Source organism: Streptomyces sp. NPDC023527, assembly GCF_055560115.1.
Genome location: NZ_JBVHJJ010000017.1, coordinates 57672 through 113498 on the forward strand (window position 1 = coordinate 57672; position 55827 = coordinate 113498).

The 55827-nt window shown below is 71.9% G+C and carries 51 protein-coding genes and 2 pseudogenes (2 of these 53 running past the window's edge); 23 read left to right on the plus strand and 30 right to left on the minus strand.

Translation table 11 applies throughout. The features are described from left to right. Positions 1-353: the 5' portion of an ankyrin repeat domain-containing protein gene (locus ACZ303_RS28740; protein ID WP_467343387.1), read on the minus strand. Its footprint begins 61 nt before the window's first position; only the first 353 of its 414 coding nucleotides appear in the window; the start codon lies at positions 351-353; its stop codon lies beyond the left edge, outside the window. Between the two features lie 383 nt (positions 354-736). Between ACZ303_RS28740 and ACZ303_RS28745 the strand changes: the two genes are divergently transcribed. Further along, the gene (locus tag ACZ303_RS28745; protein ID WP_467343388.1) at positions 737-931 is read left to right on the plus strand and encodes a hypothetical protein; all 195 of its coding nucleotides are present in this window, start codon (positions 737-739) and stop codon (positions 929-931) included. A gap of 34 nt (positions 932-965) precedes the next feature. Next, the gene (locus ACZ303_RS28750) at positions 966-2594 is read left to right on the plus strand and encodes a hypothetical protein (RefSeq protein WP_467343389.1); all 1629 of its coding nucleotides are present in this window, start codon (positions 966-968) and stop codon (positions 2592-2594) included. On the opposite strand, the gene ACZ303_RS28755 is transcribed toward ACZ303_RS28750, so the two are convergent. Next, positions 2582-4096, minus strand: a complete 1515-nt coding sequence (locus ACZ303_RS28755; protein WP_467343390.1) for an SCO1417 family PLP biosynthesis transcription factor — start codon at positions 4094-4096, stop codon at positions 2582-2584. The genes ACZ303_RS28750 and ACZ303_RS28755 overlap by 13 nt on opposite strands. Before the next feature lie 132 nt (positions 4097-4228). On the opposite strand from ACZ303_RS28755, the gene yczE reads away from it, so the two are divergent. Both yczE and ACZ303_RS28765 read left to right on the plus strand, forming a co-directional pair. Then, positions 4229-4927: a membrane protein YczE gene (gene yczE, locus ACZ303_RS28760; RefSeq protein ID WP_467343391.1), complete on the plus strand. Its 699-nt coding sequence runs from the start codon at positions 4229-4231 to the stop codon at positions 4925-4927. 257 nt (positions 4928-5184) lie between these two features. Next, positions 5185-5559, plus strand: coding sequence for an RNA polymerase-binding protein RbpA (locus ACZ303_RS28765; protein WP_087929069.1), 375 nt, complete (start codon positions 5185-5187; stop codon positions 5557-5559). Between the two features lie 104 nt (positions 5560-5663). On the opposite strand, the gene fxsA is transcribed toward ACZ303_RS28765, so the two are convergent. From fxsA to ACZ303_RS28790, 5 genes are all read right to left on the minus strand, one after another. Continuing rightward, positions 5664-6227 carry an FxsA family membrane protein gene (fxsA, locus tag ACZ303_RS28770; RefSeq protein WP_467343392.1) on the minus strand — a complete coding sequence of 188 codons (564 nt, stop codon included), beginning with the start codon at positions 6225-6227 and terminating at the stop codon, positions 5664-5666. 44 nt (positions 6228-6271) lie between these two features. Then, positions 6272-7033 (minus strand): polyprenol monophosphomannose synthase, encoded by a 762-nt coding sequence (locus ACZ303_RS28775; protein ID WP_467343393.1) that lies wholly within the window; start codon positions 7031-7033, stop codon positions 6272-6274. Next, on the minus strand, positions 7030-8754 hold the full coding sequence (gene lnt, locus ACZ303_RS28780) for an apolipoprotein N-acyltransferase (protein ID WP_467343394.1): 1725 nt from the start codon (positions 8752-8754) through the stop codon (positions 7030-7032). Before lnt ends, ACZ303_RS28775 begins: the two co-directional genes overlap by 4 nt. A 498-nt stretch (positions 8755-9252) precedes the next feature. Then, on the minus strand, positions 9253-10914 hold the full coding sequence (locus ACZ303_RS28785; RefSeq protein WP_467343395.1) for an amidohydrolase: 1662 nt from the start codon (positions 10912-10914) through the stop codon (positions 9253-9255). Positions 10915-10999: 85 nt separating this feature from the next. Further along, entirely contained in the window at positions 11000-11440 is a 441-nt protein-coding gene (locus ACZ303_RS28790; protein WP_467343396.1) for an Lrp/AsnC family transcriptional regulator, read from the minus strand. Between the two features lie 195 nt (positions 11441-11635). Between ACZ303_RS28790 and ACZ303_RS28795 the strand changes: the two genes are divergently transcribed. Then, positions 11636-12007 carry a hypothetical protein gene (locus tag ACZ303_RS28795; protein ID WP_467343397.1) on the plus strand — a complete coding sequence of 124 codons (372 nt, stop codon included), beginning with the start codon at positions 11636-11638 and terminating at the stop codon, positions 12005-12007. A gap of 197 nt (positions 12008-12204) precedes the next feature. On the opposite strand, the gene ACZ303_RS28800 is transcribed toward ACZ303_RS28795, so the two are convergent. Next, on the minus strand, positions 12205-13377 hold the full coding sequence (locus tag ACZ303_RS28800; RefSeq protein WP_467343398.1) for an acyl-CoA dehydrogenase family protein: 1173 nt from the start codon (positions 13375-13377) through the stop codon (positions 12205-12207). A gap of 350 nt (positions 13378-13727) precedes the next feature. On the opposite strand from ACZ303_RS28800, the gene ACZ303_RS28805 reads away from it, so the two are divergent. From ACZ303_RS28805 to ACZ303_RS28825, 5 genes and pseudogenes are all read left to right on the plus strand, one after another. After that, complete coding sequence (locus ACZ303_RS28805; protein WP_467343399.1) at positions 13728-14990, plus strand: glycoside hydrolase family 18 protein; 1263 nt, start codon at positions 13728-13730, stop codon at positions 14988-14990. 123 nt (positions 14991-15113) lie between these two features. Next, positions 15114-15749: a hypothetical protein gene (locus tag ACZ303_RS28810; RefSeq protein ID WP_467343400.1), complete on the plus strand. Its 636-nt coding sequence runs from the start codon at positions 15114-15116 to the stop codon at positions 15747-15749. A 242-nt stretch (positions 15750-15991) separates the two neighbouring features. Further along, positions 15992-16621: pseudogene (gene dhaL, locus ACZ303_RS28815) on the plus strand (dihydroxyacetone kinase subunit DhaL); the annotation flags it as partial. Between the two features lie 90 nt (positions 16622-16711). Further along, complete coding sequence (locus ACZ303_RS28820; RefSeq protein ID WP_467343476.1) at positions 16712-17098, plus strand: PTS-dependent dihydroxyacetone kinase phosphotransferase subunit DhaM; 387 nt, start codon at positions 16712-16714, stop codon at positions 17096-17098. Positions 17099-17210: 112 nt separating this feature from the next. After that, positions 17211-18350 (plus strand): PP2C family protein-serine/threonine phosphatase, encoded by a 1140-nt coding sequence (locus ACZ303_RS28825; protein ID WP_467343401.1) that lies wholly within the window; start codon positions 17211-17213, stop codon positions 18348-18350. A gap of 15 nt (positions 18351-18365) precedes the next feature. Here ACZ303_RS28825 and ACZ303_RS28830 read toward each other — a convergent pair whose 3' ends face one another. Beyond that, the gene (locus ACZ303_RS28830; RefSeq protein ID WP_467343402.1) at positions 18366-19106 is read right to left on the minus strand and encodes a PIG-L deacetylase family protein; all 741 of its coding nucleotides are present in this window, start codon (positions 19104-19106) and stop codon (positions 18366-18368) included. Positions 19107-19260: 154 nt separating this feature from the next. Here ACZ303_RS28830 and ACZ303_RS28835 point away from each other — a divergent pair, with 154 nt between their 5' ends. Genes ACZ303_RS28835 through ACZ303_RS28845 form a run of 3 tightly spaced genes read left to right on the plus strand, consistent with a single transcriptional unit; the run spans position 19261 to position 22180 of the window. Then, positions 19261-20322 (plus strand): ABC transporter substrate-binding protein, encoded by a 1062-nt coding sequence (locus ACZ303_RS28835; protein ID WP_467343403.1) that lies wholly within the window; start codon positions 19261-19263, stop codon positions 20320-20322. After that, a complete protein-coding gene (locus ACZ303_RS28840; RefSeq protein ID WP_467343404.1) occupies positions 20323-21387 on the plus strand; it encodes a FecCD family ABC transporter permease in 1065 nt (354 codons plus the stop codon). Between the two features lies 1 nt (position 21388). Beyond that, complete coding sequence (locus tag ACZ303_RS28845; protein ID WP_467343405.1) at positions 21389-22180, plus strand: ABC transporter ATP-binding protein; 792 nt, start codon at positions 21389-21391, stop codon at positions 22178-22180. Between the two features lie 59 nt (positions 22181-22239). On the opposite strand, the gene ACZ303_RS28850 is transcribed toward ACZ303_RS28845, so the two are convergent. The 5 genes from ACZ303_RS28850 to ACZ303_RS28870 form a co-directional block, all read right to left on the minus strand. After that, entirely contained in the window at positions 22240-23403 is a 1164-nt protein-coding gene (locus ACZ303_RS28850; RefSeq protein WP_467343406.1) for an oxygenase MpaB family protein, read from the minus strand. A gap of 89 nt (positions 23404-23492) precedes the next feature. Continuing rightward, positions 23493-24548, minus strand: a complete 1056-nt coding sequence (locus tag ACZ303_RS28855) for a polyprenyl synthetase family protein (protein ID WP_467343407.1) — start codon at positions 24546-24548, stop codon at positions 23493-23495. Beyond that, complete coding sequence (locus ACZ303_RS28860; protein ID WP_467343408.1) at positions 24538-24813, minus strand: polyprenyl synthetase; 276 nt, start codon at positions 24811-24813, stop codon at positions 24538-24540. The genes ACZ303_RS28855 and ACZ303_RS28860 overlap by 11 nt, the downstream gene beginning before the upstream one ends. Before the next feature lie 258 nt (positions 24814-25071). Continuing rightward, positions 25072-26028, minus strand: a complete 957-nt coding sequence (locus ACZ303_RS28865; protein ID WP_467343409.1) for an L-tyrosine/L-tryptophan isonitrile synthase family protein — start codon at positions 26026-26028, stop codon at positions 25072-25074. 9 nt (positions 26029-26037) lie between these two features. Further along, positions 26038-27273 carry a cytochrome P450 family protein gene (locus ACZ303_RS28870; protein WP_467343410.1) on the minus strand — a complete coding sequence of 412 codons (1236 nt, stop codon included), beginning with the start codon at positions 27271-27273 and terminating at the stop codon, positions 26038-26040. A 259-nt stretch (positions 27274-27532) separates the two neighbouring features. Between ACZ303_RS28870 and ACZ303_RS28875 the strand changes: the two genes are divergently transcribed. From ACZ303_RS28875 to ACZ303_RS28885, 3 genes are read left to right on the plus strand one after another with little or no spacing between them, the layout of a single operon-like run. Further along, the gene (locus ACZ303_RS28875) at positions 27533-27781 is read left to right on the plus strand and encodes a hypothetical protein (RefSeq protein ID WP_467343411.1); all 249 of its coding nucleotides are present in this window, start codon (positions 27533-27535) and stop codon (positions 27779-27781) included. Next, complete coding sequence (locus tag ACZ303_RS28880; protein WP_467343412.1) at positions 27778-30192, plus strand: heavy metal translocating P-type ATPase; 2415 nt, start codon at positions 27778-27780, stop codon at positions 30190-30192. Before ACZ303_RS28875 ends, ACZ303_RS28880 begins: the two co-directional genes overlap by 4 nt. After that, positions 30189-30734 carry a copper chaperone PCu(A)C gene (locus ACZ303_RS28885; protein WP_467343413.1) on the plus strand — a complete coding sequence of 182 codons (546 nt, stop codon included), beginning with the start codon at positions 30189-30191 and terminating at the stop codon, positions 30732-30734. Before ACZ303_RS28880 ends, ACZ303_RS28885 begins: the two co-directional genes overlap by 4 nt. A gap of 88 nt (positions 30735-30822) precedes the next feature. Here the strand turns inward: ACZ303_RS28885 and ACZ303_RS28890 are convergent, their stop codons facing one another. Further along, positions 30823-31428 carry a sigma-70 family RNA polymerase sigma factor gene (locus tag ACZ303_RS28890; protein ID WP_467343414.1) on the minus strand — a complete coding sequence of 202 codons (606 nt, stop codon included), beginning with the start codon at positions 31426-31428 and terminating at the stop codon, positions 30823-30825. A gap of 61 nt (positions 31429-31489) precedes the next feature. Here ACZ303_RS28890 and ACZ303_RS28895 point away from each other — a divergent pair, with 61 nt between their 5' ends. Beyond that, complete coding sequence (locus ACZ303_RS28895) at positions 31490-31735, plus strand: zf-HC2 domain-containing protein (RefSeq protein ID WP_467343415.1); 246 nt, start codon at positions 31490-31492, stop codon at positions 31733-31735. A gap of 165 nt (positions 31736-31900) precedes the next feature. Here ACZ303_RS28895 and ACZ303_RS28900 read toward each other — a convergent pair whose 3' ends face one another. Together ACZ303_RS28900 and ACZ303_RS28905 are read right to left on the minus strand one after the other, a co-directional pair. Further along, the gene (locus tag ACZ303_RS28900) at positions 31901-32671 is read right to left on the minus strand and encodes a PE-PGRS family protein (RefSeq protein WP_467343416.1); all 771 of its coding nucleotides are present in this window, start codon (positions 32669-32671) and stop codon (positions 31901-31903) included. Between the two features lie 309 nt (positions 32672-32980). Then, complete coding sequence (locus ACZ303_RS28905; protein WP_467343417.1) at positions 32981-33247, minus strand: holin; 267 nt, start codon at positions 33245-33247, stop codon at positions 32981-32983. A 152-nt stretch (positions 33248-33399) separates the two neighbouring features. Here ACZ303_RS28905 and ACZ303_RS28910 point away from each other — a divergent pair, with 152 nt between their 5' ends. Both ACZ303_RS28910 and exaC read left to right on the plus strand, forming a co-directional pair. Continuing rightward, positions 33400-34692, plus strand: coding sequence for a helix-turn-helix domain-containing protein (locus tag ACZ303_RS28910; RefSeq protein WP_467343418.1), 1293 nt, complete (start codon positions 33400-33402; stop codon positions 34690-34692). A gap of 63 nt (positions 34693-34755) precedes the next feature. After that, entirely contained in the window at positions 34756-36279 is a 1524-nt protein-coding gene (exaC, locus tag ACZ303_RS28915) for an acetaldehyde dehydrogenase ExaC (RefSeq protein WP_467343419.1), read from the plus strand. Between the two features lie 132 nt (positions 36280-36411). Here exaC and ACZ303_RS28920 read toward each other — a convergent pair whose 3' ends face one another. From ACZ303_RS28920 to ACZ303_RS28935, 4 genes and pseudogenes are all read right to left on the minus strand, one after another. Further along, positions 36412-37056 carry a MarR family winged helix-turn-helix transcriptional regulator gene (locus ACZ303_RS28920; RefSeq protein WP_467343477.1) on the minus strand — a complete coding sequence of 215 codons (645 nt, stop codon included), beginning with the start codon at positions 37054-37056 and terminating at the stop codon, positions 36412-36414. A 75-nt stretch (positions 37057-37131) separates the two neighbouring features. Beyond that, a pseudogene (locus tag ACZ303_RS28925) lies at positions 37132-37952 on the minus strand (MFS transporter); the annotation flags it as partial. Positions 37953-38999: 1047 nt separating this feature from the next. Continuing rightward, positions 39000-39491, minus strand: coding sequence for a PLAT/LH2 domain-containing protein (locus tag ACZ303_RS28930; protein WP_467343420.1), 492 nt, complete (start codon positions 39489-39491; stop codon positions 39000-39002). A 31-nt stretch (positions 39492-39522) separates the two neighbouring features. Continuing rightward, entirely contained in the window at positions 39523-39795 is a 273-nt protein-coding gene (locus ACZ303_RS28935) for a hypothetical protein (RefSeq protein ID WP_467343421.1), read from the minus strand. A 745-nt stretch (positions 39796-40540) separates the two neighbouring features. Here ACZ303_RS28935 and ACZ303_RS28940 point away from each other — a divergent pair. Together ACZ303_RS28940 and ACZ303_RS28945 are read left to right on the plus strand one after the other, a co-directional pair. Then, positions 40541-40864: an ATP-grasp domain-containing protein gene (locus tag ACZ303_RS28940; RefSeq protein ID WP_467343478.1), complete on the plus strand. Its 324-nt coding sequence runs from the start codon at positions 40541-40543 to the stop codon at positions 40862-40864. A 257-nt stretch (positions 40865-41121) separates the two neighbouring features. Next, positions 41122-43305 (plus strand): hypothetical protein, encoded by a 2184-nt coding sequence (locus ACZ303_RS28945; protein WP_467343422.1) that lies wholly within the window; start codon positions 41122-41124, stop codon positions 43303-43305. A gap of 92 nt (positions 43306-43397) precedes the next feature. Here the strand turns inward: ACZ303_RS28945 and ACZ303_RS28950 are convergent, their stop codons facing one another. The 3 genes from ACZ303_RS28950 to ACZ303_RS28960 all read right to left on the minus strand — a co-directional run bounded on the left by ACZ303_RS28950 (position 43398) and on the right by ACZ303_RS28960 (position 46274). Next, positions 43398-44054: a hypothetical protein gene (locus ACZ303_RS28950; RefSeq protein WP_467343423.1), complete on the minus strand. Its 657-nt coding sequence runs from the start codon at positions 44052-44054 to the stop codon at positions 43398-43400. A 437-nt stretch (positions 44055-44491) separates the two neighbouring features. Further along, the gene (locus ACZ303_RS28955) at positions 44492-44623 is read right to left on the minus strand and encodes a hypothetical protein (protein ID WP_467343485.1); all 132 of its coding nucleotides are present in this window, start codon (positions 44621-44623) and stop codon (positions 44492-44494) included. Positions 44624-45674: 1051 nt separating this feature from the next. Beyond that, complete coding sequence (locus ACZ303_RS28960; RefSeq protein ID WP_467343424.1) at positions 45675-46274, minus strand: TetR/AcrR family transcriptional regulator; 600 nt, start codon at positions 46272-46274, stop codon at positions 45675-45677. Between the two features lie 84 nt (positions 46275-46358). On the opposite strand from ACZ303_RS28960, the gene ACZ303_RS28965 reads away from it, so the two are divergent. After that, positions 46359-47228 carry an alpha/beta fold hydrolase gene (locus ACZ303_RS28965; protein WP_467343425.1) on the plus strand — a complete coding sequence of 290 codons (870 nt, stop codon included), beginning with the start codon at positions 46359-46361 and terminating at the stop codon, positions 47226-47228. Positions 47229-47899: 671 nt separating this feature from the next. On the opposite strand, the gene ACZ303_RS28970 is transcribed toward ACZ303_RS28965, so the two are convergent. Continuing rightward, positions 47900-49147 carry an MFS transporter gene (locus tag ACZ303_RS28970; protein WP_467343426.1) on the minus strand — a complete coding sequence of 416 codons (1248 nt, stop codon included), beginning with the start codon at positions 49145-49147 and terminating at the stop codon, positions 47900-47902. An 87-nt stretch (positions 49148-49234) separates the two neighbouring features. On the opposite strand from ACZ303_RS28970, the gene ACZ303_RS28975 reads away from it, so the two are divergent. Continuing rightward, the gene (locus ACZ303_RS28975) at positions 49235-49693 is read left to right on the plus strand and encodes a winged helix-turn-helix transcriptional regulator (RefSeq protein ID WP_467343427.1); all 459 of its coding nucleotides are present in this window, start codon (positions 49235-49237) and stop codon (positions 49691-49693) included. A 446-nt stretch (positions 49694-50139) separates the two neighbouring features. On the opposite strand, the gene ACZ303_RS28980 is transcribed toward ACZ303_RS28975, so the two are convergent. The 5 genes in view from ACZ303_RS28980 to ACZ303_RS29000 are tightly spaced (each overlapping or abutting the next) and all read right to left on the minus strand, a layout consistent with a single transcriptional unit that may run on beyond the window. Continuing rightward, positions 50140-51792 (minus strand): DUF885 domain-containing protein, encoded by a 1653-nt coding sequence (locus ACZ303_RS28980; RefSeq protein WP_467343428.1) that lies wholly within the window; start codon positions 51790-51792, stop codon positions 50140-50142. After that, a complete protein-coding gene (locus tag ACZ303_RS28985; RefSeq protein WP_467343429.1) occupies positions 51789-52688 on the minus strand; it encodes an EamA family transporter in 900 nt (299 codons plus the stop codon). The genes ACZ303_RS28980 and ACZ303_RS28985 overlap by 4 nt, the downstream gene beginning before the upstream one ends. Further along, complete coding sequence (locus ACZ303_RS28990; RefSeq protein WP_467343430.1) at positions 52685-53962, minus strand: ATP-grasp domain-containing protein; 1278 nt, start codon at positions 53960-53962, stop codon at positions 52685-52687. Before ACZ303_RS28990 ends, ACZ303_RS28985 begins: the two co-directional genes overlap by 4 nt. Beyond that, positions 53959-55284, minus strand: coding sequence for an ATP-grasp domain-containing protein (locus ACZ303_RS28995; RefSeq protein ID WP_467343431.1), 1326 nt, complete (start codon positions 55282-55284; stop codon positions 53959-53961). The genes ACZ303_RS28990 and ACZ303_RS28995 overlap by 4 nt, the downstream gene beginning before the upstream one ends. Continuing rightward, on the minus strand, positions 55281-55827 hold the final stretch of the coding sequence (locus tag ACZ303_RS29000; protein ID WP_467343432.1) for an ATP-grasp domain-containing protein. Its footprint extends 785 nt past the window's final position; 547 of the gene's 1332 nt are visible here — the last part of the coding sequence; the start codon falls outside the window, past its right edge; the stop codon is at positions 55281-55283. Before ACZ303_RS29000 ends, ACZ303_RS28995 begins: the two co-directional genes overlap by 4 nt.

The following is a 55827-nucleotide window of genomic DNA, read 5'->3' on the forward strand; positions in this document are numbered from 1 at the left end:
GCGGAGGGCGTCCCCGCGTTCGGGTCGGCGCCGTGGGCCAGCAGGGCGCGGACGATCTCGTCCTCGCCCTTGAAGACGGCGCCGGCCAGCGGCGTCTGGCCGCGGTCGTTGGGGCGGTTCGGGTCGGCCTCGCGCTGGAGCAGGGACAGGACGGCGTCGAGGTGGCCGTGGTAGGCGGCCAGCATGATGAGGGTGTCGCCCCGGTCGTTGGTGAGGTTCACCGGGACTCCGGCGTCCACGTAGGCGGCGAGGGTGTCGGTGTCGCCGTGCCGCGCCAGGTCGAAGACCTTGCCCGCCAGCTGGAGCATCTCGGGGTCATGGGCGGGCTCGGGCTCGGGGCTCTGCTCGGTCATGGGCTGCGGTCCTCCGGTTCAGCGCCTGGCTGCGTTCGTCACGTGAGTGCTGCCCTACCCTACGTACGCCCCCGCAAGCGAAGATCACGGGTGCCTTTCGTGCGAGTCCCCCGGTCCGGCGGGATGCGGACGCGCCCGTTCGGGTGAATCCCGGATGGGCCCCGGCGGCGGCCGGGGCGGGGCGCGGCGCGATGGCGGTGTCTCCCGGGGGCGGGTTTCGAGCCGTGTTCAAGCGGTTCGCCCTTCCCGTCCTCACGACGACCCTCTCCACCGATCACGCGATCCGCATTCCGAGACCCCCGGATTCCGCTTTGCCCTATTAATACTTTCTGTGAGTCTTGAGAGACGCGTGGTGACCGTGCCCGAACCACCAGGAGAACGTCATGATCCTGTCCATCTCCGGCGTCGTACTGTTCGGCGTCATCGCCTTCCTCTTCTTCCGCAAGGACGGCCTCAAGCCCTCTCACGGCATCGTCTGCGCCCTGTTCGGCTTCTATCTGTCCACGACGGCCATCGCCCCGAGCATCAAGGCGGGCAGCGCGAGCCTCGCCGGCCTGCTGGGCGGCCTCAAGTTCTGACCGGCCCCCTCCGCACCGAATCCAGGAGACCGACGTGGGCCGGCGAGCACTCCCCAGCACCCTGTCCGACCGCACCTCCCCCGTGCGCGGGCGCGAGCTCGCGCGCTCCGCCGCCGACCACGCCGCCGATGTGCTCCATCCGCTGATCGTCATCGCGCGGGGGCTGCGCGCCCTGGCCGGCGCGGGGTGGCGCCGCTGGGTCCGCATGCCCTCCGACCGGCGCGGGCCCACGCTGCTGCTGGTGGCCTCGTGCCTGGTCATCGTGGCGCTCGTGCCGTACGGACCGATGCTCGGCAGCGTCACGCTGATGATGGCGGCGGCCTGGGCGGGGCGGGAGCGCGCGCCCGACGCCGCAGCCGACCGCCCGGAGGACCGCGAGGAGCGCCTCCGGACGCTGTACGAGGCGCTGGTGCCGTACCTCTCGGTGCCGGAGGACCCCGATCCGCTGTACGCGCACGGGGGCGGCTGGGAGCCGGCGTTCGCCGAGCACGCCTTCGACCACACCGGGCGGCTCACCTCCCTCCAGCTGCGCTATCCCGCCTACTTCACCGACGGCGAGGCCGAATCGCGGGCGCGGATCGAGCAGTTGCTCCAGGCGAAGACCGGCCGGGGACGGGAGTACCGCTTCGAGTGGGACGAGGAGGCCAACCGTCTCACCATGACCGTGCTGCCCCCGCTGCCGACCGACATCCTCGCCCAGCGGTTCGTGACCGCACCCGGCGAGATAGTCCTCGGCTTCACCGACGCCGCCGACGTCCAGCGGACGCTGCCGGTGACCGAGGGCGACCGGATCCGTGACGAGCCGCCCGTCGTGTGGCGCACGGGCCGGCGCTCCACCGAGCCGCACCTGCTGGCACTCGGCCGGCCCGCCGGCGGCACCACGACGCTGCTGCGCTCGATCGCGCTCCAGGCGCTCCCGCACGGCGACGTGCTGCTCATCGACGGCAGCGGCGCCGGCGAGTACGGCTGCCTGCTCGGGCGGGAAGGGGTGCTGGCCGTGGAGTCCTCGCCCGCCGGCGCCCTCGCCACGCTGGAGTGGGTCACCCACGAGACGGAACGGCGGATCCTGGCGGCCGCCCACGCCCGCCAGTTGGGGCGGCCGGCCCCGGAGGACACCCGCCGCCCCCTGTGGGTCGTCATCGACCGGCCCACCGTGCTGAGTCACCTCGCCGCGGACGAGGGGCGGCGCGATCCCCAGGCGTTGCTGGAGGTGCCGCTGCGCCACGGGCGGGTAGCGAACGTCACGATCGCCGTCGCCGAACACCTGGAGAACGCCGGGCTGCTCGCCGCACCGGTCCTCGCCCACACCCTCGCCCGGGTGGTCCTCGGCAGGGTCACGCCCGAGCAGGTACGGACCGCCCTGGGCGCGCCACCGCCCACCACACCGCCCCCGGACATGCCGCCCGGGCGGGGGTACGCGCGGCTGGGATCGGGGCCCGTGCACCGTGTGCAGGTGCCGGCCACGCCGGACCCGCACAACGAGGACACGGCCGAGTCCGAGCGGCGGGCGGTGCTCGAACTCCTGCCGGAGCCGTCGGTTCCGGTGCCGTACGGGGCGGAGGAGAGCCCGCCGGCCGCCGCGCGGGACGGTGCGGCCGCCGGAGCCCACGCCGCCTCGGGTCTCGCCGGCGACGGGGGCGCGCTGCGGGTTCAGGCCACGTAGGTCCGGGGCGTCTCCACGGCGGCGGTCGCGCCGCTGGCCACCAGGCGGGCGGCCTCGGCCAGCCGGCTCGCGGCCTGCTCGGCGACGGCGCCGTTGACGGTGAACGGCAGCCGGACGAACCCCTCGAAGGCCCCGTCCACCCCGAACCTCGGCCCGGACGGCACCCGCACCCCCAGCCGCTCCCCCGCCTCCGCGATCCGTGACCCGGAGAGCCCGCCGGTGCGTACCCACAGGGTCAGACCGCCGTGCGGAACAGTGAATTCCCAGTCGGGCAGGTGGCGTCGGACCGCGTCGACCAGCGCGTCGCGGTTCTCGCGCGTGGTGGTGCGCCGAATGTCCACGGCCGCGTCCCAGCCCTCGGTGGTCAGCAGCCAGGTGACGGCGAGCTGTTCGACCACGGGCGTGCCGAGGTCGGCGTACGCGCGGGCGGCGACGAGGCTGCGGATGATGTCGGGCGCGGCCCGCACCCAGCCGATGCGCAGGCCCGCCCAGAACGACTTGCCGGCCGACCCGACGGTGACGACGGTGCTGCCGGCCGGGTCGAAGGCGCAGACGGGGCGCGGCATTTCGACGTCCGGGTCCAGGCACAGGTCGGACATGGTCTCGTCGGCCATGAGCACCGTGCCCGCCGCCCGGACCGCCTCGACGAGCTCCCGGCGCTGTTCCTCGGAGGCGAGGGATCCGGTCGGGTTGTGGAAGTCGGCGATGACGTACGCCATGCGGGGCGCGGCGTCCCGCAGCACCTGGCGCCAGGCGGGGAGGTCCCAGCCGGCGAGCCGGTCGGCCATCGCCACGGGCACCAGCCGGGCCCCGGCCTCGCGCATGAGCTGAAGGACATTGGCGTACGAGGGCGACTCGACGGCCACCCGCTCGCCGTGCCCGGCCATCAGGCGGCAGATGGCGGCGACGGCGCCCATGGCCCCGGTGGTGACCATGATCTGTTCGGGCATGGTCGGGACGCCGCGGGCGGTGTAGCGGTCGGCGATGGCCTGGCGCAGGGCGGGCAGGCCGGCGGGGAAGTCGCCGTGGGTGTGGGCGTAGGGCGGCAGCTCCTCCAGGGCACCCTGGAAGGCCCGGGTCAGCCATGGCTCGGGGGCCGGCAGGGCGGCACAGCCGAGGTCGATGACGGAACCGGCGGCCTCCGGCGGCAGCGGGTCGAGGCCACGGGTGGGCAGCGGGTTCCCGGCGGGCACGGACGTCCAGCTGCCGGCGCCGCGCCGGGACTCCAGGAACCCCTCGCCGCGCAGCGCCTCATAGGCGGCGGCCACGGTCGTACGGCTGACGGAGAGGGCGGTGGCGAGCTCGCGCTCGGCGGGCAGCCGGGCGGCGACGGGGACGCGGCCCTCCAGGACGAGCAGCCGGATGCCGTCGGCGAGGGAGCGGTAGGCGGGCGCCCGGCGCCCGCCCAGGGGCGTCACGACGCCCGTGCCGTTCCGCCCGTGCTGCGAGCCGAGCAGTTGCGCCAGCTTCTGCGCCCCCACCGAAGAAGTCCACTGACTCATCTTTTGGGTCCACCTTCCCGCGATTGGCTATGGATCATTATCCGTCCCGGTCCACAGACTGTCACGCGGCAGGCCACTCGCACCATTGGCCTGCCGCCCATATTTCGCTGTTCCCGCACCAAGGAGGATCCGTTGTCCGCATCAGGGGGGTCGCGCCTCGCCCGACGTCTGCTTCAGCTGTACGTCGGGCTCGCGCTGTACGGGGTGAGCGGGGGACTGCAATTGCGGGCCGGGCTGGGACTGGCGCCGTGGGACGTCCTCAACCAGGGCGTCGCGCGCCACACGGGAATCTCGATCGGCACCGCCTCGATCGCCATCGGCGCGGCGGTGCTGCTGCTGTGGATACCGTTGCGGCAGCGGCCGGGGCTGGGCACGGTCTCCAATGTGCTGGTGATCGGCCTGGCGATGGACGCGACGCTGGGCCTGGTCCCCGCGCCGGGCTCGCTGTGGCTGCGGATACCGCTGCTGGCCTTCGCGGTCGCGCTGTGCGCGGTGGCGACCGGGCTCTACATCTCGGCGCGGTTCGGCCCGGGGCCGCGCGACGGCCTGATGACCGGCCTGCACCGGCGCACGGGCCGCTCGCTGCGGCTCGTACGGACCTGCATCGAGGTGGCCGTGCTGGTGACCGGCTTCCTGCTGGGTGGTTCGGCGGGGGCGGGTACGGTGCTCTACGCGCTGGCCATCGGCCCGCTGGCACAGTTCTTCCTGCGCTTCTTCGCGCTCCCGACGGCGGCGGAGGACCGGGTTCCCGGCCTCGCGGCGACCCCCGGAGCGGCCCCCACGACGACGGCCCCGCCGGTGGCGGCGCGCGAAGTTCCGGACCTGGTTTAGGTCGGGGACAGGCGGGCCGGTAGTGTACGCCTTCGACCCACCGGATGGACCGTTACTGCGCGCTAAACCGACAGAAACACAGGGTGACATCCGTTGCCAGATGTGACAAAACGGGCGCTGGTGGGTACAACAAGGGGCGGCACGACGGGCGACGCATGTCCCTACAACGGGAATCTTCACCGCCGACCGGACGTTGACCGGATGACGACGACAGCGACACCTGTCCTGTGGGCGACCAAGCCCGGGAGGCACGATTCATGAGTGAGCGAGCTCTCCGCGGCACGCGACTTGTGGTTACCAGCTACGAGACCGACCGCGGCATCGATCTGGCCCCGCGCCAGGCGGTGGAGTACGCATGCCCGAACGGGCATCGATTTGAGATGCCGTTCTCGGTAGAGGCGGAGATTCCGCCGGAGTGGGAGTGCAAGGCGTGCGGCGCCGTTGCACTCCTGGTGGACGGCGATGGTCCTGAGGAGAAGAAGGGCAAGCCCGCGCGTACGCACTGGGACATGCTCATGGAGCGGCGTACCCGCGAGGAGCTCGAGGAGGTGCTGGCCGAAAGGCTGGCCGTCCTGCGCTCCGGTGCCATGAACATCGCCGTGCATCCGCGGGACAACCGCAAGTCCGCCTGAGGGCGGCATAGAGAGAGCACCGTCAAGGGCCCGGGCCACTGCGTTCAGCAGTGGCCCGGGCCCTTTTCGTGCGTTCGCGTGGGTTGCGATGGGCTTCCGAGGGATCAGCGCGGCAGCTGGGGGTCGTCGTGACGCGGCGTCGGCGGCTCGTCGTCCCGGACGACCTCGCCCTGGACGACCTTTCCGTCGGGCATCCGCATCCGGGCCTGCTGGAAGGCGTCCCCGAGGGTGCTGGACGCCGCCGGGCGGCCCAGCCGCCGCTCCAGCCCCTTGCGCAGCACGGCGCGGGTCGGCGGGAAGAGGCACAGCAGCCCGGCCGCGTCGGAGATCAGCCCCGGCAGGATGATCAGCAGGCCGCCGAGCATCGTCAGGCCGTTGCCGCCGCCCTCGGGCGCGGTCGCCCCGGGCGCCGCCCCGCCGGTCTGGAACGACCCCGCCAGCCGCTTCCAGGCACGCCGCCCGGCCCGCTTGATCACGTACGAGCCGACCACCACCCCGCCGACCAGCAGCGCCAGGACGGTCAGCCCGCCCGCCGCGTCGGCGACGAGCGTCAGCAGCCAGATCTCCAGCACGGCCCAGACGGCCACCCCCAGGGGGATGAGCCTGCGGGCGCGGCTGCGCCGGGGAGGTCGGCCGTCCACGGTCTGCTGAGGTGCTCCGAACGTCATGCCTCAAGTGTGCCTGGGCCGCGGCCGGACGCCGGAGCCCGGGGTCAGCCCCGGCCGAGGGCCTTGCCGACCCGCGAGCCGACGCCCCAGGACGTGACCCGCCACAGGGCCTCGGCGACGATGTCGCGGCTCATCTTGCTGTCGCCCAGCTCGCGCTCGACGAAGGTGATGGGCACCTCCACGACGTGGAAGCCCGCCTTGACCGCGCGCCAGGCCAGGTCGACCTGGAAGCAGTAGCCCTGCGAGGCGACGTCCTCCATGCCGAGGCCCTCCAGCGTCTCCCGGCGGAAGGCGCGGAAGCCGCCGGTGACGTCGCGGATCGGGACGTCGAGGAGCAGCCGGGAGTAGGTGGAGCCGCCGCGGGAGAGGATCTCGCGGGATTTCGGCCAGTTCACGACCCGGCCCCCGGGCACCCAGCGGGAGCCCAGGACCAGGTCGGAGCCCTTGAGGGCGGTGAGCAGCCGGGGCAGCTCCTCGGGCTGGTGCGAGCCGTCGGCGTCCATCTCCACCAGGACGCCGTAGCCGTTGTCCAGGCCCCAGCGGAAGCCCGCGAGGTAGGCGGCGCCGAGCCCTTCCTTGCCCTTGCGGTGCAGCACCTTGACGTGGTCGTCCTCGCCCGCGAGCTCGTCGGCCAGCTTGCCGGTGCCGTCCGGGCTGTTGTCGTCGGCGACGAGAACGTGCGCCTCCGGTACCGCCGACCGCACCCGGGCGACGATGGACTTGATGTTCTCCGCCTCGTTGTAGGTCGGAATGATCACCAAGGTCGTGCCGAGCGGTCCGTATCGCCGCTGACCACCGTCGTTCACTGCTGGCCCCTCATTTTCCGCTCGTCCGTACGCGCCCGACGGCCGATCAGGAGTGCGGCCGCACAGGACAGAAGGCCCACCATAGCGAGCGCCCATTCGGGAGCCGCACCGGCGCGGTCGGCGACGGTGGTGCCGTCCCGCAGGGGGATGCGCGCCTCGATGACGTCCTGGGTGAATTCCTCGCTCCGGTCGAGCACCTCGCCGTCGGGCGCGACCACCGCGCTGATGCCGCTGGTGGCCACGGTGACCACGGCCCGGCCGTGCTCGACGGCCCGCAGCCGGGACATCGCCAGCTGTTGCTCGGGCTGGCCGGTGCGGCCGTAGGTGGCGTTGTTGGTCTGCACGACGAGGGCGCGGGCGCCGGCCCCGACCGTGTCGCGGACGATCTCGTCGTAGGCGACCTCGAAGCAGATGACGTCGCCGAGCCGGGCCGGGCCGATGTTCAGCACTCCGGTGTGGTCGCCGGGGTAGAAGTCGCGCTGGACGCGCTGGAGGCGGGTGATGACCTGGCTGAGCTGGTCCCGGAAGGGCACGTACTCGCCGAACGGCACGGGGTGCTGCTTGGTGTACGAGGCGCCGGGGCCCGTCCTGGGGTCCCAGACGATGCCGCTGTTGTCGACGTAGCCGCTCTTGCCCGGGTGGTCGACGAGCGCGCCGACGAGCACGGGGACGCCGACCGCCTTGACGGCCTCGTCGATGCGGTCGTACGCCTGCGGGTACTGGAAGGGGTCGAGGTCGGAGGAGTTCTCCGGCCAGATGACCAGGTCGGGCTTCCGCGCCTTGCCGGCCTTGATGTCGCGGGCCAGCTGGAGGGTGGCCCGGACGTGGTTGTCGAGGACCATCATCGGGCGGCCCAGGAAGTCCATACCGGGCTTCTCGACGTTGCCCTGGACCAGGGCGACGTCGACGGTGTCGTCGGCCTTCGTGGGGACGGGCACGGCGTATCCGGCGAGGGTGACGGCCACGGCCAGCGCGACGGCCTCGACGCCGGGGAGCGCGGCGCGCACCGTCCCGGGGGTCCGCGGGCCGCGCAGCCGCCGGGCGGTGGCCGCGCCGTACGCGAGGAGGCCGCCGGCGAGGGCGACGGCGAAGGTGACCAGGGGGGCGCCGCCGAGGGCGGCGAGCGGGGTGAACGGCGAGCCGGTGTTGGCGAACGCCAGCCGCCCCCACGGAAAGCCGCCGAACGGCAGCCGGTCGCGGGCCAGCTCCTCGGTGACCCACAGGCAGGCGCCCCACAGCGGCCACGCGGGCAGCCGCGAGAGCAGGGCGAGCCCCGCGCCCAGCAGGGCGAGGAACAGCGCCTCGACGACGGACAGGCCGACCACGGCGTCGTAGCCGACGACCCGCAGCCAGCGCAGCAGCACGAAGAAGAACGGCAGCCCGAAGGCGAAGCCCGTCCAGGTCCCTTGCCGGGCGGTACGGCCGCGCGTCAGCAGCCCGAGCGCGGCGACGGCCACGACCGACAGCGGCCACAGGTCGTACGGCGGGAAGGACAGGGCGAGCGCCAGACCGCCGAGCACGGCGAGCCCGCTGCGGGCCGCCTCGCGTCGCACGAGCCGCGCGAGGCGGGTGCGCCGGGTGGTGCGTGGGGCCGGGGGCGCGGCATCGACGGGGGGCCGCGGCGCGTCGGCGGCCTCGCTCGTCCCGGCGTCGGCTTCACCGGACCGTTCTGCGGCTTCGTCGCCCGTGGCGTCGGCGGTGGTTTCGGGACCCGGGGGCACGGTCGCGCCTTCCTGAAGCTGAGCGGTGATGAGCCGACCGTACAACGCCGGGGGCGGCCCCCGGATCCTGGGTGGGAATCGCGCCGCGCGCGGTATCGACGAATGGGGGCCCGGCGTCCTTCGGGCCGACCTGGGACCCGCTGGCTGCGGGTCGACCGAGAGCCGTTGTCTACTGAACATCCGGGCCCCACCCGGGTCGCACCTGGCCGGCCTGGCCGAACCTCCCTCGCCCCCGTGCGCTGAACCTGGCTGCCAGTGAGCGATGCGCCCTCTCCGGCGCACCGCCCCACGGCCCAGCGGCGTTCGACGACTGTGTGGAGATTCACCGGCCGGACGTCCTGTGGTGGACTCCGCAGAACCTACCCGCCGTCGACCACACCCTGTCAACACCGGCGCGACCTGGGCATATGCCATAAATCAGCAGGTCAGTACCGCGAGTGATCACCTAAGGCGACAGGCCGACGGCACGTCGTTCGGCGGTACGCGACGCACGTCACGTCACTCGTTCGGACGCTCTTGCGCGCTGTGCACCGTATGTCCGCCGACGACGGTGCGCAGGCACACCGGGAGCGGGGCGCCCGGCGTGAGGTCGGGCAGGCCGGGCGTACCGGAGCGCGGGTCCGTGGACCAGCTCGCGACCCGGTCGTCCGGTACCTGCACGACGAGGTCGCCCGCCGCCCAGATCGCGTAGTCGGCGGGCGCGCCCGGCACCAGGACGCCCGCGTCGTCACGGCCGATGGCCCGCCAGCCGCCGCGGGTGTGCGCGGTGAAGGCGGCCCGGACCGAGATCCGGTGCTCGGGCGTGCGGTGGAAGGCCGCCGCGCGGACGGTCCCCCACGGGTCGAGCGGGGTGACCGGGCTGTCGGAGCCGAGGGCGAGCGGGATGCCCGCGCGCAGCATGGCCGCGTACGGGTTGAGGGTGCGGGCCCGCTCGGCGCCCAGGCGCTGCGCGTACAGCGCGTCGTCGCCGCCCCAGGCGGCGTCGAAGGCCGGCTGGACCGAGGCGGTGAGGGCGAGTTCGGCGAAGGCGGCGATGTGCTCGGGGGTGAGCATCTCGGCGTGCTCGACGCGGTGCCGGGCGGCGCGGACGCGGGCGAGCCCCAGCTTGTCCGCGGCGGCGCGCAGGCCCTCGACGACGGCCGTGAGCGCCGCGTCGCCGATGGCGTGGAAACCGGCCTGGAGGCCCGCCTCGGTGCACGCGGTGACATGGGCGGCGATGGCGGCGGCGTCGAGATGGGCGGTGCCGACGCGACCGGCGTGCGAGCCGCCCGGCGACTCGGCCAGGTCGGCGTAGGGCTCGTGGAGGCAGGCGGTGTGCGAGCCGAGGGAGCCGTCGACGAAGAGGTCACCCGCCGCGCCGATCGCGCCGAGCTCACGGACGCGCTCGGCGTCGTTCGCGTTCGCGACGACCTCCGCCCAGTAGCCGACCACGCGCGGACCGGGGCGGCCGGCCGCGAGGGCCAGCAGCCCGGTGAGGTCGTCGGCGCCGGAGATCCGCGGCCCGGCGCACTCGTGGACGGAGCCGATGCCGAGGGAGGCGGCGCGGTCGAGCGCCACGGCCTGCGCCTCGGCCCGCTGGGCGGGGGTGACGCTGTCGTGGGCGGCGGTGCGCACGGCGTGGTGGGCGTCGCCGGTCAGCGGCGCGTCCGGGGCGAAGCCGGGCAGGTCACGGACGCCCGGGACAAGGTCCAGGAGGGCCGTGGTGACGACCGCGGAGTGGACGTCGGCGCGGGTGAGGTAGAGCGGCCGGCCGCCGGTGGCCTCGTCCAGCTCCCGGCGGGACGGGGGCCGCCGCTCCGGCCAGGCGCTGGCGTCCCAGCCGTGCCCGAGGAGGACCCGGTCGGCGCGCCGGGCGTCCGCGTGCGCCCGTACGCGCTCCAGGGCCTCGGTGAGCGTACGGGCCCCGGTGAGGTCGAGGCCGGTGAGCGCGAGACCGGTCGCGGTGGTGTGCACGTGTGCATCGGTGAACGCGGGGGTGACGAGGGCGCCGTCGAGGTCGACGACCTCGTCGACGCCGTCGGCGAAGGAGTCGGCCGCGCCTTCCGAGCCGACCCAGGCGACGCTTCCTCGCTCGACGACCATGGCGGTGGCGAAGGGGTCGGCGGGGCTGTGCACATCGCCGTTGCGCAACAGCACGGTCTTTTGGGGGCGCTCACTCATGGGACCAGTCTGTCCCCCACCCCGCCCCTTCCCGTAACCGGGGCTCCACGAAATACAGCCCGGCCGGCGTTTGAGGACAAAACGTTCACACCCGTGGCGGCCGCGCCTCATACGGTGTCGACAGCACGATCGTCGTCCGCGTGGAGACCCCCGCCAACGAGCGGATACGGGCGAGCAGGTGCTCGAGCTCCAGGGGCGTCGCCACCCGGACCTTCAGGATGTAGTTCTCCTCGCCGGCCACGCTGTGACACGCCTCGATCTCGGGGATCTCGGTGAGCCGGTCGGCGATGTCGTCGGGGGCGCTGGGGTCGAAGGGCTTCACCGAGATGAACGCGGTGAGCGGCAGCCCGACGGCCTCGGGGTCGACGACCGCGGCGTAGCCACGGATGACGCCCCGCTGTTCGAGCCGGCGCACGCGCTGATGCACCGCCGAGGTGGACAGGCCAGTGGCCTTCCCCAGGTCGGTGTAGCTCATCCGCCCGTCCTTGACGAGCAGTTCCACGATTTCTCTGTCCAGCTCCTCCACGCGGATCAACCTACTGCGTCACGGTCGGCCCGGCACAGCCGACGGCCCGAACGCCCGCGCAAGCCATGTGATGAACAACACGCCCATGCACCCGTGTCCACCGGGGTAAGGCGATTACCCGACTCGGGACACGGGAAGTGCTTGCTGTGGTCGAGGCCGAGGTGCCTGACCGGCCCATCCGAGGGGGAGAAAGATATGCCCAGCCTGGAACGCCTCAATGAAGGCGACGGCAGCCCGTACGAGCCCTACGACATCACCGCGATGTTCCGGGTGACGTGCCCGGACTGCGCGCGTCCGATCGCGCTGCTGCCCGATGAGGACGTCCTTCCGGAGCACGCGCTGTGCCCGTCGCCCTGGAACCCCTTCGGGCTCACGGTGTGCGCCGGTTCGGGCCGCGGCGTGGAGGGCGCCGCCCCGGCCGACGAGTCGCTGGACGCCCGGGACTGCGACACCGCCCTGCTGCTCACGCTGCCGGAGAGCCTGGACTGGCGGACCCAGCCCTTCTCCCACGTCGGCGGCCCCGGCTCCCGCCCGCTGGGCGTCCCGGGGATGCGTCGCCGGGCCTGAGGGCCCGTAGAACCCGTAGAACCCGTAGAACCCGTAGAACCCGTAGAACCCGTAAAAGGGGCGTTCTCCGTCCGGCGGTCCATGCGGGCATCGTCCCGCGCGGATCTCCCCGGGCGTGGACCTCCGCTGACGCGTCACCCGAACGAGTCGCGTCGGGTGAACCGGCCCCCCGAGCGGGCCGGTTCACCGGGCGGCGGTCAGCGGGACTCGGGGCCCGCGAGGTGGCGGGCGACGACCATGCGCTGGATCTGGTTGGTGCCCTCGACGATCTGGAGCACCTTGGCCTCGCGCATATAGCGCTCGGCGGGGAAGTCGGCGGTGTAGCCGTAGCCGCCGAGGAGCTGCACGGCGTCGGTGGTCACCTTCATCGCGGCGTCGGTGCAGAAGAGCTTGGCCATGGCCGCCTGCTTGGAGAACGGCAGGCCCGCGTCGCGCAGCCGGGCCGCGGCGAGGTAGAGGGCGCGGCCCGCCTCGATCTGCGTGGCCATGTCGGCGAGCATGAAGCGCAGGCCCTGGAAGTCGGCGAGCGGGCGGCCGAACTGCCGCCGCCCCGCCACGAAGGCGAGTCCCTCGTCGAGCGCGGCCTGGGCGATCCCGATGGCGCAGGCGGCGATGCCCAGGCGCCCGGAGTCCAGCGCGGACAGGGCGATGGCGAAGCCCTGCCCCTCCTCACCGATGCGGCGCGCGTCGGGGATCCGTACGCCGTCGAAGTGCAGCTGGGCCGTGGGCGAGCCCTTCATGCCCATCTTGCGCTCCGGCGGGGCGGCCGTGAGGCCGGGGGCGTCGCCGGGGACGAGGAAGGCGGTGATGCCGTGGGCGCCCTCGCCGCCGGTGCGCGCGAGGACGGTGTAGAAGTCCGCGATGCCGCCGTGGGTGATCCACGCCTTGGTGCCCTCGATGGTCCAGGTGTCGCCGTCGCGGGTGGCGCGGGTGCGCAGGGAGGCGGCGTCGGAGCCGGCGGCCGGCTCGGAGAGGCAGTAGGCGCCGAGCGTTCCGCCGCCGAGCATCGCGGGCAGGTGGGCGGCCTGCTGCTCCTTGGTGCCGTAACCGGCCAGGGCGTGGCAGGCGAGGGTGTGCACACTGACGCCGAGGCCGACGGTGAGGCGGGCGGCGGCGAGCTCCTCCAGGACCTGGAGGTAGACCTCGTACGGCTGGTCGCCGCCGCCGAACTCCTCGGAGTACGGAAGGGCGAGCAGCCCGGACGCGGAGAGCAGCCGGAAGGTCTCGCGCGGGAAGTGCCCGGCGTCCTCCTCCTCGGCGGCGCGGGGTTCGATCTCCCGCTGCACCAGATCACGTACGAGCGCGATCAGATCGCGGGCCTCCTCGGTGGGCAGCTGACGCTCCACCGGCTGCGGGCCGTGGTCGGTCATGGCGGCGCTCTCCTCCCTGTCGGGCGCTGCGGCGACGGGCGCGCAAGGGTGTGGCGCCGCCGCCGGTGGTGCCCAGCCAATGGTCCCCTGCCGGGTCGCGGCACCGGATGACCTGCGGCTGTGGCGGGTTGGAGTATGCCCGATCAGCGGCGCGACGTCACGGGTTGACAAGTGCCCACCAACGCTTGAAGAGCCGCTGCCGGGCCGGTGGCCGGCCGCTGAACGGGATTGGTCCGAACCATTGACCGTACTGGTCTAGTCCTTCTACGGTTTCCCCACCGTTCAGCGCGTCCATGCCAAACACGGACAGGTCACCCCCCAACTCTCCCCACCCCACCGAGGAGACCGCCATGCCCCGACCGCACGCCGACGCCCCCCGACGCCGCCCCCGCACCCTCCTCGCGGCCTTCGCCGCCGGCAGCGCGATGCTCGCCACCACGCTCTTCACCGGCACCGCCGCGGCCGGCCCCGCCGCCGTCGGGTCCGACGGGTCCGACGAGACGGCCGCCGGGCACCGCGTCGTCGGCTACTTCACCAACTGGGGTGTCTACGGCCGCAATTACCACGTCAAGAACATCGAGACCTCCGGCTCGGCCGCCAAGCTCACGCACATCAACTACGCCTTCGGCAACGTCACCGGCGGCAAGTGCGCGATCGGCGACTCCTACGCCGACTACGACAAGGCGTACGACGCGGCCGGCAGCGTCGACGGCAAGGCCGACACCTGGGACAACGGCGCCCTGCGCGGCAACTTCAACCAGCTGCGCAAGCTGAAGAAGCTGCACCCGAACCTGAAGGTGGTCTGGTCCTTCGGTGGCTGGACCTGGTCCGGCGGCTTCGGCGAGGCCGCCAGGAATCCGGCGGCGTTCGCCGAGTCCTGTTACGGCCTGGTCAAGGACCCGCGCTGGGCCGATGTCTTCGACGGCATCGACATCGACTGGGAGTACCCGAACGCCTGCGGCCTGACCTGCGACACCAGCGGCCGCGACGCCTTCGGGAAGATGATGGCCGCGCTGCGCGCCAAGTTCGGCACCCGCAACCTCGTCACGGCCGCCATCACGGCGGACGCCTCGGCGGGCGGCAAGATCGACGCCGTGGACTACGCGGGCGCGGCGCGCTACGTCGACTGGTACAACCCCATGACGTACGACTACTTCGGCGCCTGGGACGCGAAGGGCCCCACGGCCCCGCACTCGCCCCTGACCTCCTACAACGGCATTCCCAAGGCGGGCTTCAACACGGAGGCGACGATCGGGAGGCTCAGGTCGCTGGGCGTCCCGCCGTCGAAGCTGCTGCTGGGCATCGGCTTCTACGGGCGCGGCTGGACCGGTGTCACCCAGTCCGCCCCGGGCGGCACGGCCACGGGCCCGGCGAATGGCACGTACGAGGACGGCATCGACGACTACAAGGTCCTCAAGGCCAAGTGCCCCGCGAACGGCACGGTGGCGGGCACGGCGTACGCCAAGTGCGGCAGTGACTGGTGGAGCTACGACACCCCCTCCACGATCGCCGGGAAGATGGCCTACAAGAACCGTCAGGGCCTCGGCGGGACCTTCTTCTGGGAGCTGAGCGGTGACACGGCGAACGGTGAGCTGATCAAGTCCATCAACTGACGCCGACCCGGTCGGGCGGGCTCCGCGCGATGCCGGTCATCCCGCGGGGCCCGCCCGTCCCGGCGCACCAGAGGGCGCCGGGTATGTTGGGGCGATCATGTACCTGGCATCCCGGAGGGGACCGTGAGCACGTCCGACACTGCTCGGCCGACCGTGGGCGCCGAGCGCGCGGACGCGCCGACGGGCCCCGACGGGCGGTCCCGGTGGCTCAACACCGTCAAATGGGCCCTGATCGTCCCGGTCCTGGCCGTCCTGGCCGGCTGGTGCGCCCAGTATCCGTACGGCATCTGGCTCGCGGTTCCGCTCGCGTTCGTCACCATCGGCGCGGCGGCGATCGTCGCGGGCAGCTCGTGGCGGCGTCCCGGCGCCGCGACCCTGGCCTGTGTCGCGGCCTTCGCCCTGCTGTTCTTCGCCGGTCCCACGCTCTACGACCTGTACGCGAAGAAGCTCGGCGAGCCCGTCGACGCCGTGGTGGCCCAGGAGGGCAAGCGGCAGAACTCCAGGGGCACCGAGCTGGACACCTGCATGGTGATCGACACCTCCGGTGCCGTGCACCGGCTGTCGCAGCAGCAGAACTGCTTCGGCCAGTTCGAGCCGGGGCAGCCCGTCGTGCTGCTGAAGGACCGGGTCGGGCTGCTCGACCCGTACCTCGTGGCCCGCTCCGACCGCGCGCCCGACACCACCGGATCGGGCATCTCCGCCGGCCTGTTCGCGCTGACGGGCGCGAGCATGCTCTACGCGGGCCGCCGCCGGCGCTGACCGGGGCGGGCGGGGCGGCTCCGGCTCACAGCCTCGTGCGCCGGGGCGCCGGGCACGTCGGTTCACCCGGCGTCCCTGGGACCGTTCCGTACCGCGCTGTACCCGCCGGCCGTCGTGACCCGGCCGGTCGGGTACAGGTGCACGAGTGGCGATCACCTGGTCGAGGGCGCCGCACTACGCTGAGCCGGGCCGGGCCCGTACCAGCTGGTGCGGGCTGTTCCAGCGACGAGGAGCCACCGCACATGACCGTCCCGCTCGACCTGGCCTTCTTCCACCGCTTCCTGGACCGCGCCACGCGCGTGATCGTCGCGGAGGCGGCGCGGCTGACCGACCTCGACGCCGCCATCGGCGACGCCGACCACGGCGCCAACCTCAAGCGGGGCTTCACCTCCGCCACCGAGACCGTGACCGGCGCCGCCGAACCTCCGGCGACGCCGGGCGCGCTGCTGACGGCGGTCGGCGCGCACCTGACCAACACCGTCGGCGGCGCGTCCGGGCCGCTGTACGGGACGGTGCTGCGCCGGATGGGCAAGATCCTCGGCGATGACGCGTTGGTCGAGCCGGAGACGCTGGGGCGGGCACTGGCGGCGGCCGTGGCGAGCGTACGGCGGCTGGGCGACTCGGCGCCCGGCGACAAGACGATGGTCGACGCGTTGCAGCCGGCCGCCGACGCGTACGCCGCCGCCCTCGCGCAGGGGGACGTGACGGCCGCGCTGGACGCGGCGGCGCGCGCCGCCCGCGAGGGCGCGGAGGCGACGATCCCGATGCGGGCGCGGCGCGGGCGCGCCAGCTATCTGGGGGAACGCAGCATCGGCCACCAGGACCCGGGCGCCACGTCGTCCGCGCTGCTGATCACCGCGCTGTACGCGGCCACCGACCCGGAGCTGTGCGCGGCGCCCGTGGCGGCGGAGGCGCCGGCGGAGCAGGCGGCGCCCGTGACGGAGCCCGTCGGCCGGGTCGGCATGGTGCTGGTCTCGCACAGCCGCGAGGTGGCCGTCTCGACGGCCGCGCTCGCCCGGGCCCTGGTCGGCACGGGCGACCCGGCGCCGGCCGCGGCCGCCGGCGGGCTGCCCGACGGGTCCGTGGGCACCAGCGCCGAGCTGGTCCGCCGGGCGGTGGCCGAGGTGGACGGGGGCCGGGGCGTGGTGGTGCTGTGCGACATGGGCAGCGCGGTCCTCACGGTCAAGGCGCTGCTGGGCGACGGCTCGCTGGGGACGGCGGACGTGCGGATCGCGGACGCGCCCTTCGTGGAGGGCGCGGTGACCGCGCTGGTGACGGCGTCGGCGGGGGGCGATGTGGAGGCGGTGCTCGCGGCGACGGACGACGCGCGCACGTACCGCAAGCTCTGAGGCGCCTCCACGTCCCAAGATCGCTGCGGTGGCCGCCACCCACCGGCCGTGGAAGGCTGTCTGTGGCGAAATGCCCAGCAAAGCCCCTTTTCGGCGTGGAGGTCCCGCAACGGTGTCGTCGCGCAGCACGCCTTTCGCGCTCGTTGTGGTCTATCTCGTGGTCATCGTGGCCGTCGACGTGATGACCCCGGCCTATCTGCGGCTGGACCTCTTCGCGGCGCTCGCGCCGATGACGGCCGCCGCGCTGTGCAGCTACCGGCAGACGGTGTTCGTGGGCATCCTCGACTTCGCCCTGATGGTGACCCTGCACAGCGTGCTGATCACGGACGTGGCCGTCAACCGCGTCGGCTCGTTCGTCGGCAACGGCCTGATGGTGGGCGCGAGCATCGCCGTCGCGCGGCTGCGGCGCGACGGCGACGAGCTGCTGGAGCGGGTACGGGCCACCGGGGAGGCCGCGCAGCGGGCGCTGCTGAGGCCTCTGCCGCTGCGCACACACAGCGTGGTGGTCGACGGCTTCTACGTCTCCTCGCAGCGGGAGGCGTTGATCGGCGGCGACATCTACGAGGTCGTCGACACCCCGTACGGGACACGGGTGCTCATCGGTGACGTCCGCGGCAAGGGGCTCGGCACGCTGGGGGCGGGGGCGGCGGTGCTGACGGCGTTCCGGGAGGCGGCGTACCACCGGCCGGACCTGGAGAGCGGGGTGGAGGCGATGGAGCAGGGCCTCTACCGCTACCACCGGTCGGCGGCGTACCAGGCCGGGATGCCCACCGACCCTTCCGGCGCCGCCGGGGAGGACGTGGCGCTGCGCGCCTCGGAGGAGTTCGTGACGGCGCTGGCCTTCGGCACGGAGGAGGGCGCGCCGGGACAGGAGGGACAGGTGCCCGTGGTGTTCGTGGACTGCGGGCACGTGGCGCCGTTCCTGATCGGGCCGGACGGCGAGGTGCGCGAGCTGGACGCGGCGGACCCGGGGCTGCCGCTGGGCCTGGGCAATCTGACCGCCGTGCCCCGCACCGGCCGGCGGATCGCGCTGCCCGCCGAGTGCCGGGTGCTGGCCTGCACGGACGGGGTGACGGAGGCGCGGGCCCCGGACGGCGGCTTCTATCCGCTGGCGGAGCGGCTGGGCGCGTGGGCCGCGCTGCCGACGCCGGAGCTGCTCACGCGGCTGCGGGCGGACCTGTCCGCGCACACCGGCGGGAGGCTCCAGGACGACGTGGCGGTCCTGGTGCTGGAACGGGCGCCCGCCGCGTGACGGGGCCTTCGCTCCTCAGCGGCTGAACAGCTCGAACGCGACGCCGGACCGGCCGCCGAAGCGCTCGGAGACCGCCTTCATGTTGCCCTCCAGGAAGCGGCGGCAGTATGCCTCCGGTTCCTCCTGGGTGAGCGCCTCGATGTACGTGCGGTGGCAGAGCAGTGAGGCGACGGCCCGCTCCAGGCCGCTGCTGGCGTCGATGGCGTGGGTGGGCCGCGGGGAGCCCGCGACGGCCACGTAACGCACGCCGTCCCAGGGCAGCAGCCCCTCCTCGGCGAGTTCGGGGAAGATCCAGCGGTTGCCGGCGTCCCCGACGGCGTCGAGGGTGGCCCGGCCGACGGCCCGGTGGTCGGGGGTGTTCCAGGCGACGGAGCCGCCGAAGGACCAGGTGTCGTGGTGGTTGAGGGTGAGGACGAGCTCGGGTCGGTGGCGGCGGATGGCGGCGGCGAAGTCACGGCGCAGCGCGGTCCCGTACTCGATGACGCCGTCGTGGTGGCCCAGGAATTCGACGGTCGTCACTCCGACGGCGGCGGCGCTGGCCCGCTGTTCCCGCTCGCGCAGCGGGCCGGCCTCGGCGGGGGCGAGGGTGTCGATGCCCGCCTCGCCGAGGCTGGCCAGCAGATAGACACACTCGCGGCCGTCGTCGAGCCAGGTCGCGATGGCCGCGGAGGCGCCGTATTCGAGGTCGTCGGGGTGGGCGACGATCGCGAGGGCGCGTCGCCAGTCGGTGGGCATCTCCTGGAGCTGGTCCGCCATGCCGGGTCTCCTTCGCACATCGGTCGGGCGTTCGGAGCAGCGTACGTCGCGGTTCTTCGCGACACGCGGGAACCGGGCGGGTGCGCGGTCCGACTACCTGATCCGGGTCCGCAGGCGCGGGCCCGTGCGGACGTCGATTTCTGGAGAGTTTCTGATGCGCCCTCGTGTGTGGTGCGGTGTGCTGGCCGCTGTGGCCCTGTCGGCGACGGCGTGCGGCGGCGGTGGGAAGGCGGACGAGGCCGCCGAGGACGACGCGGGGGCGGCGCGGGCGGGCTTCCCGGTGAGCGTCTCCGACTGCATGGGGGCGAGGACGACGTTCGACGCCCCGCCCAAGAGGATCGTCACGAGCAACTCCGCGAGCCTGGAGCTGCTGATGTGGCTCGGCGCGGGCGACAAGGTGGCCGGTACGGGCTTCCCGCCCGGCAAGGGCGTACTGCCGGGTGAGTTCTCGGACCGGGCGGCGAAGGTGCCGGTGCTGGGGAAGACCGTCATCCCCAAGGAGAAGCTGCTGGGCTCGGGCGCGGACCTGTACGTCGACGCGTTCTCGTCCATGAAGAACATGGGCAAAATGGGCGACGCCCCGACGCCCAAGGAGTTCGAGACCGCCGGGATCAAGCACGTCTTCCTCAAGTCGACGGCGTGCGCGTCGATGAGCAAGTCCGCGCGGACGGACCTGTCGGGCGTCGAGGCCGACATCGAGGAGCTCGGCAAGGTCACGGGCACGTCCAAGCGCGCGGGCGAGCTGGTCGCGGCCATGCGGCAGAAGACGGGCGCGGTCCGCGACGCCCTCAAGGACGTGCCGGAGGGCAAGCGCCCGTCGTACTTCTTCTTCGACTACGACGCGGGCACCAAGCAGCCGATGGCGGTCTGCGACCGGCAGGTCGCCAACGCCGTGATCACCCAGGCGGGCGGCCGGAACGTCTTCGCGGACTGCGCCGGCGACTTCAAGCCCGTCGGCTGGGAGGACGTCGTGGCGAAGAACCCCGACTGGATCCAGCTCGGGGTCCGCAACCGCGGCAGCGAGGAGGCGAACAAGAAGGCGTTCGACGAGGCCGCCGACTTCCTGCGCTCCTTCCCCGCGACGAAGGACCTCACCGCGGTGAAGGAGGGCCGCTTCGTGCGCATCGGTTCGGAGCGGACGACGATCGGCGGGGTGCGCAGCGCCGACACGGTGCGGGAGATCGCCCACACGCTCCACCCGGACCGGGTCAAGTAGATGGCGGCGCTCACCGCGGCGGTCGAGGAGGAGCGCGAGCCGGGGATACGGGCCGGCCGGGCCGGCGCCGTCCTGGGTGCCGCCCTGTCGGCCGCGCTGGTCGCGTCCGTGTGTCTGGGGTCGTCGGACGTGCCGCTCGGCGAGGTGTGGTCGGCGGTGGCGCGCGGCGTGAGCGGGGAGCACCCCGTGCCGGGCACCCGGGATCTGATCGTGTGGCAACTGCGGGTGCCGCGCGCCCTGCTGGCGGCCGTGGTGGGCGCGGGCCTGGGCCTGGTCGGCACGGCCGTGCAGGCCCTGGTCCGCAACCCGCTCGCCGACCCGTATCTGCTGGGCATCTCCAGCGGCGCGTCACTGGGCGCGGTCGGGGCGATCGTGCTGGGGGCGGGCGCGGGCGGGCTGCTCGGGCTGGGCCTGTCGGCGGCGGCGTTCGCCGGGGCACTGGCGTCCTTCGCGCTGGTGTGGGCGATGGCCCGGCGCGGTGGCGGGTTCTCCCCCCTGCGGCTGGTGCTGTCGGGGGTGGGGATCGGGCAGTTCCTGTCGGGCTTCACCCACTATCTGGTGCTCCAGGCGGGCGACGACCAGCAGACGCACGGGGTGCTGTTCTGGCTGATGGGCTCGCTCGGCGGCGCCCAGTGGTCCACGCTGGCGGTGCCCGTGGCCGCGGTGCTGCTCGGCCTGGCGGCCCTGCTGGCGCGGGCCCGCGCGCTGGACGCCCTGCTGATGGGCGACGAGACCGCGGCCGGCCTGGGCGTGGACGTGGTGCGGCTGCGGCGCGAGCTGTTCGTGGTGACGAGCGTGCTCACGGGTGTGCTGGTGTCGGTGTCGGGGGCGATCGGCTTCGTGGGGCTGATGGTGCCGCACGTGTGCCGGATGGTGGTCGGCGGCGCCCACCGGCGGCTGCTGCCGGTGGCCGCGCTGTTCGGCGCGGTCCTGCTCGTCGTCGTCGACCTGGTGGCCCGTACGGCCCTGCCGGACCAGGAGCTGCCGGTGGGCGTCGTCACCGCGCTGATCGGTGCGCCGACCCTGCTGTATCTGCTGGACCGGCGCCTGGAGAAGGGACACTGACATGCGGATCGCCATCGAGGACCTGGAAGTGACCCTGTCCGGGCGGACCGTGGTCTCCGGCGTCCACCTGGTCGCGCGCGACGGGGAGATCGCCGGGCTGATCGGCCCCAACGGCAGCGGCAAGTCGACCGTACTGCGCACCGTCTACCGCTATCTGCGCCCGCACGCCGGGCGGGTCCTGCTCGGCGACACCGACCTGCGCGCGCTGACCGCGGCCGAGACGGCCCGGCAGGTGGCGGCGCTGCCGCAGGAGCGCGGCAGCGACTTCGAGCTGTCGGTGCGGGCGGTCGTGGCGATGGGCCGTACGCCCTACAAGCGGGCGTTCGCCGGCGAGGACCGCGCCGACGCGGACATCGTGGCGGCGTCCCTGGAACAGGTCGGCATGGCCGGCGCCGGTGGCCGCCGGTTCTCGACCCTCTCCGGAGGGGAACGCCAGCGCGTACTGCTGGCGCGGGCCCTGGCCCAGGACCCGAAGGTCCTGGTCCTGGACGAGCCGACGAACCACCTGGACGTACGCCACCAGGTGGAGTTGCTGGCCCTCCTGCGCGCACAGCGCCGCACGACGCTGCTGTCGCTGCACGACCTCAACGCGGCGGCCTCTCTGTGCGACCGCCTGCACGTGCTGCACGAGGGCTCGGTGGTGGCCTCGGGCACACCACTGGAGGTCTTGACCCCGGAGCTCCTGGCGGAGGTCTTCGGGGTACGGGCGGCGGTGGTGCCTCACCCCTTGACGGGGGATCCGTTGATCGCCTTCGACCATCGGGCGGTGGCGGGGCGGGTGCCGGTCGGCTGATTTTTTTCGGTGCCCTCAATGACTGGGCGGCCCGTGCCATCGAGGTCTCAGTACATGGGTCAGTAAGAGACGGTGGAGGCGGGCGGAGTCCACCGGTGGGCGCGGGACACCGCGTTGGAGATGCCGTACTCCTTTTTGAGCTGTTCGGGGATGGCGTAGTGCATGACGCGTCCGCGGGTGAGAGAGGACAGCTCGAAGATGGTGGTGAGGTGGCCGAGGCGGTCCAGGGCCCAGGCGCCGAGGGGGGAGCGGTCCTCGATGGTCTCCAGGACGCCGAGAAGGTGGGGCACGGCCTTGACGACGGTGTCCCATGTGGTGCGGGGCACCTGGAGCCAGTCGGCGCAGGTGTCGCCGATCAGGTGGCGGATGAGAGCGGAGACGATCGGGTCGAAGAAGGTCCCGGGTACGACCTCCTCATAAAGGTCGATGAGCTGTCGAGTCAGGTGCGTGCCTTCCTCGGAAGGCCCCATGTGCCGGATCATGTACAGGTCGAGGAACCGGCGGCCCTCGTCGAGAGACGGGGGAACGGCGTCCTGGTCGACGCCGAGCATGGCACCGACCACGCGCCAGGCGTAGTAGTAGGCTTCCGCGCCTTCCGCCGACATATGGATGCCGAGGCGGTCCAGGCTGTCCAGCACGAGCAGGGAGAAGAACATCTGTCCGCCGATCAGGTCCTCCTGGCAGATCGGCGTTCCGAGCACGCCGGTGTCCCACCGGCTCTCGCGTTCGAGGTGGTGGCGGATGGAGGCGTGCAGGAGGCGGACCTTCTGGGCGGCGGGGATGAAGCGGCTGCCGGCCTCGAAGGCGCCGGGCTGCATCAGGTAGACGGTGAACTGGCCGGTCTCCGACATCCGCTTGGAGGGGTACTCCAGCCCATGGGTCGCCGACAGGAGCTTCGCCACGTGCGGGACGACGTAGCAGGCGGGCATGGAGGCGAAGGACAGAGCTGTGGAGATGTGCACGTTGTTGTCGATGAAGAACAGCCGGGCCTTCTCCATCTCCCCCCAGTCGACCCAGACCGGCGGGGCACTCGTGGCCTGAAGGTACTCCCGGGCGACATCGGGCAGCCCGTCCGGCAGGGGAGCGCCCGCGGAGGAGACGTAGCGCATCAGCGTGTTGAACTTGCCCACCTCCCCGCGTTCGAAGAGTGCGGCGACGGTGGCGTCGGCGAGTTCGTCACCGGCCTGCCGCAGGGCGTCCATCGATGCCTGGGTGTAGGTCATGGCAGAGCTCCTTGTCTTCCAGCGGGGTGTCCACGACAGGCGGGAGGCCTGGCCGGGGGCAGCACGCGCGTGCCGCCCCTGTGCGAGGGTCAGGACAGGCGGACGGCCGCCGAGTGCGCCAGCGCGGTCAGGGCAGCGGCGGCGTGCGGGGGTACGTCCAGCTCGTGGAGGGCGCCGAGGGATTCCTCGACCCGCGCGGTGATCATGTCCTCGACGCGGTCGGGGGCCTTCAGCCGGCGCATCACCTCGCGTACCGCGTGCAGACCGTCCCCGTCCAGGTCGCGTCGGCCCAGGAGGGCGCGGAGTTGCTCCCGGTCGTCATCGCCGGCGATGCGCCAGGTCTCTGCCAGCAGGGCCGTGGGCCGGTGGCCGCGTACGTCGTCGGCGTTGGCCTTGCCGGTGCGTTCCGGGTTTCCGAACAGGCCGAGCAGGTCGTCCCGCAGCTGGAACGCCTCGCCCAGCGGCAGCCCGTAAGCGGAGTAGCCCTCGCGCAGCCGCCCGCCGGCCCCGGCCAGGGCCCCGCCGATCAGCAGGGGCTGCTCGACGGTGTACTTGGCGGTCTTGTACCGGATCACCTTCAGCGACGCCGTGGTGTCCGGCTCGGCTCCGGTACGCAGGATCTCCAGGCACTCGCCCGCGATCAGCTCCCGGGCCAGTACCGACCACAATGGGCGGGCCCGGGCCAGATACGCGGCGGGCAGCCCGCTGGTGGCGAACAGTTGCCCGGCCAACCCCATCAGCAGATCTCCCACCAGCATCGCCAGCGACCTGGCGGCGGCGACGGCACGCGGGCGATGGCGTACGGCAGCGCGCAGAGCGATGTGCGCGGTGGGACGGCCGTGCCGTAACGCGCTGTCGTCGATGAGGTCGTCGTGCACGACCGCGGCGGCATGCACCAGCTCCATGGAGGCCGCCGCCCGTACCAGCGCGTCACTGTCCGGTTGTCCCACCGCGCGCCAGCCCCAGTAACAGAACGCCGCCCGCATCCGTTTGCCGTCCGCGACCGCGGCCTCCAGCTGCTCGGCCACCGGGCCCAGGACCGGGTCGATCGCCGCGAACCGGTCGGCCTCCCGGGCGACGAACGGGTGTACCACCTCGTCGACGCGGGTCTTGAACGCGGACGGCTCCCACCGGTCAGAGGTCATCGGCAGCCTGCCGGGCCAGGGCGTGCCGGGCGAGGATCTCCAGGCGGGCCGGGGGTACGGCCGCATACCGGTCCAGCACCAGGCGCCCGCGCGCCATCAGATCATGCTCGGCCTCCGCCGCCAGCTCCGCGGCGTCCGAGCGGCGCAGCAGCCCCCGCAGCGTCCCCAGGGCCGAACACATCGTGCTCACCGCCAGATCGGCCAGCCCGGCCACCAGCAGGACCGCCCGCTCGTCCGGGCCTCCGCGCCGTCCCGCTTCCTGCATCGGCCACTCCCCCCAACAGCGCTTCCGGCGGCGCCGGTTACACGCCCTTCTTCCCAGCATCACGGCACACCGGGCATCAGAGGGCAGGAAGCCACGATCGAGTGGCCGCATCGCTTGACCGTACGGATGGCGGCTGCCGCAGTCCCGCACCGGCGCCCCCATACCGCTCAACCTTCGATGGCACGAACATGCTGATCACCAACCTTCAGTGGCAACGACCAGACTCCGCCGTCACAGGACAACGACCACACTGTCCGCTCAGGCCACCGCCTCGAAGTGGCTGGGCCGGCCGTCCCGCAGCACCAACCGCCCCAACCCCTCCGCATCGGCCCGCCGCAGCAGCCGCGCCCCAGCCCGCTGCCGCAGCACCACCGCATGCCAAGGCGTGGCCCACGCGTCGGCCGAATCGAGCAGCCGGATCCCGAATTTCGCGGCCCCCGGCCGCTGCGGGTGGATCGACAGCCGCACGGACCGCGGATGGCGATCGGCGATCAGGTCGCCCCAGGCCCGGCTCCGGGCGATGACCCCGTACGCCCGTGCCCGGCAATCCCGTTGCAGCGCCGACCGCGTCCCGGCGAAGCCCGCCGTGTCCTCGACGAGGAAGCGGGTGATGCCGCGATAGAGCCGCGCGGTCTCCTCGTCGCCGCGGGCCTGCGCGCGAAGGGCGTCGACGGACGGCGCGTACGCGTCCGTGACGAGCCGGCGCTTCGTGTCGTGGTCCAGGTCGCCGTGGACGTCGCGCAGGTCGAACGTGTCGAGCCGGGTCAGGCCCTCGCGGTGGATGAGGGCGCGCAGTTCGTCCCCGTAGGCGTCGATGTGCGCGTCGGGTACGCCGATGAGGTCGCCGAAGATGTGGCCGTCGGAGCAGATGAGCATCCGGGCGCCCGGCTCGTACATCTCGCCCACGCGCGCGCAGAGGCGGTCGAGGAAGGCGAGGGAGAGGCGCTCGCCCTCGTCGGGGAGGTGGCCGAGGACCTTGGCGGGGTTGGGCGACTTGCAGGGGAAGCCGGGGAGCGTGAAGACGACCGGCTCACCCGCCCGCGTGAACTCACCTATCTGGCGCAGTTGCTCGGGGTGATCGGCGGGATCGGAGGACGCCGGTCCGCTGGTGCGGTGGTAGGGCAGGAGGAGCCGCAGCAGACTCGCCTCGATGGGTTCGGCGGGGTCCGGGGAGGTGATGGAGGGGGCGGCCGGGGCGGCGCAGGTGATCGTCATGTGCGGCACTCATCCACGGGGGCGGGGGCAGGCGGGCCGGTCGTAGGCGACGGGCAGCGCGCCGACGCCCCGGCCGAGGACGGCGGGGATCCAGGAGAGTTCGTCGTCCGGCACGGCGAGCCGCAGGCCCGGCAGCCGGGCGATCAAGGTGCCGAGGGCGACCTGGAGTTCGATACGGGCCAGGGCCGCGCCCGGACAGAAGTGGATGCCGTGGCCGAAGGACAGGTGCGAGCCCTGGGCCCGGTCGAGGTCGAGGGTGTCGGGGTCGGGGAACCGCTCGGGGTCGCGGTTGGCGGCGCACAGGGAGACGATCACGGAGTCGCCGGCCGGGACGCGGGTGCCGTGCAGCTCGGCGTCCTCGGCGAGGAACCGCCATGTCGTCAGCTCGAAGGCGCCGTCGAGGCGCAGGAGTTCCTCGACGGCGTTCGCCATCAGCTCCGGCTCGGCGCGCAGGCGCTCCAGGGCCTGCGGGTGGCGGAGCAGGGCGACCATGGCGGTGGTGATCTGGTTGGTGACGGGTTCCTGGCCGGCCACCAGGAGCTGGAAGATCATGGAGTCCAGCTCCTCCGGGCTGAGTTCGCCGGTGTCGCGGGCGGCGACCAGGCCGCCGAGGAGCCCGTCGCCGGGGTCCGCCACGACCTCGGCGATGTACGCCTGGAGCTCGCGCAGCAGCGCCTCGTACGCGGGGCGGCCCGGGTCCGCCGGTCCGACGGGCGCCACGACCCTGCCCCATTCGCGGCGGAAGCGGGCGGCGAGGTGCGGGGGCAGCCCGATGACCTCGGCGAGCACCTGGAAGGGGAAGCGGGCGGCGAAGCAGCGGACGAGATCCGCGGAGCCGGCCCCGGTGGGCATGGCGTCGACGAGTGCGTCGGCCATCTCCTGGAAGCGCGGGCGCATCTGCTCCACCCGGCGCGGCGCGAAGGCGTCGGTGACCAGGCGGCGCATGGCGGTGTGCTTGGGCGGGTCCTGGTGGAGGAGGTGGACCTGGAGCTGCGAGTGCTGCGGCTCGGGCATGATCGAGGCGCGGGCGCGCCAGCGGTCGTTGCCCCGGGCGTGGTTCTTGCCGAGCCGGGGGTCGGCGAGGGTCCGCTGGGCCGCGGTGTGGCCGATGACCAGCCACGCGGTGACCCCGCTGGGGAAGAGCACCCGGTGGATCGGGCCGGCGGCGCGCATGCGCGCGTACAGCGGATACGGATCCCGCTTGTACTCGGGGCCGTAGAGGGGGATCGGGTCGGGCAGCGACACGGTGGGAGCTCCTCGCGAAGTCGTGGACCCCTGAGAAGTCGGATGAAAGGGGAAGTGAGTTCCCGGCTGTCGTCGTCCGTTCCCGAGCCCCTTTCCGATCGTTCATGGCGGTCGCCCGGGCTGTGGGACGCGCCTCGCGATCCTTGGGTAGTCGGCCCGGAGGGCCCGCTGGTTCCCGGGGGCGAAAGGGATGATCCTCACGCGCCGGAAGCCGGTCGCGAGCCGACGGAAGCGGCCTTCTCCATGCCACGATGCGGCGATGACCGCTCGTCACGTCCTCAGCCCGATCCGTGCCTACGCAACGCTGTTCGGCTTCGTCCTGCTGCTGGCCGCCCTCTTCGGTGTCGCGTACGCGGCCGGGGCGGCGGCCGGGCCCGCCTTCCCCGGCATACACCGCACCGGCGGCGGTTCCGGCGGCTCGGGTCCGGGCGGCGGGTCCGGCGACATGGGCGGTATGGGCGGCATGCACGGCATGGGCGCTCCGGCCGCCGGGCAGGTGGCCCGATGAGCGCGTCGAACACGACGGGTACGACGGACTCTCCCATCACGGACGTCACCACCGAACTGATCGTCGGTGGGATGACCTGTGCGGCGTGCGTCGCCCGCGTGGAGAAGAAGCTCGGGCGGGTGGAGGGCGTGAGCGCCGCCGTCAACCTCGCCACCGGCCGCGCCCGGGTCAGCCATCCGGCGCGGGTGAGTGCGGCGGAGCTGATCGCCGTCGTGGAGGGCGCGGGCTTCACCGCCGCGCTGCCCCGGCCGGAGGCCGCCGAGAAGCCGGAGGCCGGTGAGGCCGCGGCGGCGACGGCCAGGACCCGGCTGCTGGTCACGGCGCTGCTCTCGGTTCCGGTCCTGGTGTTGTCGATGGCTCCGGGGCTGCAGTTCCGCAATTGGCAGTGGCTGTGCTTCGTCCTGGCCACGCCGGTCGCCGTGTGGGGCGCGTGGCCGTTCCACGAGAAGGCGCTGCGGGGGCTGCGGCACACGACCGCCACCATGGACACCCTGGTGTCCCTCGGTGTCCTCGCCTCCTACTCCTGGTCGGCCTACGCGCTGTTCTTCGGCGGCGCGGGCGATCCGGACATGCGGATGCCGTTCACACTGGTGCCGTCCATGGCTGGCGGAGTGGCGGACGTGTACCTCGAAGCGGTCGTGGGCGTACCGCTGTTCGTCCTGCTCGGCCGGCTGCTGGAGGCGCGCGCCCGGCACCGTACGGGGTCGGCGCTGCGGGCGCTCGCCTCGCTCGCCGCGAAGGACGTCGTCGTACGGGTCGACGGCGTCGAGCGCCGGGTGCCCATCGAAGAGCTCCGGGTCGGCGACCACTTCGTCGTACGCCCCGGCGAGCGGGTCGCGACCGACGGCGTCGTCGTCACGGGCGGCTCCGCGCTGGACCTGTCGCTGGTGACGGGCGAGAGCGCGCCCGTCGAGGCCGGCCCCGGCTCGGCCGTGGTCGGCGGTGCCGTCAACTCCGGCGGTCTGCTGGAGGTACGGGCCGAGGCGGTCGGCGCGGACACCCGGCTCGCCCGGATCGCCCGGCTGGTGGAGGACGCGCAGGCGGGCAAGGCGAAGGCGCAGCGCGTCGCGGACGCGGTGGCGGGGGTGTTCGTCCCGGCGGTGCTGGCCGTCGCCGTCACCGTCCTCGGTTTCTGGCTCGGCGCGGGCGCCACCCCGCAGGCGGCGGTCACGGCATCCGTCGCGGTGCTCGTGGTCGCCTGCCCCTGCGCGCTCGGCCTCGCCACGCCCACGGCCCTGCTCGCGGCGACGGGCCGCGGCGCGGGCCTCGGCATCCTGGTCAGCGGCCCGCGGGCGCTGGAGGGGCTGCGCCGCGTGGACACGGTCGTCCTGGACAAGACGGGCACGCTGACCACGGGGTCGATGGCGGTGACGGGGGTGACCGTCCGCCCCGGCGGTATGGACACGGACGAGGTGCTGCGGCTGGCCGCGGCGGTCGAGCGGGGCTCGGAGCATCCGGTGGGCCGGGCGGTGTGCGCGTACGTGCCGGGCGTGGCGCTGCCGGAGGTCGCGGACTTCGCGGCGACTCCGGGCAAGGGTGTCGCCGGGCGGGTCGAGGGCCGGCTCGTGGAGGTCGTCCGGCCGGAGATCCCGGCCGCGCGGAAGAAGCCGCGCGCGTCCAAGGGCGGCCCCGGCGCCCTCCCGGAGGCGCTGGCCTCGGCCGTTCGCGGCGCCGAGAAGGACGGCCGGACCGTGGTGCTGGTGCGCGTGGGCGGCACGCCCGAGGCGGTGATCGCCCTCGGCGACACCGTGCGCTCCGGCGCGTACCGCGCGGTCGACCACCTCAAGCGGCTCGGCCTGCGGCCCGTCCTGGCCACCGGCGACAGCGAGGGCGCGGCGCGGGCCGTCGCCGAGGAACTCGGCATCACCGAGGTCCACGCGCGGGCCACGCCCGAGGACAAGGCGGAGCTCGTGCGCGGGCTGCGCGCGCAAGGGCGCCGGGTCGCGGTCATCGGCGACGGCGTCAACGACACCGCCGCGCTGGCCGGCGCGGACCTGGGCATCGCGATGGGCGGTGGCACGGACGCGGCGATCGGCGCGGCGGACGTGACGCTGGTCCGCGAGGACATGGCCGCCCTGGCGGACGCCGTCCGCCTGGCCCGCCGCACGTCGGCGACCGTCCGGGCCAATCTCGCCTGGGCGTTCGGCTACAACCTGGTCACCCTGCCGCTGGCCGCGGTCGGCCTGCTCAGCCCGATGGTCGCGGCGGCGGCGATGTCCGTCAGCTCGGTCCTGGTCGTGGCCAACAGCCTCCGGCTGCGCACCTGGCAGCCGGGGCCGGCGCGCCCCGCGGGGCGACGGCCCGGTGGGCGGCCCGTACGCGCCGGGGTGGGCCGGCCGGCCGGCGCGCCCGCCACCGAGACCCCGGCCCACTCCATCGCCCACTCCACCGCACGAGGTGACACCCGATGACGGACCCCTCATCCGGATCCACGGCCTCCGCCGATCGCCGCGACCTCCGCGACCGCCTCGCGGGAACCGCCCGCGCGGCCCTCGTGCCCATCATCGCCTGCGCGGTGACGCTCGGCGGGCTGGGCGCCTGGACGGTCTCGGGCGCGGCACGGCGCCCGGCCACCGTCACGGTCGAGGACGCGCGCGTCCTGCTCCCGTTCGGCGCGGACGACACCGCCGCCTTCTTCCGGGTGCGCAATGACGGTGACGTCGACGACGAGCTCCTCGCCGTCGACGTCCCGTCGGCCGGCGGCTCGATGCTCAGCCGTACCGTCGTCACCAAGGGCGCGGGTTCCATGCGGATGGTCCCGTCCATGGGCGTGCCGGCCGGCGGCACGCTGGAGATGTCGCCGCACGGCCTGGACGTCATGGTGATGGCGCCGCCCCGGCTGCGCCTCGGCGACCGGCTCCCCGTCACCCTGCGGTTCCGCGAGAGCGGGAGCGTGCGGGCGGAGGCGCGGGTCGTCCGCCCGGGAAGCCGACCCACTCCCCCGGGTCCCTGACCGGTCCACAAGACTCCGGTCCGGGCTCGGCGACGCCCCCCACCGCCGCCGATCCCGGACCGGTCACCGTCCTTCGTAGGCGGAGCCGCTAGGCCGCCGCCCGCGCTCCCGCCAGAACCGGCACCCGCGCCGACTCGCGCTCGGCCTCCCGCTCCGCCGTCTCCAACTGGACGATCAGCGCCTCGCGCGCCCGCGCCACCCGGGAGCGCACCGTGCCGACCGGGCAGCCCGCGACGACCGCGACCTCCGCGTACGGCAGGCCCAGCAGCTGTGTCAGGACGAACGCCTCCCGCCGTTCGTACGGCAGGCGGTCCAGCAACTGCGAGAGGGCCACGCCCTCGTCGAAGCCCGGCAGCTCCGCGGACTGGGTCCGCTCGGCTGCCGACTGCCAGTCGTCCGTGTCGGACAGCCGGGGCCGGGCCGCGTTGAAGCGGAGCCGGTCCACGACCGTACGGCGGGCGATGGACAGCAGCCAGGTACGGGCCGACGAACGGCCCTCGAAGCGCGGCAGCGAGCGCAGGGCGCGCAGGAACGTCTCCTGTACGAGGTCGTCCGCGCCCTGCGGGTCATTGCTGAGCCGCGCCACGTACCGGCGGACGTCGCTCTGGGTGGCGCGGATGAAGCGCTCCACCGCGTCGGCGTCACCGCCGCGCGCGGCGAGCGCCCAGGCGGTCACCGTCTCGTCGTCACGCATGGCGGCCTCCCGCGCGGGGGGTGGTGCGCGGGGCTCCGGCGGGGCCGGGGACGATGGCGGGGTGCACTGCGTCGAGTTCCGTACCGCCATATCCGCCCGCGTCGACGGCGAGGAGCTGCCGCCGGACATGTCCGGCACATCGCTCGACGCGCATCTGGTGATGTGCGCCGCCTGCCGTGGGTGGGAGGAGCGGGCGCGCCGGCTCAGGGTGCTGACGGCGGGGTTGGGTGTGGGCTCTGTCGGCGGGCTCGGTGGCGCGGGTGGCCTCGGTGGCGTGGGTGGCCACGACATCGGCGGCATCGGCTGAGGAAACCGTCGAAGGGGCGGCCGACGGCGGAACGTGCCGTCGTGGCGCGTCCTGTGTGAGGGCAGGGGTCATCGCCCTGGGTCCTTCCTGGAATCCGGGCGCCTCGTCCCCTGCGGGGAGGGCGGCCCGGTGACGTGATACGGCCGGGTCGGTCGCCGTCAGCCCTCAGCGGGCGGCGGCGACGCGGACGGCCGGTGGACCACGTGTGGCCAGGACATGGCCGTAGAGCAGGCGGCGGAGCCGCTGCGCGGCGCGCGTACGGTCGGCGCGGATGCGGGGCGGGCCCGGGCGCGTGGGTACGTCGCGGAAGAGGAGGAGAAGGGGGGCGAAGAGCCGGGTGCGCAGCGTACGGGCGAGCCGGAAGGCGGCCTGCTCGCCGCCGGAGAGCCAGATGCCGCAGATGAGCGCGACGACGACGTGCGCGGACCACATGCCGAGAGCGCCGTGGCCGGCGTGCATCGACATGTCGCCCATGTCCATGCCCGGCATGCCCATGGGCATATCACCCATGGGCATGGAGTGGCCCATGGGTGCGGAGTACTCCATAGGCATGGACGTAGACATCGGCATGGGCATGGGCATCCGGTGGGCGCCCATGCCACTCATGTCACTGACGCCACCCATGCCACCCGGGCCCGCGCCCAGCTCCCGCGCGCGTGCCGCGTTCACCACGACCTTCTGCGCGAGCGCGAAGAAGTGGTGCAGTCCGGTCTGTGCCCCGACCGTGGCGAGCGTGACCAGCAGGGGGCCGCGTTCGCGTCCCGCCAGGAACCACGCCCCGCTGCCCGTACCGGCCAGCGCGACGGCGACGGCCCACCACGGGACGGTCGTCCCGGACATGACCGCGTGTCCCAGGGCAGCGAGCAGCACGCAGACCGCTGCGAACACCGCGGCTCGCAGCGCCCGGGGTCCCTGGTACGGCTGCCCTGCTCTCATGACGGGGACATCGTTGCACCCGCGCCGTGTCGAGTGACAGCGGGGTACGCCCCGACGCCCGTATGACCGCCCGCTCGGGCGCACGGGCCCGCCCCGTACCGTCCGCCCGGCGGTACGAGGCGGTGGGCCGCCGGCTCGGGGGAAGGACCGGCGGCCCGGGTCCCGTCGCTCCATTGGGACTCGCGTAGCCGAGTCAACCGCGCGGGGGCGCGGCGCGGGAGCGTGTGCGAGGGGGTGCGCGCGGGTGCGGCGCGCACACCCCGTGTGAACGCCCGCCCTCCGCTCGGCCTCCGCTCGACCTTCGCCAGGTCAGCCTCTGCCGGCCTGCGCGCGGCCCGCGCTCTTGCCCTTCCCGGCCTTCTTCTCCGGCAGCCAGGCCGCGCTGTCCTTGTCCCCGAAGCGAGTGCCTATCGCACCCTTGATCACGGAGAGGGCGGCGGGGAGCGCGGCGATGGCGGCGGCCTTGAGCGCGGACACGTTCGTCAGGTCGAACCCGTCGGCGATGAGGAGACCGAGGAAGGTCGTGAGGTAGGCGGCGATGGTGCGTTCGAGGATGTCGACGATGACTTTCCGCATGTCTGCTTTCTGCATCTCGTCTTCCGGTCTCTTCCGTTCGTGCCCGACGGCCTTCGTCATGGGTATGCGCAATGGGTAGAGGAAGCCTCATGGCGAAACGGCGGCATCCGCAAGCCCTTTCGGGGATCGAGCTCTTGGGCGGGGGCACATCGATGCGCAACCCATGGCTCGCGATGGCGTCCGGCGACGATCCCGCCGAGCGGCGCCGTACGATCCGGGGCGCGCACGCGGCGTTCGCGGCCGGGGACGGGGTGGGCCCGCAGGTCCGCTCGGTGGTGGCCGCCTCGTGGCGGCGTTCGGCCGCGGCGCTGCCCGTACCCGAGTTCATGGCGCCCATGGAGCTGACCGACGGAGCCCTGGAGAGCTACCGCCGCGCTCATCCGCTGGCCGCCGTGCTGCCGCTCTTCCGGGAACTGCTCGGATCCATCGCCGAGGACGGCGCCCATCTGCTCGCCGTCTGCGACGCGTCGGGCCGGATGCTGTGGGTGGAGGGGCACGCGGGCCTACGGAGGGGCGCCGAGCGCATCAACTTCGTCGCCGGCGCCCGCTGGGACGAGCGCCACGCCGGTACGAACGCCCCGGGCACGGCTCTCGCCCTGGACCACGCCGTGCAGATATTCGCCGCCGAGCACTACAACCGCCTGGTCCAGCCGTGGACATGCGCCGCCGCCCCGGTCCACGACCCGCGCACCGGGCGGTTGCTGGGCGCGGTGGACATCACGGGCGGCGACCATCTGGCGGCGCCGCACTCCCTCGCGCTGGTCCAGGCGACGGCGCGGGCGGCCGAGGCGCGGCTGGCGACCCGCGGGCCCGTCGCCGGTCCCGTGCTGTCGGCTCTGGGCCGGGACGAGGCACTGCTCGTGACGCAAGGCCGCCGCTTACGGCTGGGGCGGCGACACAGCGAGATCCTCGTCCTGCTGGCAGGTCGCCCCGAGGGGCTGACGGGCGATCAGCTGACGACGGCGCTCTACGGCGACCGGCCGGTGCCGCCCGTGACGCTGCGCGCCGAACTGTCGCGGCTGAGAAGGCTGGTGGGCCCGCTGCTCGTCTCCCGCCCGTACCGGCTGTGCGCCCCCATGGAGACGGACGCCGCCCTGGTCGAGCGCGAACTGGCCGCAGGGGACACGCGCGCCGCCCTGCACGCGTACGACGGCCCGCTGCTGCCCCTGTCGGAGGCGCCCGGCGTGTGCCGACTGCGGCGGGGCCTGGAAGGCCGGCTGCGGCGGGCGGTGCTGAGCGGCGGCGACGCGGGGGCGCTCCAGCTGTGGGCGGACAGCCCCTGGGGCGAGGAGGACCTGGAGGTGTGGGAGCGGCTGCTGGCGGCGCTGCCGATGAGCGCGCCGCAGCGGGGCGCGGTGGCCGCGGAGGCGCGGCGCCTGCGCGCGGCGTACGCGCCGTGCGCGCCGCGCTCCGGGGCAACGTTCGCGCAACCCTCCCCCGGCTAGCTTCCTCCCCGGTAGCCGCCCGCGCAGGGAGCGGGTGGCAGCGAACGGGAAGGGCAGTCCCCCATGCCGCACTACGCCAACCCCGGTTCCTCCGACGCGGTCGTCTCCTACCGGTCGCGGTACGACCACTGGATCGGCGGTGAGTACGTACCGCCCGCGCGTGGCCGGTACTTCGAGAACCCGACGCCGGTGAACGGCCGGCCGTTCACCGAGATCGCGCGCGGCACGGCGGAGGACGTCGAACGCGCCCTGGACGCCGCCCACGCGGCGGCCCCGGCGTGGGGCCGCACCGCCCCGGCGGACCGCGCGGCCGTGCTGAACCGGATCGCCGACCGCATGGAGCAGAGCCTGGAGGCCCTCGCCGTCGCCGAGTCCTGGGAGAACGGCAAACCCGTCCGCGAGACCCTGGCCGCCGACATCCCCCTCGCCATCGACCACTTCCGCTACTTCGCGGGCGCGATACGGGCCCAGGAGGGCAGCCTCTCCGAACTGGACGAGGACACGGTCGCGTACCACTTCCACGAACCGCTGGGCGTGGTGGCCCAGATCATCCCGTGGAACTTCCCCATCCTGATGGCGGCGTGGAAGCTGGCACCGGCGCTGGCGGCGGGCAACGCGGTGGTGCTGAAGCCGGCGGAACAGACCCCGGCGTCCATCCACGTCTGGCTCGACCTGGTGGCCGACCTCCTCCCGCCCGGCGTCGTGAACATCGTCAACGGCTTCGGCTTCGAGGCCGGCAAGCCCCTGGCGGCGAGCCCGCGCGTGGCGAAGATCGCCTTCACGGGCGAGACCACCACGGGCCGCCTGATCATGCAGTACGCCTCGGAGAACCTGAAGCCGGTCACCCTCGAACTGGGCGGCAAGAGCCCGAACATCTTCTTCGACGACGTCTCGGCGGCGGCCGACGACTTCCTGGACAAGGCACTCGAGGGCTTCACGATGTTCGCCCTCAACCAGGGCGAGGTCTGCACCTGCCCCTCCCGCGCCCTCATCCAGCGCGGCCACTACACGCCCTTCCTGGAAGCGGCCACGGCCCGCACCGAACAGATCCTGCCGGGCCACCCCCTGGACACCACCACGATGATCGGCGCCCAGGCCTCCAACGACCAGCTGGAGAAGATCCTCTCCTACCTCGACATCTGCAGGCAGGAAGGCGCCCGCGTCCTCACCGGCGGCGCCCGTGCCGACCTAGGCGGCGAACTGAAGGGCGGCTACTACGTCCAGCCCACCATCCTCGAAGGCACCAACCGCATGCGCGTCTTCCAGGAGGAGATCTTCGGCCCCGTGGTGGCGGTGACCTCCTTCACGGATTTCGACGACGCGATCACCCTGGCCAACGACACCCTCTACGGCCTCGGCGCCGGCGTCTGGACCCGCAACGGCACCACGGCCTACCGAGCCGGCCGCTCCATCCAGGCCGGCCGCGTCTGGACCAACTGCTACCACGCCTATCCGGCCCACGCCGCGTTCGGAGGCTACAAGCAGTCGGGTATGGGCAGGGAGGGCCACAAAATGATGCTGGACCACTACCAGCAGACGAAGAATCTTCTGGTGAGCTACTCGCCGAAGAAGCTGGGCTTCTTCTAGAGGCGCGAGAAATGGCGCCTGACCTGGTCTTTCGCCCGTCAGGCGCCTTTCCGGCCGCACCCGGAGCGCGGCGCCGCCGAGTCCGGCGGTGCTGTCGCCGTCAGCCTGGAAGCCGCGATCGGGGCAGGCCGCCTACGCCTTGGTTGCCCGGTCGTAGGCGGCCACCGCCCGCTCGAGGAACGTCGCCACCGTGGCCTGTTCCTGGGCTGTCATGGACTGGGCGATCTCGCCGATGCCCACGACAAGGGGCTCGACGTGTTCGAACGCGGCCTCCTCCCAGTGCTCCGCCGGTGTCACGAGCACCTTGCGCCGGTCGCTGGGATGCGGCCGCCGGCTCACGTGTCCGCCATCCGCCAGGCGGTCGATGACCAGCGTCATCGCCGCCGTCGACGTACTGAGTTCGCGTGCCAGTTCACTCGGCGTCGCCGGTCCGGCGCTGACGAGACGGTCCATCACCGCAAGCCCGGCGGGATCGACGTGCGTCTGCCGGCCCAAGTACCGCTCGAACCGCTGCGTCCGGCGCCCCGCAAGTCCACCGTCTGCCCGCCCTCCCGCACGGCGGGGACACGCTCGACCACCGTGGCCGCGAGGCCGTGGCGGTGCAGCCAGTAGCCCAGGGCCGGGCCGGCGATACCCGCTCCCGCGACCAGGACGTTCCGATGGGTCATAACGCTCCCTCTCTTCCTTCCTCACATGCGCAAGGCCGCCGTTCGGGCGGCACCGGACCGGGATCACACAGTGACGTCCTGCTTCGCACCGGAGTCGGCAGAACTGCATTCGGAGGCAGAGGGGGTGATGCCGTGCTGCTCCTCCTCGGGTCGGCCCTTCTTCGGCAGCAGGAAGGTGACAGCCAAGAACTCCGCCAGCAGACACCTTGCGGCCGATCTTGTCGGCGAGGAACGCGCCGCTGACCGCGCCGCCGATCGCCGTACCCACCGCGAGCGGCAGATTGCCCAGGCCCGCGTCCCCGGCGCTGAAGTGCCGGCCGATCTGCAGGAACAGCGTGAGTACGAGCTGCGTGCCGATCAGCCCGCCGAAGAACAGGGCGATACCGCCGAGCCCGACGGTGAAGGCGGGCTTGCGCAGCAGGCCCGGGGTCACCAGGGGCTCACGGCCCGCCGCGGCGGCGCGGCGCTGCTGCAGCGCGAACAGGCTGAATCCGACGATCGAGGCGGCGATGCACAGCCAGGTCCACAACGGCCGGCCGTGCTCCTGCCCCTGGTTCAGCGGTAGCACCAGCAGGGCGCAGGACGCTACGACCAGCCCCGCGCCGACCATGTCGACCCGTACGGTGCGGTCCCCCTCCTTCTTCGGGACGAACTTCGCCGCGATGGCCAGGGCCGCAAGCCCGATGGGCAAGTTGACCAGGAACACCGAGCGCCACCCGAGGCCGAAGAAGTCGCCCTGGTGAGCTCGGGCCCGGAGAAGTTCTCGCGCAGCAGGCCCAAGCCCTGCGGGAGCAGCATCGCCCCCGCGGTGCCCTGGAGCAGCCGGAAGGCGATCAGCGACTCGATGTTCGGCGACAGCGCGCACAGCAGCGAGCTCAGCGTGAAGGCGGCCAGACCGGTCAGGAACATCCGGCGCCGCCCATAGCGGTCACCCAGCCGACCGCCCAGGACCAGGCAGGCCCCCAGCGTGAGGGCATAGCCGCCGATCACCCACTGCAACCGCACCCCGAAACCACAGCCCCGCGGCCCCCTGCTGACACGGAGCACGGCGGAGCGCACTGGCGCCCCGCTCGCCTGCCCAGGACCGGCGGGCAGCCCCGCGCTCGGCCGAAGCCGCCACGACCCGGCGGGATCTTCGGCGTCCGGGCCACCACCTGGGCGGGGCGCCGACGGCTACCGGCCCGACCGCTTCGACACCATCTGAGCCCTGGCCTGCCTCGTCGGCGTGGCGGGCGCCCGGTACGCGTCTCGCGACGACTGACCAGTCGAGCGGCTCAGAACCAGCGCGAGGAAAAGGAAATGACCACACTCCCGATACAGGGACGTGGCCATGGGCGCGCGACACCCAGGATCCCGACAGGTCGCAGTCTCCCGATACGCAAAGGGATGTGCGAGCTCCACCGGATGAGGGACCTGGGCCGGTTCGGCAAGCTCATGTCCGTTACGGCAAGGCCAAGCGCAGTTCGGGGCCACGGGAGCGGATGGTGACGCTGATCAACGGCGCGGGCCGGACCCAACGACGGCCCGTCGGCATGGCCCGCCGCGTCACCGGAGAAACCACACCGAACTGGCGCGGCACCTGGTCTCGGGGACCAGACACGAATCAGCGGGCCAGACGCTCAGTCAGGTCCGGAGCTGGCGTGTCTGCGGGTCCTAACAGGTGAGCCCCATGGAGGAGGCAACGTCCGCCGCGTAGGCGGATGCCTCCTCCGCCATGCTCCAGCGCAGAGGGAAGCCGCTCACCCTCCCAGACCGCAAGGTCATCACTCATGGACGAAGCCTGCCACCGTGCACTGACAGCACCGACGGACCGGGTCGTATGAGTGGGTTGGGGGCCCACGCCGGCGTGGTGTCCGAGGGTGCTTGACGCGCCGGGACGAGGCAGGGCCAGGGGAACTGGCAGCCCGCCATGCCCCCCGACCTACCCGATCACCGGCTACGAAATCTCGTCTGAACCGTCTTCCGGACGCGCTCACCGGTACAGAAGCGGTAGCCGGGGCGACAGTTCGGGCACGCGTTGTCAACTGCCAGAACCGACAGGAGACGGCGTGGTCACTCGTAGTTGAGCAGTTCCATTTCTGGAGAGTAGTGGTTGCAGTTCATGACATGGTTCGCGCGGTCGACCTGGCACCTGTTGTATTTATCTTCACCGGTGAACCAGGTGTAATTCCCCTCCATGTATGCCGCTTTACTGTAGTTGTTCGGGCCCTTGATGATGATAGGGGTGGCAACAGCCCAGTCATCGGACCCTGCTTTCCATAGCTGGAAGTGTGTGGGTCTGCCGAATGTGCTGGGGACAGTGATCGTGTAGGTGCCCGTATCGTTCCGTTCGAAGTCGTTGCCGGAGTTGTCGAGGTAGGTCCACTTGCCATTCTGCTTGTTGAACAGCTTTCCCTTGACGGTGCTGTCCGTCCCGCCCAGGTAGACGTCCGCGGTCCTGATGGTGACCGTGTACTCGACGGTTTCCGCGTGGGCTGCGGGTGCGCCGGCGGTGAGGGCGAGGACGGTCACCGATGCCAGGCAGGCGAGAGTGCGACGGAACATGCGATTCCCTCCGGGAGTGCGCACGGCACGGTCAGCTGTCGGCGGAGGTCTCGGGGCCGTTGATGGCTCCGTTGGCGGTACCGGCGGAGCAGGTGACGATTTCAGCGACAGCACTGACGGCGCCGTTGGCCTGGACAGCGGTGTCGTTGACGATGTTGCCGGTCGTCTGGACGGGCGCGGCCGACTTGCAGGAGGCGGCGGCAGCGGAACCGGCCGACATCCCGACAAGGCTGACGGCGAGCAGACCGGCCGCTGCGGCGAGCACGCCGATCTTCTTGGACATGTCCACCATCGTGTTGATCATTTGAGTCCGTCTCTTTTCTCTGAGGGAATGACCAAGCCGTGGTCGCAGAGGATCCGGTCGACGCAATGACGAGGAACCTCTACCGGATACGGATGGGAATCCGGAAGAGTGATGCCGCTGAGCGGGCTTCCCCGGGAGGGAATGGCCATTCGAAGCCACCAGGTGGATCCCGCCGAAAGAGCCGCCCCAGCGATCACTTCAGGAAGAGGAATCCCCTCATCGCCGGCGCCGTGAACGCCAGGATGCTTTTGCGTGGAAGCTTGAAAGGGCGTGTCTGCTTCCCTTCGAATGAGGCTTCGCCCCAACACGCCGTTGACACACCGGCCGAGCTGTGCGGCAGAGCGCGCTTCCGATCCTCAGCAGTTCGATCGTCCACCTATACGGCCCCGCGCCCGCGGCCGGGCAGTCGTTCGGCCCCGAGGCGTTCGGCTCGGGGTGCGCCGGAACCGGACTCGCGTTCGGGTGGAACTGGATGCTTCGTATGCGAAGCGATGCTCTTCCGGTCGTTCGTGGTGACCTTGGGGGCGGCGAGTAGGTGTCGGCCGGGCGTTCCTGCGGCCAGTGGAGCACCGACCCTCCGGCCCGCCTGGAGAGGGCGCCGTGTCCGAGGTGATCAGCAGTGTGCCGTGCGAGCGGTTCGAGGCTCTGGTTGACCGGTCGGTGGAACTGGTCCGGGTGGTGTCGGGTGCCATGAATCGGCGGGCGGGACAGCCCGCCAGGGCGGCTGCGGGCCCGCCCCCGGGGTCTGCGTGAGGCCAATGAAAAGCTCTACGCCTGCCGGTTCCCCGACCTGATGCCGCCCACCGTGGTGTCTGCGGATCCCGAACGGCTCCTTGCCTTCGCGGCGGAACAGCCGCACGGTGCAGTGCCCAAGCCGCTGACCGAGTTCCAGGTCCGGGGCATCCTCGCGGTCACGAAGGGAGATCCCGACGCCCGCTCGACCGCGGAGCTTACGACAGCGAATGGCAGCCGCCTGGCGATGGCCCAGGCGAGCCCGTCACAACGACGACGATTCGCTGGCAACGGCGCTGCACATGCGGACTCCCTTAGCAACGGGAACAGTCCGTAGTGATCTGGGGAACACTTCTGGACTTCGCCCGACCTGTGCTGCCCGTCCTTCGTACCGTCCACAAGTAGTTGTACGGAGCATGGGCAGTCCTCGTCGCGCCATGCGTCTGATCGGCTGTCTGAGCTCCGACGTCTGCCCATAGAAAGGGTTACAGACAGGTGAGACTGATATCCCCTCCCAGAACGAAACAGCGCCTTGCCATCGGTGCAGCCCTCGCCGTCATCCTCGGCTCAGGCGTGGCCTCCGCCGCCACCTACATGCCAGACCCGCAGCCCACTGCGGCGCAAGCGGCTGCGAACCAGCGGCCCACCTCGGGCAAGAACCCCGAAGCCGGCCCGCCGTTCACCAAGGAGGACGGCGTCTGGGCGGTCAACACAACTACGCCTACGCTGCGCAACACTGTCACCGACCCGGATGGTGACAAGAGCAACCTCACCTTCGAGGTGTGGACCACCGACGCAGGCGGTAAACCGAAGAGCCGGGTCAAGCTGTCGGACGACAACGAGTACGGCGTCCTCGTCTCCAGCTCTGTCGCTTCGGGCAAGGCCGCCCAGGTCACGGTCCCTACAGGCAAGTTGAACGACGGCCAGACCTACGCGTTCCACACCTCCGCCTTTGACGGAACGCTGTACGAGACCGACTGGTCGCCCTGGGCCACATTCAAGATCGACACGCCTGCACCGGCAAAGCCCGCGAAGCCAACCGGCGTGGCGAACAACGGCAAGCCGGGTGAGTTCACCGTCTCACTCCCAGCCGGGCACACAGCACAGTGGGTGGAGTGGCAGCTCGACCAGGCCGCATGGAAGCGTGTGGGCGCTGCCGGGAAGACGTCGGTGACGATCGACACCGGCCTGCGTGCAGCCGCCGCAGCCGCCCGTGCTGCGGGTGACCACGTCCTCAACGTGCGTACCGCCAATGGCGGCGGCGCCTCTGCCGCTGTCTCCGTGGCGTTCTCGGGGAATGGAACCGGCAATACCGGCGGGAAGGACCACGCAGTGGACCTCACCCTGCCGAACCCGGTCTCCACGGCTCCGAACCCCGACCAGACCAAGCAGGTGGTCACGGGCAAGGTCACCCGCCCGCTCGGGGCATCCGCGTCCACCAGCCCGCCGCCCCTCGCGCCCTCCGGGCCCAAGGAACAGTGCGGACCGGTCGGCAAGGACGGTGGGCAGGCGTGCTTCGGTGCCCCGGTGAAGTTCGACGACCTGCCCGACGACGTCAAGGCCAAGGCGAAGAAGCTGCGGGCCCAGGACCCGGCCGCGGGTTCCGACGGCATGACCGACTGGTGCAAGACGAACAACTCCGGCGCCCTCGCCACCCGCACCGTTCAGTGCGAGACCAAGCAGCTGCCCGTCATCTACCGCGTGGACGGCAAGCCGATCGCGACCGCGTACTTCACGATGACGCGTGAGATCTCTCTGGAGAATTCCGCGAACAGCTTCACCCATCGCCTGAACATCCACCCGATCCTGATCCCGCCGACCTTCCGTGCCATCGAGATGGTCATGGACAACCGGACGTGCGTGGGCAGCACCGCCGCCCAGTGCAAGGATCCGGGCAAGGCCGAACTGTCGGACTGGGACGGGAAGGCCATCTGGCAGTCCCCCACGGACACCCACGACGCCGGCCTGACCACGACGTACAAGTGGGACAACTCGACCAAGGGCGCGGAGTACGACCTCCGGGCGGACTTCATGATCAAGGGAATCCTGATCGCAGGCAACACGCCCGGCCCGGTGTTCATGACCGACTTCCGCTGGGCCATGTCCGACCCGTCGGACCAGGAAGAGATCCGCTGCGACACCAAGGGCACCGCATCCGCGCTGAGCGGCTGCGTGTTCAAGAACGTCGCACCGAGCTACACGTTCAACGCCGCCAAGTACCCGCAGGCCGCCGCCCATGCGTGGCTGCTACAGGAGAAGCTGCCCAACACCATGGGCGTGAAGACCCGCGACACCCCCCTGTACTACCTGCCCGGCGGGACGCGCGCCGATGGCAAGAAGAACAGGGACGTCATCTGCGACACAGCGAACTGGGCCAAGGACAACGGTGATCTCAGCGCCATGGACGGAACCGGGGACAAGCCCAACTGTGATGAGTTCGCGTTCAACACCACCTACAACAGCGGCGGCATGCCCAAGACCGAGGGCGGCCTGAACGAGGTCGCCTCCGGCAGCCAGTGCGTGCAGACCTTCACCAAGAAGGCCGACGACGGAGCCGTGCATCTGTACAACATCGACGGGCACGCACCCACCTGGCGCGAGGTTTGCGGCCGCTCGGCGATCTCCGGGAAGCACAACAGCGGCTCCATGGCCGGATTCTCCGGATTCGCCAGGAACATGCGTCTGCTGGACAAGGACCCCTACTGGCTCGAGACCGGCATGTCCGGGCAATGCACGCAGGACCCCAAGGAATTCAAGTGCACCCTGCGCGCCAACTGACCGGCGCACCCGGCCGAACCAGCCGGTGAACCGACCATCACAGCCATGACACACGTGTGGGCGGCACACCACCCGGCGTGCCGCCCACACCCCTATTGAGCAGGGTCCGGCAGCCCTGCGGCGGGCAGCAGGCCCGCCTCGATCTCTTCGCGGGGAAGACGGATGCCCAGATGCTCTCCCACCGTCTGGAAGGTGCGGGGCAGCAGGTCGTCGCCCTGCCACACCACACCCGCCCTGCGCAGGGCCTCGTCCAGCGCGGCGACCTTGCCCGTCGGATCGTCACGCCCGGGGTGGTCCAACAGGCTCTCCTCGCCGATCCCCATGCTCCACACCTCCCCGTCGCCCGGTGAGTACAGGAGCTTGGACGGGGACTGATGATGGTTCAGCGTCACGCACACCAGTTCCTCGCCCGGGCGAGGCATGGCGTCCTGGACCTCTTCGATCCAGTCCAGGTACCACGTGGCGCACAAGAAGTCCTCCAGCAGGAACGTCCATTCCCCGCTGGTGCCGAACATGCATTGCCCGTCTTTGAAGTCGCCCCCGGACCACTGCGCAGCGATGTCCTTGTACAGGACGCCTCGCCCCAGCACGTCCCGGTCTGCCCCCATCCGCACAAGGAAATCGACCGGATCCGTCCTGCGTACAGCGGTGAGCGAGATGCTTCCGAGCATCCCGTCCACGGTTCCCCTGGCGTCATGGGCGTGATGCCCGATCCACGCCAGACTGTGGTCAGTCTGTTCTTCGGTCATGGCCGACACCGTAGAACATCGCCACACACCGCTCGTTGTACTGTGCAGCAGAATCAGGCACCCTCCATCCGCGGCTGCCCAGCTCTACTCACTGACTTACGACGTTTCGGTTCAACTGCTCGCGCCACCGGTCGCGATGACCCCGAGCCCCTTCTCCACCAGTGATCACCCCCGCCCAGGCACTGGAACACCTCAGTGAACTGAGCCTGGACGAGGAGTGCACTGTTCCTGTCCGGCAACGCTCGACGGATCTTCAACCTCTGATCGTCGCAATGGGATTTGGGATCGTCTGATTGTTGACTGGGGGCGCGGTTACTGACGCGCAGTGGGCGCGGCGCCGTGCACGTTCGGCAAAGGACCATCGTGCCGTGGGGCGGCTCGGTCATGAGGCGCATCCCAGGGGCGCTGCTGGGCGGAAAGCACTGATCGGTGGGGAGTTACAGCCAGCGGCCGGCGGCCGACTCCGCTGCGGCAATACGGCAGGACGGTGCGGTTGCGGCAACACCCGCACTGATCAGCCCTGCCATCGCGGACGCGCCCGCGAACCACAGGATCAGGGTGGTGCTCACGTCGTAGACGGTGCCGAACGCCTCCCCGACGTGTTCGTGTGCGAGCCAGGCCAGAGCACGGCCATTGGCCCCGCCACCGGATGGCGGCGATCGCCGGGACGTAGGCCAGGCTGGAAAAGTAGTCCACACCGGTCAGGCACATCACCTTCCACCCGGCGTGCGGCTTCTCCGGCTCTTTGCCCGCCGCCGGCCCGACCGGCTGGACCTGGTGACGCAGCAACCACCGCGCCACGCCGCCGGTCGGCTGGCTGCGCTGGGCAGGACTGTCCACCGTTTCCGGAACGGCCAGTTCGCTCGCGTCCTTCATACCCCCATCAACCCTTCCATTACCTCGCCGCACAGAGCCCGGCCGTCACCGCCCCCCGGCATCGCAGCACTCACTGAGTATGCGACCTCCGGGTCGTACCCCTGACTGCCTGATGCAGAGCTCGAGAAGCGCAGGACAAATCCGCAATGTGCGAGAAGACGGCCTTCACGCGGTCCGCCCGGTCGACGAACCGGATGCCTTCCTCGCGGGTGGCGTGGGCCTGCAGCGTCCGCTCCAGTCCCATCTTGCGGGCCACGGTGCGTCCGGCGCCCCGCAGGTCCACCGTCTGCCCGCCCTCCCGCACGGCGGGGGCACGCTCGACCACCGTGGCCGCGAGGCCGTGGCGGTGCAGCCAGTAGCCCAGGGCCGGGCCGGCGATACCCGCTCCACCTCACATGCCCGAGGACGCCGTTCGGGCGGCACCCGATCGGGATCACACAGTGACGTCCTGCTTCGCACCGGAGCCGGCGGAACGGGGGAAACAGTCCACAAACGGCATCGCCGCTGATCAGCTGATGGAACGTGGACGATGCCGACCCTGCCGACCCCTCGCCCTCGTCCTGACACCCGTGGCCTTCACGATCAGGGGATCGTCCGCCTTGGCCTTGGGGTCGTGCTTGGTTGTCAGGACGGCCAGTACGACCGATGAGCGGTCCGGAAGCCAGGCGATGCCGCTTCGTCAACGGCTGCCGCCATCACCACGGAAGCCACGCTCAGGCTTACCGGGGCGGGTCGGGTCGGGTGTCAGTAGTCCTTGCCGGCTCGGGTGATCGCTGCGCGCAGCGATTCGGCCATCGATCGGCCGGCCACGCGCAGTGGTTCCGGATCTCGGGCGGTTCGGGAGAGCATGAACGCTCCCTCCAGGTTGATGATCAGTGAATAGGCGAGTGACCGTGCCTCGTCGGGATCGGGCACCCACCGGGCGAACCACTGCCCACTTGCGCTCACCCACTCGGCGAACACCTCCGCTGTCGCGACTCGTAGGACTTCGTCGGTGCTGGCCACCTCCAATGCCACCGTCGCGATCGGGCAGGCATCGGCATACCCCGTCGCAACAAGGTCCTCGGCGGCCGTCTCGAAGGCGTGCACGACGGACTCGATGGGGTCCGGGACGCTGTCCAGCAGTGCCAGCACCATGCGGCCGTACTCGGCGCCGGCCGTGCGGATCGCCTCCCCGGCCAGTTGCTGCTTGCCGCCGGGAAAGAAGTGGTAGATCGAACCGAAGGGCGCGTCGGCTTCCGCCGCGATCCGTTTCAGACCAGTGCCCGGGTAACCGGCGCGGCGAAAGAGCATGGTGGCGGCGCTCTTGATCCTGGTCCGTGTGTCCGGCTCGCCCTGTCGCATTCCAACTCCCTTTCCATACCGGGACCTTGGCGTTGCCATCCGCCTCCGCTACCTTCCAGTAGAACAATCTATCAAGGGGGTTCGATGCCGGGAATGGAGCTGTCAGCCGGGCCGATCGACTACCAGGACACCGGGGGGAACGGGCCGGTGCTCGTGTTCGGCCACGGCGTGCCGATGGACGGCGCGCAGTGGCGCAAGGTGGTACCCCTGCTGGACGGGTACCGGTGCATCCTGCCGACGCTGCCTCTGGGAGGTCACCGCCGGCCGATGGATCCCGGCGCCGATCTCTCCCACCGCGGTGTCGCACGACTACTGGGCGAGTTCATCGAGCGGCTGGGGCTGGACGATGTGACCCTCGTCCTCAACGACTGGGGTGGCGGCCAGTTCCTCGTCCTGGAGGAGCAAGGCCGAAGGGTCGCGCGGCTGGTGCTGGTGGCCTGCGAGGCGTTCGACAACTATCCCCCGGGACCGGCCAAGGCACTGGCCGCCGTGTGCCGGATCCCCGGCGGCACCCGGCTCCTGACCCAGCTGATGCGCATCCCCTCCGTCCGGTCCCACCCCAAGGGATACGGCGGGATGAGCCGTCGCGGCATCCCGGACGAGATCATGAAGAACTGGTTCGCTCCGGCGACCCGGAGCAAGGACATCCGCAGGGACTTCGCCAAGTTCGCCACCTCTGCCCCCGACCGCGGGACGCTGCTGGACTGGAGCCGGCAGCTGAGTGGTTTCGACCGCCCGGTCCTGGTCGTCTGGGCCACCGAGGACCCCTTGATGCCGCGTGAGCACGGCTCCCGGCTGGCCGAGCTGTACCCGAAGGGACGGCTGGTCGAAATCACCGACTCATCCACCCTCGTCCCCGAGGACCAGCCCGAGAAACTCGCCGCCGTCCTCAGGGACTTCCTGCATCAGACCGGCGCGGCTCCTTCCGCCGGCGCATCGTCCGAGGACAGGTAGTGCCGCTGTCGCGGGTGCGCTTCAGCAGGAGGGCGCGCGGGGGCGTAGAGGATGGTGCCGTCGCGGGCGAGGCCTATGGGCACCGACCCGACCTCGCCCGGATCCGGCAGAAGCTCGTCCGTCCCCGGCCCGCGGGCCGGGGACGTCGCGCAGTGGGTTCCGGTCCGGTCCCCGGCGGCGGGGGTCCACCGGGAACCGGGCCGGAGCCCACTGCGCACGCACCGGCCGTGACGGCACCGGAAGTTCAGCGAGGAAACCGCATGCCATCCGGCTGACTGACCGGGAAGGACGCGACACCAACCGGCCAGCCGGCCTGGGAGCTGCCGGCCGGGTCCCACAGCACCTTGCCGAAGTAGGGGTCGGCGTCGGCGGGCTGCTTCTCTCCCACAGCGGCCGAACGAACCAGCCCCGTGCCTGCACCAGGTGCATCACGTCCGAGGCGATCGTGCTGTCCGTCAGCCCGGCTGCGGCACGGGCGAGCACGGACCCGGCCGGTGCGTCGGCCGCGAACGCCGCCGCCTCGTCCGCGGTGGCCGGAAGCCGGAGGCCGGAGGCCGGGCCACCCGAAGATCCCCTACGACCGCAAGGCTCGACCGGGCGGCCTCCTCGCTTTCACACATCTCGCACGAACAGTGACGCAGACGACAGATCTTCAGGAATCCGAGCCGGTTTCACAGAGCTTGTCCGGCGTGGTCCGCCTTTTCCGTTTCCTCCCGCGCCTGGCGCGTGCCCGCTCCCTCGGATCGGGGGTCCGCGCCACCGAGGGGCAGCCGCCTGTCGATCGCCCAGACGGCCAGCGCGCAGGCCGCGAATCCGGCCCCGAGGAGACTTGAGCCCGCCCAGCCGTGGGCGGTGAAGACGGCGGTGGTCGCGGCCGCGCCGAGGGCGGAGCCGAGCGAGTAGAAGATCATGTAGCTGCCGATGACGGTGCTGATGCGATCCGGATGCGCGGTGGTGAGCAGGTGCTGATTGCTCACGTGCACGGCCTGGACCGCGAAGTCGAGAGCCACGATTCCGATGACGAGGAGCCAAAGCGCCCACGACAGTTGGCCGATCGCCGCCCAAGAGAGGATGAGCAGGGCGAGCGCGAGGCCGGTGACCGGGGCCGCCCGCCCTGCGTCCGCCCACCGTCCCGCGCGCGCCGCACCGAGTGCGCCGGCGAGTCCTGCGATGCCGAACAGTCCGATCTGACTCTCACTCAGGTGCCATGGCGCGTCCGCCAGCGGCAGGGACACTCCGCTCCACAGGGTTCCGAACGATGCGAACAGGAAGAACGTGATGAGCCCGCGCGTCAGGAAGAGGCGCTGCTTGAACAGTGAGCCGAGCGAGACGACGGGCCTGTACCTTGTCCCGGCAGGCCGGTTCGGGCGCTCCTCCGGCGGCAGTACGGCGAGGACGAGGGCCGCGAGCCCGATCGACAGCACGGCGAGCACGGCATAAATGGCCCGCCAGCTCCACACCTGGGCGAGCGCGCCGGTGAGGACCCGCGCACCCAGGATGCCGACCACGACGCCCGAGGTGATGACACCGATGTTCCGTCCGCGTTCGGCGGGTGGCGAGACCGACGCGGCGTAGGCCACCGTGGTCTGCACCACGACCGCGAACACTCCGGCCACCGCGAGCCCCACGAACGCCATCCACGCGGCCGACGCCGAGGCCGTGAGAATCATGCCTACCGCGGTGACCGCCAGGTGCACGGCGATGAGTCGGCGCCTGTTGTCGACCACATCGCCGAGCGGCACCAGCAGCAACAGGCCTGCGATGTAGCCGAACTGGCCGACCGAGACGATCCACCCGGAGACGTCTGCCGAAAGGCCGAGATCGTGTCCCATCGGTTCCAGAATCGGCTGCGCGGCATAGATGCTCGCCACAGCGACACCACACACAACCGCGAGCAGTAACCGCCGCCATACATTCATGGCGCCCTCACCCCAATCAGTAGCAGATTGCAACCGTTTTGACAGTACGGCATGATGGTTTCAATCCGCAACCCATTGGGAGGTGTCATGTCGCGCACCACCATGCGTGCCCCGAACCCCGACTGGACCGACCCCGAATGCCCCGTCGCCCGCACGCTCGACCTCGTCGGTGACAGGTGGAGCCTTCTCGTCATCCGCGACGCGATGGACGGGGCACGGTCGTTCACCGAGTTCCAGCGGCGCACCGGCATCGCCCGCAACATCCTCACCGACCGCCTCCGCAAGCTCATCGCTCACGGGCTCCTCGCCCAGCGCACCGCACCGTCGGGCCGCCGCCAGGAATACGTACTCACCGATGCCGGCCGCGGTCTCTTCCCCGTCATCCTCACCCTGCGGCAGTGGGGGGAACGCCACGCCTTCGCCCCCGACGAGACCCACTCCACCCTTGTCGACCAGCACGGCACCCCTGTGCCGGAAATCGTGCCGGCCGGCGTCGACGGCACCCTCCTCGACACCGACACCACCCACGTGCGGAAGCCCCGGTAGAAAGCAGACCCCCGGCGCCTTCGGACCCCGCGGACACCCCGCCGCCCACGCGCCCGTCACAGGAGGCGTCCGGTGGGGAGCCCGCCGCGGCGGCAACGCCTGTGCACCGTGGGCCGGTTCATACGCCGCCGCGCCGAGCGCGACCGCCGGAGCGCACGCCATCGCACCGAGAATCCGGGGCCGTCCGCGAGACGAGTGGGGAACCTCCCGGCCGGCTCCGGTGCGCTCACGGAGCGGCGGCAACGGGCCTCGAACCGGCGCCGCGCGCAGGCCTGCCGGTGGTGGGGGCGGAGCCGGCTGCACCGCGGTGCAGCGCCGCCCCCGGACCGAGGCCGCACCAGCGCGTCCCCGCCGCACCTGGCCGAGCAGCCCGACGCGCCGCCCGACCCGGCGGGTCAGCAGCGCGTCGGGCAGCGGCTCAGCCCTGGTGGGTCAGTCCTTCCGGGTCAGTCCTTCCGGGTCAGTTCGGCGCGCAGCAGGTCCAGGCCCATCGGCCCCAGGTCCAGGGCGCGTTGGTGGAACCGCTTGACGTCGAACGCGGCGCCGTCGCGGCGGCGGGCCGCCTCCCGTGCCTCCAGCCACACCTTCTCGCCCAGCTTGTAGGCGAGGGCCTGCCCGGGGCGCCCCAGATACCGGTCGATCTCGAACTCGACGAACCCCTGCGGGCCCAGCCCGCAGCGCTCGGTGAGGAACTCACGGCCCAGCCGCGGCGTCCACCGCTCCCCCTCATGGAATCCGGTACCCGCGGGGATCGGGAGCCGCAGATGCAGCCCGATGTCGAGCACGATGCGCGCGGCGCGCAGCAGTTGCCCGGTGGCCAGCATCCCCAGCCGGTGCGCCGGGTCGGCGAGGTACCCCAGCTCGTCCATCAGCTGCTCGGCGTACAAGCCCCACCCCTCGACGTGCCCCGGGTGCAGCTCGCACGACAGCCGCTGGAAGCGGTTGAGGGTGGCGGTGTTGAGGGTCGTCACGCCCAGCTGCAGGTGATGGCCCGGGACACCTTCGTGGAACATCGTGCCCGGCACCTTCCACGTCGGGATCGGCGCGTCCGAGCCGGGCAGCGGCCACCAGACCGTTCCGGGACGCGACAGATCCTCACTGGGTGCCAGATAGACGGCGACCCCTTCTCCGTGGGTGATCCGGCAGTCGATCCGCCGCAGCGGCCCGGGGATCGCGAAGTGCGTCCCGTCGAGGTCGGCGATGGCGCCGTCGGCGAGCTCCTGGATCCGGTCGCGGAACGCCGCCGTGCCCGTCACCTGGTACCGCGGATCGCTGTCGAGCGCCGCCAGCACCGCCGGCACCGGCTCGCCGGGCGCGATCCGCGCCGCGGCCTCGGCCATTTCCCGCCGCACCCGGGCCAGTTCTTCCCAGCCCCACGCGTAGGTCTCCTCCAGATCCAGCCGGGTGCCGAGAAACTCCCGGACCCCCAGCTGGTATCGGTCCCCGCCCAGTGCGTCCAGCTCCGGCGCGTCCGCCGCGAGGTCCTCCGACAGGTACGCCGCGAGCTCCGTCAGCGCCTGGTTCGCGGCCACCGCGGCCTCGTCCAGAGCGCGCCGCAGCACGCCGTCGCCGTGCCCGGCGGGCAGCCCCGCCAGGTACGGCCGCATGTCCCGGCACTCCCGGACGTTGCGGGCCACCTGGCGGTACGGCGCGACCCGGCCGTCGCGCCGCGCGGCCTCCAGGCTCTCGCGCAGCCCCGCCAGCGTGCCCGGGACGGCCCTCAGCCGCGCCAGCAACGCCTCCCACACCGTGTCGCCGCCCTGATCCAGCAGCCCTACCGCGTGCCGCACCCTCTGGACCGGTCCGTCAAGGGTGTCCAGCAGCGTGCCGTACGCGTCGGCGTCGGCCAGCGCCACCTCCGTGGCGAGCCGCTCGCGCAGCACCGCCGCCGCGACCCGCTCCGCGTCGCCCGCGACCGGTGTGCCGTCGACCGCCTTCAGCGTGCGACGCGCCAACTCCGCGCGCGCCTGGGCAGCCTGCGGGCCGAAGTCGGTCAGCTGCTCCTCCTGCCCGGCGATGCCCATCACGGCGGCCAGGCACGGATCCAGCGCGGCCAGCTCGTCCACGTACCGGTCCGCGAGATCGTTCAAGGCGGTCATTGGCTCACCGACGGGAGCCGGGCGGTGCTCCTGGACTCGGCCAGCCGTTTGCCGTAGAGGCCGATGACCAGACCCGCGACGATCAGCGCTCCGGCCACCAGCTTGAGCAGCGGCAGCGACTCGTTGAAGATCACCACCGAGCCCGCCATGCCGAAGATCGGGACCAACAGGGAGAGCGGCGCGACGGTCGACACCGGGTACTCGCGGAGCAGCCAGTTCCACACGGCGTATCCCAGCACGGTGTTCGGGTACGCCTGGAAGAGGAGGGACAGGACCGCCGCCCACCCGATCTGGTGCGGCAACTCGGTATAGCCCTTGGTGCCGTTCACGACCAGGTCCAGCAGGAACAGCGGGACCGGCGAGAACAGGCTCGACCACACCATGAACGACAGCGTGTCCTTGGGCTTGGCCTTCTTCATGATGACGTTGGCGACGCTCCACGCGACCGCGCCGAACAGCACCAGCGCGACGCCGGCGATCGTCACCGTGCCGTCGGTGACGAACGTGACCGAGAACAGCCCGACCAGGGCGACCGCCATCCCCAGATACTGGAACCGCGACAGCCTCTCGCGGAACACCACGGCCCCGAGCAGGATCGTCAGGAACGCGCTGAACTGCAGCACCAGGGACGAGATCCCCGACGACACCCCAGCCTTGATGCCCAGGTTCACCACGCCCCACAGCCCGACGCCGAACACCAGCCCGTAGCCGATGATGTACCGCCACGCCACCTGCGGCCGCTTCAGGAAGAACACCGCGGGCAACGCGCAGAGCGCGAACCTGATCCCGGCCAGGATGAGCGGGTCGACGCTCTTGAGCCCGATCTTGATGACCGAGAAGTTGAGGCCCCAGATCGCGGTGATGGCCACCGCGATCAGGATGTGCTGTTTCTTCATGCAGAGACCTGTTCCGGGATCGAGGGGGCGGCCGGGCGGGTGCGGACCGAGAGGGAGTCGAACAGGCCTGCCATCCAGTCCCGGGTCTCCTCGGGGGTGTCGCTCGCGACGATCCCGGCGAGGACCGTCTCGCCGGCCTGATAGGTGATGTGGTCGGGCAGCGGCGCGCCGGACGGCAGTTCGTGCCAGGTGACCACGCGTGAACTGGCCCGGAGCGCCAGGGCCCCGTCGAGGCCCCGGTACTCCCGCCCGGCCAGGTGGTGGCCGGGGTGGACGAACCAGCCGTACCAGCGGCGGTCGGCGGGCGGCTCGGGGAGCGACCCGGCGACGTGCTCGCCGAGCAGGACGCGCAGCTCGTACGACGGCAGGTGGACGCCGGTGGCCAGCTCGACGGTCGCCACCACGTCGGCTCCCCCGACCCGGTTGCCGACCTCGAGGAAGACCAGCTCCCCTTCGTCGACGATCGCCTCCAGATGGAAGCTGCCGTCCTCGATCCGCACGGCGGCGAGGGCACGCGACACCCAGGCGCGCGTCTCCTCGGAGAACTCGATCTGGAACGAACCCATCGGTTCGCCCTGCGCGTACTTCAGGCAGGTGCCCACGTACTCGCTCGCGCTGAGGACCAGGACCTCGCCGCCCTGCACCAGGCCGTCGAAGTGCCTGATCGGCCCGGAGACGAACTCCTCGACCTGGAAGTCCTCCAGGCCGCTCCCGGCGTCGAGGCGGGCGACGCCGGTCCGCCGCTCGGTGACCGCCGCGGCGGCCTGCCGCGGGGTGTCGAACACGAGCACGTCCTCGCTGGACGCGCCGCGATGCGGCTTGAGGACGGTGCGGCCGGACCAGGGCACCCGGCCGTCCTGTTCGAGGCTGTGTTGTTCAAGGAAGTGGGTCAACGGGAGGAAGCGCGGCACCCGGAGACCGGCCTCCTCGACCGCCCGCTTCATCAGGACCTTGTCGCGGGCGAGCGCGACCTGGTCCACCGGCGCGCCCGGGACACCCAAGTGCTCGCGCAGCCGGGCGGCGTCGAGCAGTTCGTACTCCGACGCCGAGATGACACGGTCGAATGCTCGGGGATGCTCCGCCAGCCAGTCCCGGGCCTCCTCGAAGGCCGGGCGCTCGCCCGGCCGGCTCACCCGCTCGCAGCGCAGGTCGGGCGGCAGGGTGGCCAGGGCCCGGTCGGTCCCCAAATAGGTGACCTCGTGCCGGTCATGAGATATCCCTCGGTGGTATTCAATCTTGAAGTAGGGCACGCGGTGCAGGATAAGGATCTTCATCGGGACTTCCTCACGGGGGCGGGGAGTTCGAGGGCGCGGTCCAGGGCCTCCGACCAGGCCTCGCGCAGCGCGTGGACGACCGCGCGGATGTCGGCGCGGTCGTCGCGCAGGACGACGCAGCCCTGCGCCGCGAAGTCCGCGTTGTCGCGGGCGACGGCATGCAGGTGACGGCGCTCGGGCGACAGCCAGGTGAACTCCGTGACGGTCAGCTCCCCGTCGGCCAGGCCGAACCGTTCGGCGGTGTCCTGGACAGCGACCGCGAACGGATCCGCGCCGGCCGCGACGTCGTCCGGGGAGAACGAGCGGTCGCTGCCGACACCGAGCAGCACCGTCGCCGCCGAGCAGCCGGGCACCAGCCGCCCCACGTCGGCGGCCGTGCCGAAGGCCGTGTCGATCCAGCGGTGGTGCAGGTCGATCCCGTAGACCCAGCGGGCCAGCGCCCAGATCTTCATCCCGCCCGGCCGCCGGTTGGGCTCCACGATCGCGGCGCGCAGCCCGTCGTCGCTCAGCTTGATCTCGTTGTGGAACGGCCCGTCGCACTGGCCGACCAGCCAGTTGGCCTGCCGTCCCGCCCGCTCCAGCGTCGCGCGCTCGTGCTCGTCCAGCCCGGCGGGCAGCACCTGCGCGATCTCCACGGGATACCGGCCGCTCGCGCTGATCTTCTCGGTGAGGAACATCAGCGGGCCCAGCCCGTCGAAGGAGTACTCCCGCCGGTACGGGATGAGCTCCTCGCAGATGACCCCGCCCTCCAGATAGGGGAGGACCTCGGCGAACGCCGCCGTCAGGTCGTCGCCGTTACGGACCACGACGACGCCCCGGTTGTTGCCCTCCGCCGCGGGCTTGACCACGAACCCCTTGGGGTGGTCTCGCGCGAAGTCCCGCAGCTGGTCGAGCGAGGCGATCTCGGCGAAGGCGGGCACCATGATCCGCTGCGCCGTCAGCAGCTCGGCCACGTGCGCCTCGCCGAGCCGGTAGCGGTACTTGGAGAACGCTCCCTCGGCCAGTGGTGACGAATCGACCGCCACGCCCAGCCGCTCGAGCAGCTCGGCCCCGCTGCGCACGGCGTTGTCGGAGAAGACGATGCCCGCCCGGATCCGCTCGCGCCGGTCGCCGAGCAGCTTCTCGCCCATCTCGGCGAAGTCGTCGCGCAGCGGATCGAGGTCGATCACCTCGTCGGCGATGGCGTGGTCGGCCTCGGTGGGTTCGGCGCGGATCAGGACCACCGTCGCGCCGTGGCGTTCGCGCGCGTAGTCCCGCAGGTGGCGGACCTCGTCGATCCGGCTCAGGTTGTAGTCGACGATGAGGAGTATCGGCCCGGTCATGCGCGCTCCGTCTCGTACACGATCTCGATCGCCCGCTCGGAGGCGGGCATCAGCTCGGGGAGGACCGCGTCCCGGCCGACCAGGTCCATGCTCCAGAGCAGCTGGCCGAGGAACACCTCGCGCGAGGAGGACTCCACGACGTCGCCGGGCTCGAGCAGGACGTGCGTCACGACCGGCCGGAGCGGGAGGTCGTCGTTCAGCCCCACCTCACGGATCGTGCCGGGGTCGGCGAAGAAGACGCGGAAGAACGTCGCCTTCCCGCTCGGCGCGGTGCCGTCCTCCGCGAACGACAGGCCCTTCAGGTCCTTCAGGAAGCCGTCCGGCCGGCGGGCGGTCAGCAGGGAGTCCAGCCAGAGGTCGAGCAGATCGGGGCCGCCGGTCAGCGCCGCCACGCTGGGCGAGATGAGGCTGCCGCCGACGCGCGGGTTGACCTCGATCAGATCCCAGCCGCCCGGGGCGTGCCGTGCCTCGATGTGGAAACAGCCCCAGCCGAGGCCGAGGGTGTCCAGCACGCTCGCCACCCAGCGGATGCCGACGGCGATC

Excerpts from the sequence above, each read along its gene's own strand:
- ACZ303_RS28745 (WP_467343388.1), top strand. The coding sequence starts at position 737 with ATGATCCTGTCCATCTCCGGCGTCGTACTGTTCGGCGTCATCGCCTTC.
- ACZ303_RS28755 (WP_467343390.1), bottom strand. The coding sequence starts at position 4,096 with ATGAGTCAGTGGACTTCTTCGGTGGGGGCGCAGAAGCTGGCGCAACTG.
- ACZ303_RS28765 (WP_087929069.1), top strand. The coding sequence starts at position 5,185 with ATGAGTGAGCGAGCTCTCCGCGGCACGCGACTTGTGGTTACCAGCTAC.
- fxsA (WP_467343392.1), bottom strand. The coding sequence starts at position 6,227 with ATGACGTTCGGAGCACCTCAGCAGACCGTGGACGGCCGACCTCCCCGG.
- ACZ303_RS28785 (WP_467343395.1), bottom strand. The coding sequence starts at position 10,914 with ATGAGTGAGCGCCCCCAAAAGACCGTGCTGTTGCGCAACGGCGATGTG.
- ACZ303_RS28795 (WP_467343397.1), top strand. The coding sequence starts at position 11,636 with ATGCCCAGCCTGGAACGCCTCAATGAAGGCGACGGCAGCCCGTACGAG.
- ACZ303_RS28800 (WP_467343398.1), bottom strand. The coding sequence starts at position 13,377 with ATGACCGACCACGGCCCGCAGCCGGTGGAGCGTCAGCTGCCCACCGAG.
- ACZ303_RS28805 (WP_467343399.1), top strand. The coding sequence starts at position 13,728 with ATGCCCCGACCGCACGCCGACGCCCCCCGACGCCGCCCCCGCACCCTC.
- ACZ303_RS28820 (WP_467343476.1), top strand. The coding sequence starts at position 16,712 with ATGGTGCTGGTCTCGCACAGCCGCGAGGTGGCCGTCTCGACGGCCGCG.
- ACZ303_RS28830 (WP_467343402.1), bottom strand. The coding sequence starts at position 19,106 with ATGGCGGACCAGCTCCAGGAGATGCCCACCGACTGGCGACGCGCCCTC.
- ACZ303_RS28835 (WP_467343403.1), top strand. The coding sequence starts at position 19,261 with ATGCGCCCTCGTGTGTGGTGCGGTGTGCTGGCCGCTGTGGCCCTGTCG.
- ACZ303_RS28840 (WP_467343404.1), top strand. The coding sequence starts at position 20,323 with ATGGCGGCGCTCACCGCGGCGGTCGAGGAGGAGCGCGAGCCGGGGATA.
- ACZ303_RS28845 (WP_467343405.1), top strand. The coding sequence starts at position 21,389 with ATGCGGATCGCCATCGAGGACCTGGAAGTGACCCTGTCCGGGCGGACC.
- ACZ303_RS28850 (WP_467343406.1), bottom strand. The coding sequence starts at position 23,403 with ATGACCTACACCCAGGCATCGATGGACGCCCTGCGGCAGGCCGGTGAC.
- ACZ303_RS28855 (WP_467343407.1), bottom strand. The coding sequence starts at position 24,548 with ATGACCTCTGACCGGTGGGAGCCGTCCGCGTTCAAGACCCGCGTCGAC.
- ACZ303_RS28860 (WP_467343408.1), bottom strand. The coding sequence starts at position 24,813 with ATGCAGGAAGCGGGACGGCGCGGAGGCCCGGACGAGCGGGCGGTCCTG.
- ACZ303_RS28865 (WP_467343409.1), bottom strand. The coding sequence starts at position 26,028 with ATGACGATCACCTGCGCCGCCCCGGCCGCCCCCTCCATCACCTCCCCG.
- ACZ303_RS28875 (WP_467343411.1), top strand. The coding sequence starts at position 27,533 with ATGACCGCTCGTCACGTCCTCAGCCCGATCCGTGCCTACGCAACGCTG.
- ACZ303_RS28880 (WP_467343412.1), top strand. The coding sequence starts at position 27,778 with ATGAGCGCGTCGAACACGACGGGTACGACGGACTCTCCCATCACGGAC.
- ACZ303_RS28885 (WP_467343413.1), top strand. The coding sequence starts at position 30,189 with ATGACGGACCCCTCATCCGGATCCACGGCCTCCGCCGATCGCCGCGAC.
- ACZ303_RS28890 (WP_467343414.1), bottom strand. The coding sequence starts at position 31,428 with ATGCGTGACGACGAGACGGTGACCGCCTGGGCGCTCGCCGCGCGCGGC.
- ACZ303_RS28900 (WP_467343416.1), bottom strand. The coding sequence starts at position 32,671 with ATGAGAGCAGGGCAGCCGTACCAGGGACCCCGGGCGCTGCGAGCCGCG.
- ACZ303_RS28905 (WP_467343417.1), bottom strand. The coding sequence starts at position 33,247 with ATGCGGAAAGTCATCGTCGACATCCTCGAACGCACCATCGCCGCCTAC.
- ACZ303_RS28910 (WP_467343418.1), top strand. The coding sequence starts at position 33,400 with ATGCGCAACCCATGGCTCGCGATGGCGTCCGGCGACGATCCCGCCGAG.
- exaC (WP_467343419.1), top strand. The coding sequence starts at position 34,756 with ATGCCGCACTACGCCAACCCCGGTTCCTCCGACGCGGTCGTCTCCTAC.
- ACZ303_RS28920 (WP_467343477.1), bottom strand. The coding sequence starts at position 37,056 with ATGCAGTTCTGCCGACTCCGGTGCGAAGCAGGACGTCACTGTGTGATC.
- ACZ303_RS28930 (WP_467343420.1), bottom strand. The coding sequence starts at position 39,491 with ATGTTCCGTCGCACTCTCGCCTGCCTGGCATCGGTGACCGTCCTCGCC.
- ACZ303_RS28935 (WP_467343421.1), bottom strand. The coding sequence starts at position 39,795 with ATGATCAACACGATGGTGGACATGTCCAAGAAGATCGGCGTGCTCGCC.
- ACZ303_RS28945 (WP_467343422.1), top strand. The coding sequence starts at position 41,122 with ATGCCAGACCCGCAGCCCACTGCGGCGCAAGCGGCTGCGAACCAGCGG.
- ACZ303_RS28950 (WP_467343423.1), bottom strand. The coding sequence starts at position 44,054 with ATGACCGAAGAACAGACTGACCACAGTCTGGCGTGGATCGGGCATCAC.
- ACZ303_RS28960 (WP_467343424.1), bottom strand. The coding sequence starts at position 46,274 with ATGCGACAGGGCGAGCCGGACACACGGACCAGGATCAAGAGCGCCGCC.
- ACZ303_RS28965 (WP_467343425.1), top strand. The coding sequence starts at position 46,359 with ATGCCGGGAATGGAGCTGTCAGCCGGGCCGATCGACTACCAGGACACC.
- ACZ303_RS28970 (WP_467343426.1), bottom strand. The coding sequence starts at position 49,147 with ATGAATGTATGGCGGCGGTTACTGCTCGCGGTTGTGTGTGGTGTCGCT.
- ACZ303_RS28975 (WP_467343427.1), top strand. The coding sequence starts at position 49,235 with ATGTCGCGCACCACCATGCGTGCCCCGAACCCCGACTGGACCGACCCC.
- ACZ303_RS28980 (WP_467343428.1), bottom strand. The coding sequence starts at position 51,792 with ATGACCGCCTTGAACGATCTCGCGGACCGGTACGTGGACGAGCTGGCC.
- ACZ303_RS28985 (WP_467343429.1), bottom strand. The coding sequence starts at position 52,688 with ATGAAGAAACAGCACATCCTGATCGCGGTGGCCATCACCGCGATCTGG.
- ACZ303_RS28990 (WP_467343430.1), bottom strand. The coding sequence starts at position 53,962 with ATGAAGATCCTTATCCTGCACCGCGTGCCCTACTTCAAGATTGAATAC.
- ACZ303_RS28995 (WP_467343431.1), bottom strand. The coding sequence starts at position 55,284 with ATGACCGGGCCGATACTCCTCATCGTCGACTACAACCTGAGCCGGATC.